Here is a 57,671-nt window from a genome sequence, read left to right on the forward strand (position 1 = left end):
CGTCATGAACCGACCATCCCCCGCCCGCAACCTCGCTAACCGTCTCGGCGAACGCCGGTCAGGTGCCGCTCGAGCGGAACGGAGGAGGGCGGCAGGACTCGGCGACCCCGCCCAGGTCCCACAGAGTCCACGGGGCCGGCCCCGGGACGCGGGCTCAGGGGCAAGGCCTGAGGGTCTGAGTTTCACGTATGGATAGTTCTTGCGTTCCCGAGCGAAACCGTCGGTGTAGCCGATCGATGGCTGGGTGTTGTGTTCGGCGCACGTCCGCCTTGGTCCGATACCTGGGATGTACGGCCGAGCGCGTCGGAGGTGGTTTCGTCGAGGCGCCCGTTGGGGTCTGGCACCTCGGTGGGCGAACCCAGGCCGGGTGGAGCGCGGTGGTCGTGACCCATCTCGACTGGGCGGCGTCGGCGCGCTTCATAGTGTCGGTGCGGATGGTGACCAGCATGGTGGCCGGGCTGCACACCGAAGTGGTGCGGCCACGCACCAGGTAGCCGGCGGCCGACGGCCGACGGCATCAAACGTCGTACGGGCGGTTCATAGTGCCGCTGACCTGGAAGAACGCTATCTGTCCGGGTGTGGGACCGTCAATCTTGTGGCTGTACGTAGCTGCTTGCAGCGCTACCGCGCATGTGGTGTTCCCCGCGGGAACACCGATGATCATGGGCGTGTGGGCCAGCTTCGTTTTCAGGCACCACGCACCTTCGCAAAGGCCGAGCACTCGAAGCCATCACCATCGCCCGTACTACGCAGGACGGACGGCAACCACCTCGCCAACGACAGTGACATCGCCGCACGCCTACAGCTCAACACATAGTCGCAGTCTCGAGCCACCACCGCGTATACCCTCATAGCGTTGACAACCCTCCTACCGGCCCACCGCCGCATGCGCGGCGCATGCCGTGCGCGGTAGCGCAGTGTCACACTGCGGGTCGTCGGCTTTGCCGCTGGATTGGACCGGGCTGAGCATCTAGCCACTCGAACGCATGCCGTCACGGTCGTCGGAGTCAGATGGTGATGGCGACCTTGCCGCGGACCTGGCCGGTCTCGAGGAGCCGCATGGCGCGGGGGACCTCGTCGAGCGGGTAGCTGCGGTCGAGGCTAGGGGTGACCTTGCCGGCCTCGATGAGCTCGGTGAGCCGCTCGATGTCGCTGGCGCGCTCCTTGGCAACGAGCAGGGCGAGGCGCTGCCGCAGGAAGGGTGAGATTAAGGCGCCGCGCAGTTGCCGGCCCATGCCGGTCAGTTTGCCGGCGTTCTCGCCGCCGACGAAGACGGCCGTCCCGTGGGGTCGAAGCGCTCGACGTAGCCGCGTCAGCGAGGGAGTCCCGCCGATGTCGAGGATCAGGTCGTAACGGTTGGTGTCGTCGGCGAAGTCTTTGACGGTGTAGTCGATCACGCGGTCGGCGCCGAGGGCGGTCACGAGGTCGAGCTTCGCGGTACTGCACACCCCGGTGACGTGCGCCTCGAACGCCTTCGCCAGCTGCACCGCGTAGCTGCCGACGCCGCCGGAGGCGCCGAGGACGAGCACGGATTGACCCGCCTGCACCCGTCCGACGTCGACCAGCGCCCGCAGCGCCGTGCCCGCCGACACGGGAACGACCGCGGCCTGGGCGAAGGACAGGTTCAGCGGCTTGCGGGCGAGCTTGTCCCGCCGCGCGACGGCGTACTCGGCGAACGACCCGGAAGCGACCCCGTAGACCTCGTCACCGACTGCGAAGCGGGTCACCGCAGAGCCGACCTGGGCCACCGTGCCGGCCAGATCACGGCCGGAGATCGGGTTCCTCGGTCTGCGCAGGCCGAGAGCGAGTCGGACCGCGTACGGCTTGCCGGTCATCAGGTGCTCCGTGCCGCGGTCGAGACCGGCGGCGTGCACCCGCACCAGCACCTCGTGGTCCGCGATGACCGGACGGGCGACATGGGCGACTCGCAGCACCTCGGCGCTGCCGTACCGGTCCTGGACGACCGCTCGCATGGTGGTCGTCGGCGTAGCGATGGTGGAGTCGGCCATGGTGTCCCTCCGGGCGTCGGCTAGCCTTCGTACTTAGTACGAAGACTGTATCGTACGTTGTACGAAAGCGTGTATGGGCCGAACGGACGAGGACCGCGGATGACTCAACCAGGCAATGACGGAAGCGGCCGGCGGCCTCGGCTGACCCGGGAGCGGGTGCTGCAAGGCGCGTTGTCGCTAGCGGACGCCCACGGGTTGGCCGCGCTCACGATCCGGTCCCTCGCGCAGCAGCTCGGGGTCAAGCCGATGACGGTGTACTACCAGGTCGCTAGCAAGGACGAGATCCTCGACGCGCTGGTGGACATGGTCTTCGCCGAGATCGAGCTCCCCGTGCCCGGCCGCGACTGGCGCAAAGAGCTCGGCAAACGGGCGCACTCGGCGCGCAGGGTCCTGGCCCGGCATCGCTGGGCCATCGGCCTGCTCGAGTCGCGCAGCCGGCCGGGGCCCGCCAACCTGCGCCACCACGACACCGTCATCGCCACCCTGCGGGCAGCCGGATTCTCCCCCGCGATGACCGCACACGCCTACGCGCTCATCGACAGCTACGTCTACGGCTTCGCCCTGCAGGAGGCCTCCCTGCCCTTCGAAGGCCCGGAATCCGTGGGCAACATCGCGGAACCCATCATGGAACTGATGGCCGCCGGCGACTACCCCCACCTCGTCGAGATGACGACCTCGTACTACCTGCAGCCCGGCTACGACTTCGCCGACGAGTTCACGTTCGGGCTCGACCTCATCCTCGATGGACTCGAGGCATCACTGACCCAAGGCTGAATTCCGCTGGCGCGATGATCGGCGGAGGCCCATGGTCGCCGTGCCCCTTCTGTTGACCGAAAGGAGCCTTGCGCCGCGTTGTCCGTCGGTGTTTGTCTTCGCGACGAGCGTCGCGCCACGCCCGCACTGACGGAAGCCGGGTCGCGTGACGGTACATATCGATACGCGCAGATGGGATGACCATGACACCGCGGATCCCGAAGGGCTCGTCCATCCGTTCGTTCAGACGACTCGTGCTGCTGGTCGGCGTGATGCTGTGCACCACGGTGGGGCTGACAGGTGTCGCGCCGGCGTACGCCGACCTGGCACCGACGGCCACCGGCGCCGCGCAGGCACTGCGGCCCACACTGCCGCCGCCGAACGGCGAGCACCGCATCGGGGTGGTACCGCTGCACCTGGTGGACCGCAGCCGAACGGATCCCTGGGTGCCCTCGCATCCCGTCCGCGAGCTGATGGTGAGCCTGTGGTACCCGGCGCAGCGCGGTCACGCCCGCCCGCTCGCCCCCTGGCTGCCACCAGGTGCCTGGGCCCGATTCGAACAGGACAACGGGGTTCCGCCGGGTGTGCTCGCCGTGCCCCTGACCCATGGTCGCACCAACGCACCGGTCGACCGGCTACGCGGCGGACGACCGGTAGTGCTCTACTCGCCGGGGCTGGGTGGCACCCGCGACAGCAACACCGTCCTGGTCGAGGAACTGGTCAGCCGCGGATACGTGGTGGCCACCATCGACCATACGCACGACTCCAGCCCGGTCGAGTTTCCCGACGGGCGCGTGGAGGTAGGGGCGCTGACCCCCGACGTCGCCGCGCAGGCCGTCGCCGTCCGCGTCGCCGACACCCGCTTCGTCCTCGACACGCTGAGCGCCCTCAACGCCGGCAGTAACCCCGATGCCGAGCACCGGCCGCTTCCCAACCGGCTTCGCGGCGCCCTGGACCTTTCCAAGGTGGGCATGTTCGGCCACTCCCTGGGCGGCGCAACCGCGGCCGAGGCGATGTTCGAGGATCGGCGGATCAAGGCCGGCGTCAACCTCGACGGCACCCTTTTCGGTCCGGTGGTCGCCGCCGGTCTCGACCGGCCGTTCATGCTGGTCGGCGCCCAGCAGCATGACCGCGGCACCGACCCCACCTGGGCCCAGTTCTGGGCCAACCTGCGCGGCTGGCGGCTGAACCTGCGGCTGGTGAACTCCGCCCACAACTCGTTCACCGACATCCAAGTCCTGCTGCCGCAGATCGCCGGCGTGTTGAACTTTCCTCCCGACGTCGTGCAACAGCTGATCGGCACCATCGACCCGCAAAGGTCGATCATCAACCAGCGCGCGTACGTCACCGCCTTCTTCGACCTGCACCTACGCCACCAGGACCGCCACCTGCTCGACCACCCCTCCCCCCGCTTCCCCGAAATGCAGTTCCTGCCCTAGCTTGATCTTAAACGTCAGGGTGAGTTGGGACTTGCGCATTTCTAACGGGATACGAGCAGGGCTCAGGCCATCACATTCTCAAGGACTTTCACAGTTGGCTTGTCCCTCGCGGAAAAGGGCGTCCGGAGCTTTACTGGCCGCATCTTGTCCTGTGCGAGATATACGAGGATGGGGCCCTGCCGGCGTCGCGGGGACGGTTCGGGCGGGGAACACAAGCGCCACCGCGACCGCGCGCCTACCGCGCTGGCGGCTTCCTCGGCCATCCCTCGGCTGCTCGCAGCAGCGCCATACATGGAGCGACTCCAACGGGTGAGGAAGTGCAGCTCCGGCGATCGGAAGTCGGGTGGAGCGCGGTGGTCGTGACCCAGCTCGAGTGGGCGGGGTCGACGCGCTTCATGGTGTCGATGTGCATGGTGACCAGCACGGTGGCCGGGTTGTACACCGAGGTGGTGCTGCTGCCACGCACCAGGTAGTCGGCCGAAGGCATCGAACGTTGCGATGGCGGTTGCCTGCCATGCGGTGCTGTCGCTCTTGCTTCAGTACTTGAGTACCTCAATGCGAGTGGTCGGATTGCCGTAGCGCCGCGGCGCCCAACACCGCATCGGCGCAGGCAGGCGGCAGGGCCCTTGAACTGGTGTGAGGAGCCGCTGTGTCGGAGGCCGACTTGCACCTCCACGGCGCTGACCTCGAGAAACCTAGCCGCCTGCACTAAGCACCCACGGCGAGACCGCAGCTCACGCCTTGATCGATTGTGTCCGAGGGGGGACTTGAACCCCCACGCCCGATAAAGGGCACTAGCACCTCAAGCTAGCGCGTCTGCCATTCCGCCACCCGGACCTGCTCGTCCAGCCTAACCGGGCCGCCACGCGGTTGGCATCCGCGTGCGGTGTGCCCCGGCGGGCCGCACAGGAGAGAACTTTACACGGCCCGTCCGGGGCCTTGCACCGGCCCCACCCCGCGCGTCGCGGCGAGCAGGCTGCGGAAGGCCGGTGGCGCGGATTCCGAGGTGCCGTGCCTACCAGCGTCCTAGATTCGGGGCATGTGGAACGCGGCGCTGCTGGTGGCGGCCGTTGTTGCGGCCGGTGGGGCGGCTTTCGGGTACGGGTGGGTCGTCGTGGTCGCTGGTGCCGTCGCCTGCGCCGCGGTGGGTCTGCATCCGGTTATCACCGATCATGCCGTGCCTTGGCTTACGCGGGTGCTGCTGCGCGGTGGGCTCGTCTTCGTGGTCTTGGCGCTCGCGGTGGATGAGCGTCCGTGGGAACGCCCGGCGGCGGATGCCCTGGGCGTGCTCGTCGAGCGTGCCGAGGATTGGCGGCTTTTCGGGTACGAGCTGTGTACGGCGCTCGCCATGGTTGTGGCTTGCGTGTGTTTCGGTGAGGCGCTTCGCCGGGTGTGGAGGAGCGATATGCGGCGCCATGCCGCTGTGATGCCGGCCGTCGTTGGGTTTCTCTTGCTGCTCGTTGTGGTGGTCATGGTGGCCGACTCGGCGTGGCAGAGCTTCGTGGTGCCCGTTCAGTCGCTGTGGCCCGACGACGAGGTCAATTATCAGTCTTCCCGCGCCGTGGTGTCTGGGGCTCTCGTGGCGTACGGGGATCCGGTTGGGTGGAACCGCGAGGGCACTGCGGCCGTGGTGGCGTTGCTCGGCGGCGCGGCTCAGACGGTGTTGGCTTGTGCCCGGCTGAGCACGTGGCGACCGGCCGAGCCGTCATGACGGTTCACCGGTCTCCAGGTGGCGGCGGAGGGCGGCCAGGTCCTTGGCGTTGGCGCGGCGCATTGCCGCGGCCAGCACCGGGGTGGCGATCCTCGTGAAACCGGTGGGCTCGCCGCGGTTGCGCAGTGTCATCCGGGTGGCGGCGGCGTCGTGCGGCTGCCAGGTGTACGTCGTTTCCATGGGGAACGGTCCTTGCGTCGTGCGCATCACGAGGCTTCGGCCGGGGACCAGCTCGAGCACCTCGTAGGTGTACGCCAGGCGGCGGCCGAGGAAGTGGGCGACGAAGTTCATTCGGGAGCCGACGGCCACCGGTGGGTCGGTCTGCCACTCGACCGACTCGATGTTGATGTACCACTCGGGGGCGTTCGACGGGTCGCCGGCGTACGCGGCGACTCGTTCGGGCGGGGCATTGATGATGATCTCCGACACGACGTCGACGGCCATTCGCCGATTCTGTCAGGGGTCGCCTTAGTGCCGCGCCGGAAGCGGTCTCGCCTGCAGAATGGGCGGGATGAGAGGGGCAGGCGATGGCAGGTTCGGGTACGCCGGAGGATCCTTGGCAGCTGACCACCCCGCCGGGTAAGGGTTCATATTCGATATGGCGCGACGAGTCGGCGGATCCGCCGGCGCTGGTCTGTCAGGTCGGCAGCACCCAGCTGCGGTACCACCTTCGGTCGGTCGAGGATCTGCACGCGATGCTGGCCGCTCACGGCGACTGGATGCCGCTGGGCGGGACGGACGAGCAGAAGCCGGCCGCTGACGGCACGGTCGAGGCTTGGGCGCGGTCCGCGGACAATCCTGTGGGCGGCTGGTACGGCCTGCGTAAGGGCTATCGCGGCCGGTTCGGCCACTACCTGCCGCCGCTGCTGGAAGAGCTCGGCCTGGCCGAGGTCACTCACGACGCCCGCAACAACCGCATGCGGGCCCGCTAAGAGGCCGGGCGAGGCGCCCCGAGGCGCCGGACGGGTCGCGCTGGGAGGCCGGGCGACACGCGCTGGGAGGCCGGGCGGGTTCGGTTCCCGCCCGGCCTCGCGGTGCGAGGGGTCAGGATTGCGTGACCGCGGCGGGCTGCTCGGCCGTCGCCTCGATCACCGGCCGGTCGGTGCCTGTGGTGATGTCGATGCGGCGGGGCTTCGCGGCCTCGGCGACCGGGATGGTGAGGGTGAGGACGCCGTCCTGCCAGGTGGCCGCGATCTTGTCGAGGTCGAGGCCGTCGCCCAGGGTCAGCCGGCGTTCGAAGGTGCCGGTGACGCGTTCGCGGCGGAGCCACTGGACGTCGTCGTCGGTGCGCGCTGAGCGTTCTGCTCGGATGGTCAGCACTCGGCCGTCGACGTCGACCTGGACGGAGCCGGGGTCGATGCCGGCCAGGTCGCAGTGGAGGACGAAGTGGTCACCGGATCGGTACAGGTCCATCGGCATCGCCAGGGTGGCGGCGCCGCCGACGGCGGAAGCGGTGCCGAACATCTGACCGGCCAGGCGGTCCAGTTCGCGGAAAGGATCGAAAGTCAGCACCACGGACACCTCCTCGAGACTGTCCGCCGGCCCGTCCGGCGGACGCGTGGCGCTCGGCTAAAGATCAATTCTGCCGAGTGTGCTGCTGAACAGCAGCGACAAGTCATTATTTAGCACTCACCCGCGGCGAGTGCCAAGCGGTTTCACCAAGAAAGTGCCAGCGGCAGGGCGGTCGCGACGGGCCAGGCGATCATGACGGCACCGGCTGGGACCGTACGCCACCACGGCGTACCGGACAGCCAGGCGGGAGCGGCCATCAGGAGGTGCACCGCGAACAGGCCCGCGATCAGCGGTGCCACGAGGGCGAGGAAGCCGGGTGCGAGGCCCACGGCGGCCGCGGCCGGGAGCGGCAGGCAGACCAGCGCCAGCACGAGGATGCTCCACGGCGGCCCGGCCAGCGCGTGCGCCGAGGCCAGCAGGAGCGCGGTGGCGAGCGCGAGAAACAGCACCAGCCACCCGTGCGGCCCGTACGGCACGGCCGAGGTGACACCGAGCTGGATGGGCAACAGCACGGTCGCGACGCCGGCCACGGCCAGACCGGTCGCACCGGCCACCGAGCGCCACGACGGCGGACGGGGCCGCAGTGGCCGGTGCAGCACCACCGCCGCGGCCGCGAGGGTGAGGCCGGCGAAGCCGAGGTAGCCGATGAGGTAGCCGCACACCGATGGCTGCGGGCCGGCCGACACCAGGAGGCCACCGGCGGTACCGGCGAGGGGCGCGAGCACCGTCGCTCCCGCGATCCACCCCATCGTCTCGCGCGGGGGCAGCACCGGGCGGGCCGTCCGACGCCTGAGGCCCGACGTCATGAGGAGCAGCGCGCCGGCCAGCACCAGCGCGCCTGCCGAGACCCGCTGCTTGGCAGCGATCACCGTGCGCTCCGGACGTTCGCCCACGGCTTCGTCGAGCCACCGGGCCGTTTCGTGATGGGTACGGTCGGCGTACAGCACCCCCACGTGCTCGGCGAGCGGCACCCGGACGAGCCTGCTCCCCGTGGTGGCGGCCGCTTCCGTGGCGGACCGGATGCCCGCCGGCTCGAGTGCGCCGACCACCAGCAGCAGGCGGCGCGGGCCCGGTGGCGTGGCGGCGGTGCTGTCGCCCAGCGAGATCGCGACGGTGGCGGCGATGCGCGGGTCCCGGGAGCCGGCGCGGACCACGGCGGCCGCGCCCATCGAGTGGCCGACCAGCGTCACCCGGTCCGGGTCGACGTCGGGCCGGGCGCGCACGTACCGGATCACCGCGGCGAGGTCGTGGTCGACGTCGTCCTGCCCGGTGAGCGGGCGGGTGTTCGCACCGTGGCCGGTCAGGTCCGGCAGGGCGACCACGTAGCCGCGCCGGGCGAGGGTGTCGGCGAACGGGCGCATCAGCCGTCCGGAGCCGGCGAAGCCGTGCGCGACCACGACGGCCGGCCGCCCGGATGCAGCGCCGGGCGGGCGCACGAGCTCCACCGGTACGCCGTCGACGCTCTCGGACGACGAGCGCAGGCCGTGTCCGGCGTACGCGGCGAGGAGGCCGCCCGCCGCGAGCAGGACCAGGCCTGCCACCAGGGCCGTGCACCGCAGCGCGGAGCGGGAGCCGATCGCCATGCGCAGCACCGTATCGGCCGGTCGCCACGGGTGCCGATCATCGGCGTCGGGGCGTAGCGTCGGGGTGTCGATCGATCGTTGTCTCCACAGCGGAGGGCGCCATGACCACGGTCGTACCGAAGCCGGTCGTCTCCCGGCCCTGGCCGGTGCGCCGCCAGGTCCGCGGTAACGCGCTGGCCCGGCTGATCCGTACGACGGACGCGAAGCAGATCGGGATCATGTACATGGTCACCGCGTTCGCGTGGTTCATGATCGGTGGCTTCCTGGCCCTGCTGATGCGCGGTGAGCTGGCCCGCCCCGGCATGCAGTACCTGTCGCCGGAGCAGTACAACCAGCTGTTCACCATGCACGGCACGATCATGCTGCTGTTCTTCGCGACGCCGATCGTGTTCGCTTTCGCCAACTACATCGTGCCGCTGCAGATCGGTGCCCCGGACGTGGCGTTCCCGCGGCTCAACTCGTTCGCGTACTGGCTGTACGCGTTCGGCAGCGCCATCGCGCTGGGGGGCTTCCTGACCCCGACCGGGGCCGCCGACTTCGGCTGGACCGCGTACACGCCGCTGAGCACGGCCGAGCACTCGCCGGGCGTCGGCGGGAACATGTGGGTGGTCGGGCTGGCCGTCTCGGGGCTGGGCACCATCCTCGGTGGCGTCAACATGATCACCACGATCCTGGTGCTGCGGGCCCCGGGCATGACCATGTTCCGGATGCCGATCTTCACCTGGAACATCCTGCTGACCAGCCTGCTGGTGGTGCTGGTCTTCCCGTTCCTGGCCGCCACGCTGTTCGCGCTCGCCGCCGACCGCATCCTCGGCGCCCACGTCTTCGACGTCGACCACGCCGGCCCGACGATCTTCCAGCACCTCTTCTGGTTCTTCGGCCATCCCGAGGTGTACGTGGTGGCGCTGCCGTTCTTCGGCATCATCACCGAGGTCATCCCGGTCTTCAGCCGCAAGCCGCTGTTCGGCTACAAGGGCCTGGTCGGCGCCACCCTGCTGATCTCCGGCCTGTCGATGAGCGTGTGGGCGCACCACATGTTCGTGACCGGGCAGGTCCTGCTGCCGTTCTTCAGCTTCCTGAGCTTCCTCATCGCCGTGCCGACCGGCATGAAGTTCTTCGTCTGGATCGGCACGATGTGGCGCGGGCAGGTCAGCTTCGAGTCACCCATGCTGTTCGCGATCGGGTTCCTGGTCACGTTCCTGTTCGGCGGCCTCTCGGGCGTCCTGCTGGCCAGCCCGCCGATCGACTTCCAGGTCTCGGACTCGTACTTCGTCGTCGCGCACTTCCACTACGTGCTGTTCGGCACGATCGTGTTCGCCGTCTTCTCCGGCATCTACTTCTGGTTCCCGAAGATGACCGGCCGGATGCTCGACGACCGCCTCGGCAAGGTCCACTTCTGGCTGACCTTCATCGGCTTCCACACCACGTTCCTGGTCCAGCACTGGCTCGGCGCCGAGGGCATGCCCCGCCGCTACGCCGACTACCTGGACAGCGACGGCTTCACGGCCCTCAACACGGTGTCGACCATCGGCTCGTTCATCCTGGGCGCCTCCACCCTGCCGTTCCTCTACAACGTGTGGAAGGCGTACCGGGCCGGGACGCTGGTCACGGTGGACGACCCGTGGGGACACGGCAACTCCCTGGAGTGGGCGACCTCCTGCCCGCCGCCGCTGCGCAACTTCGACCACATGCCGCGCATCCGCTCCGAGCGCCCCGCCTTCGACGCCAAGTTCCCCGAGCTGGCGGCCGGCGAACAGTCCGAGGCCGGGCCGCCGGAGGGTGGCGCCCGCCCGCTGACCAGCGAGTCGGACACCGGAGCCAGCTACCAGGAGGACCGCTCCGACAGTCGCTGAATCAAGGCCGGCCGAGGACCACGCGGTCGCGGCCGGCGTTCTTGGCGGCGTAGAGGGCGGCGTCCGCGTCACGGACCAGCTCGCCGGAGTCCGAGTCCGCACGCGGCAGGGTGGCGCCGCCCAGGGACACGGTCACGGTCAGATCCACCCCGGGAGCCACCTGTACGGGCTCAGCGACGATGCTCCGGCGTATCCGTTCGGCGACCTCCTGCAGCTCGGCGAACGTGACGTCGGCGGCCAGGATCGCGAACTCCTCGCCGCCGAACCGGGCGAGGACGTCGTCGCGGCGGCACGCCTGCTCGAGCCGGCGGGCCACCTCGACCAGCACCTGGTCGCCGGCCGGGTGACCGTACGTGTCGTTGACCTGCTTGAAATGGTCCACGTCGACGATCAGCAGGCCCACCTCGCCGTCGGGCCGGCGGGGCCGCACGGCCTGGGCCGTCAGCCGCTCCTGCAGGTAGCGCCGGGTGTGCAGGCCTGTCAGCTCGTCGGTGATGGCGAGCCGGCGCTGTACCGAGAGCAGGCCCGCCATCCGGGTCAGGACCAGCAGGAACAGCACCGAGCAGGCCGCCGCGATGATCAGCAGGTTGGGACGGGTCCCGCGCAGGTGCTCCACGACCAGGACGACCGGGACCACCATGACCGCCGCGGTGAGCAGTCCCAGGCGCCACCGGGAGATCGACGCGGAGTTGGCCGGCGCCGCCTCGTCGAGCCGGCGCATCGACGGGTGCAGCGCCGCCGCGCCCAGGAGCAGGTACGACACCAGCCACACCGCGTCCAGCCAGGTGCCGTTGACGAACTCGCCGAGCAGCGTCTGCAACCCGTACGAGGTGTCGGCCAGCAGGGTGAGCACGAGGAAGCCGACCAGCAGGTGGAACGACGTGGTGCGCTTACCGCCGGCGAGCACGAGGCGCAGCAGGACGGCGAGCACCGCCAGGTCCATCACCGGGTACGCGGTCGCGGCGAACCGGTCGGTGGCCGACACGCCGGGCGCGGTGACGATCGGCTGGATCAGGTACGTCCACCACAGCAGGGTCGCGCCGGTGGCCACGGTCCCCGCGTCGATGAAGGCGGTCGCGTTGCGGGCCTCGCTCCGGCGCCGGATCAGCACCGACAGCGCCGCGGCGACGAGCGGGTACTGCGCGAGGTAGAAGATGTTCGCCACCACGGGGTAGCTGGCGCTGGGATCGTCGGCGACGGCCACGGCGTACAGGATGTCGCCGGTCGTGAACATGATCTGGCCGGCGCCGAGCAGCCACCAGGCGGCCCGGGCCTGCGGGCGGTGCCGCCGCTGCCCGATGACGATGGCGACAGCCGTGCCGAAGCTGATGACGCAGTACCACCCGCCCTGACCGTTCGGGCCGACCCCGGCGAGCGGCAGCAGGAAGTACACCGCGACGGCGAGGGCGCCGCCCAGCAGCCACCAGAGGTGGGCGGGCAGCCTGCGCGGGACGATCGTCATGGGTCCAGTGGACCCCGGCGCGGTTGCAGTCGCGTAGCCGCGCCGGGAGCCGCCGGGTGCCGTGGGTCAGCGCGTGGCGCGACCGGTGAGCTTGTCCCTCAGGCGGTCGACCAGCCCGACTCCGGGTCCCACGAGCTTGTGGAACAGCTCGTTGTTGGGGGCGCCGGGGTGCGGACGGGTGGGTGCGAGCTTCTTCGCCGTCTCGACCTTGCCGGCGAGCTCGACCAGCTCGTCCTCGGGGATGCGCCGGCGCAGCTCGGGAAACTGCTCGGACTCCTCGTCCTGCACGTGGTCCGCCAGGATCGTCTCGAGCGAGCGCAGCGCCTCGTCGAACTCGGTGCTCTCGACGTCGAGCGCCTCGAGCTTCTTCATCGCCTGCTCGAGCTCCTTGTGCTCCTCGATGTCGTGCTCGACCGCCTTCTCGCCGTCGGGCAGGTGCTTCTTCATCGCCGGATAGACGTACATCTCCTCCGCGACCGCGTGCCGCACCAGCTCGCTGATGGCCGTGTCGGTGAGGTCGCGCCGGATCATCGGGTCCTTGACCGTCCAGATCTCGCTGATCAGGGCGGTGACGTCACGGTGGTCGCTGGTCAGGACGTCGATCACGTCTTTGCTGGGCATGAATCCTCCAGTGCGCGGTACGAACGGGGCACGGTGCGAACAGCAGCCGACTACCCCGGATAGCGTGGGCTCATGCAGGAACTGCAGCGCCGTCGGGAACAGGCGCGCCGAGCGGCCGACGAACAGGGCTGGGCGGCGCTGCTCGTCACGCCCGGCCCGGATCTGCGCCACCTCACCGGCTACGACGCGATGCCCCTGGAACGGCTGACCTGCCTGGTCCTGCCGGCCGACGGTACGCCCACGCTCGTCGTGCCCCGGCTGGAACGCCCGGCGGCCGAGGCGTGCGCCCCCGGGGTCGCGCTCGTGGACCATCCGGACGGCGCCGACCCGTACCGTCTGCTCGCCGGGCTCGTGCCGGCGGCCGGACGCATCGGCGTGGTCGACGCGATGCCGGCCGCCCACCTGCTGCCGCTGCAGGACCGGCTGCCGGGCGTGCGCTGGGAGCGCGCCGCCCCGGTGCTGGGGCGGTTGCGCGCGGTCAAGTCACCGGCCGAGGTCGACGCCCTGGCGGAGGCCGGCGCCGCGATCGACGAGGTGCACCGGCAGATGCACCGCTGGCTGCGGCCGGGCCGCACCGAGGCGGAGGTGGCCGCCGACATCGCCACGGCCATCCGCGACGCCGGGCACGCCCGCGCGGACTTCGTCATCGTCGCGGGCGGGCCGAACGCGGCCAGCCCCCACCACAGCAGCGGCCCGCGGGAGCTGCAGGTGGGCGACCCGGTGGTCGTGGACATCGGCGGCACGATGCCGAGCGGCTACTGCTCCGACTGCACACGGACGTACGTGCTCGGGCCGGCCGCTCCCCCTGACTTCGCCGACTACTACGCCGTGCTGCAGGCCGCCCAGCGGGCATCGGTGGCGGCCGTGGCACCGGGCGTACCCGCGGAGGCGGTGGACGCTGCGGCCCGGGAGCCGATCACCGCGGCCGGGTACGGCGAGGCGTTCCTGCACCGCACCGGGCACGGGATCGGGCTGGACACCCACGAGGAGCCGTACATCGTCGCGGGTAACGCGGAAATCCTCCGCGAGGGGATGGCCTTCTCCGTGGAGCCGGGGATCTACCTGGCGGGCCGGCACGGCGCCCGCATCGAGGACATCGTCGTCTGCACCGGGGACGGCGTGCGGCGGCTCAACACCACGGACACCGGCCTGGTCCACCTCTGAGGTCGCTCACGGCACGGCGACGTCGGAGTCGGCGGTGAGTCCGGTGAGCTCGCCGATGGTGTCGACCAGCTCGGCCAGGCCCTGCGCCGTGGGGGTCTTGCCGGTGATCGCGATGACCTTGCCGCTCAACCTGTCCTTGTCGGCCTCGGTGAGGTCGAGCGCGGTGAGCACCACGACCGGGATGCCGCGGGTCGCCGGATCGGCGTGCAGGGCGGCGATGACGTCGAAGCCGTCGAGGCCGGGCATGAGCAGGTCGCAGATGATCAGATCGATGTGCCGGCTGCGCGCCGCCCTCAGCCCCTCCACGCCGCCGCCCGCGGTGACGACCTCGATGCCTTCGCCGTCGAGCGTCGCCTCGATGAGGTGCAGGCTGTGCGGGTCGTCGTCGATGGCCAGCACGGTAAGGTCCCGGCCGGCGCCCGGCGGGATGAGCCCGTGCCGGGCTAGCCAGCAGAGCAGGGCGTCACGCTCGACGGGCTTGACGAAGTAGTCGACGGCGCCGAGGGCCAGCGCGACGTCGGCCCGGTCCAGCGCGCTGATGATGACCACCGGGATCTGCCGGAGCCGGTCGTCGCCTTTGAGCTGCGTCAGCACCTGCCAGCCATCGATACCGGGCAGCTGGATGTCGAGCAGGATCGCCTCGGGCTCGCAGTCCCGCGCGGCGCTCAGCCCCTGCTCGCCGGTCGCCGCGACGTGAACCTCGTAGCCGGCGCTGCGCAGCTGCGCGGAGAGCAGCTCGGCCGCGGCGTGGTCGTCCTCGATGATCAGCACTCCCCCGCAGGCACCGGAGGTGGGCTCGGGGCTGACACCGGCCGGGAGGTAGACGGTGAACTTGGCGCCGTGGCCGGGCTCCGACTGCAGCTCGATGCGGCCGTGGTGGGCGTCGACCAGCCGGTGGGTCAGCGCGAGACCGAGTCCGGTACCGCCCGCGCGGCTGCTCTGGTCGCCCGCCTGCTGGAACTCCTGGAACACCCGGTCGTGGTCCGCGGCGTCGATCCCCGGCCCGGTGTCGGCCACGCTCAACGCGATGTCGTGACCCACCCGGCGGGCCACCACGAAGATCTTCCCGCCCTCCGGCGTGAACTTGATGGCGTTGGACAGCAGGTTCGTCAGGATCTGCCGGAGCCGCAGCGGGTCCGCCGGCAGTCTGAGCGGAGCCACCGCGACCGTGAGGTCGAGGTTCTTGCCCTGCCACAGCGCGGCCAGGCTGACGACCGTCTCCTGCACCGCGGTCGGCAGATCGACCGGCTCGTACCGCAGTTCCACCTTCCCTGACTCGATCTTGGCGAGGTCGAGCACCTCGTTGATCAGACGCAGGAGGTGCTGACCGCTGGAATGCACGTGCGTGATCCACTCGGTGGGCACCGTGGTGCCACCGTCGGCGGTGGGCTCCCCGCGCATGAGGTCGCTGAACCCGATGATCGCGTTCAGCGGCGTACGCAGCTCGTGACTCATGTTCGCCATGAAGTCGCTCTTGGCCCGGCTCGCCACCGTCAGGGCCGCCACCGAGTCCGACAGCTCCGCGGTCAGCCGGTCTCGGTCGCTGAGCAGGTCCGCGCGCTGAGCCAGCGCCGCGGCCGCGGCGGCGAGATCGCCGAGCAGCTGCACCTCGTCGTCGGTGAACAGGCTGCGGTAGTCACTCAGCAGCAGCAGCATCGCGGGACCGCTCGGGACCCGCAGGGGCGCCGCCATGACGAACCGGAAGCCGCCGGCGCGGGCATAGGCCAGGGCGGCGCGCGGGGCCGCGGCGGAGGGCCGCTCGACGTCGAAGGTGCCGTGGAACGAGGCCCAGTCGGCACCGGTCAACGCGGGCTGGGGCGCCGGCACGCCCACGCGAGCCGCTTCGGCATCGGTGAAGATCACGACTCCGCCGGAGGCGGTGGCGGTGCGTACCGCCTCGGCGTAGGAGTGCCAGACCTGCGCCGCCGTGGCGTCCGGCGGCACCTGCAACAGCCGGCGGACGACCTCGTACGCGGCCCGATTCGACCATTCCCGCCGCGCCCACGCCGGCGGCGTGAACGCCAGGAGGAAGCCGACCGCCGACAGCAGCGCGATCACGCGCGCCGCCTGCATGGCCTGCTCCGCCCAGCCGGCGTCGCCTTCCGCGAGTCCGGCCACCATGATCGCCACCGCGAACGACGCCGTGGCCGCCGCGGCCAGGCGCAGCCGCGTCCGCGGCGCCCCGCTTCGGGCCGACGCGAGCCTTTCCAGGTAGAAGGCAGCGGCGATCCCGGTCGCCACGTAGACGGTCACCACGGTCAGCGACGACAACCGGCTCAGCACGTCCCCGCCGGCGACCAGCAGCACGCTGCTCACCGCCCAGCCCGCCGCGGCCGCCCGGTACACCCCGGTGGGGATGGGTCCGATGAGCCGCGCCACCCGGAGCGTGAGGAACGGTTGGCCCAGCAGCAGCACCGACGCGGCCAAGGAGACGACCCGCGGCGGCTCACCGACCAGTACGCGCAGCACCGCCAGCAGGAACAGCACCGCCAGCGCGGAGAACATCAGGACCACGGCGCGGTGCAGGGCGTCACGACGACGGAGATAGCCTGCCAGGACCCGGACGAAGACGGCGGTGAACAGCGCCTCCACCAGCAGGGTCAACCACAGGGCCGAGCCTTCAGCCTCCACCGGCAGAACGTACAACTGCGGCGTGGCGGACGTGTGCCGAACTCCACAAGTCGCGGGCCCGGCTCAGCGGTCGCCGAACGCGGCGCCGAGGCCGGTCAGGTCGATTGGCCGGCGGGCGTGTTCGGGTACGTGGTCCAGCAGCGGGCGCATCGCCTCGAGCGCGGTGAGGATCTGGCGTCCCACCCGTTCGACCGGGCGCATGGCGTCGACCGAGACCAGGATGCCGCGCTCGGCGTACCAGGTGACGATCGGGTGGGTCACCTCGTGGTAGAGCGCGAGGCGGCGCCGGATCACCTCCTCGGAGTCGTCGGTGCGGTGCTCCAGGGCCGCCCGGGCGAGGAGGCGGCGGATCAGCTCGTCGTCGTCCGCCTTGAGATGCAGCGCCACGTCGGCCGTCATCGCCAGCGACTTGCCGATCTGGTAGAGCGCCCGGGCCTGGGCCATGTTGCGGGGCATGCCGTCGAGCACGTAACCGGTGCCGGCCGCCTTGGCCGACACCAGGGCCTCGCGCACCATCTCCAGGACGACCTCGTCCGGCACCAGCTCGCCGCGGTCGAGGTGCTCGCGGACCCGCCGGCCGAGCGGGGTCTGCCGCGCCACCTGGTCGCGGAGGAGGTCGCCGGTGGCGATGTGCGGGATGTCGAAGTGCGCGGCGATCACCGCGCCCTGGGTTCCCTTGCCCGCCCCGGGCGGCGCAACCATCAGCACCCGCATGCCGCAGCCCTTCGCCACCGTGTCATCGCGATCAGCGTGTCATCCGCCGCCGGAAGAGTCCATCACCGCCGACCGTGGCCGGCATGAAAAGTCCTCGCACCGGAACTCGGGGCAGATCGGTGCAAACTACGACAACACCGAGCCCCGCACTTAGCCAGGGCACGGTGCGGCGCTGAAGGACGGGTGGTTGCCGGCTGTCCAGCGGCAGCCGAAGGCCGGTGCGGCGACCGTACGGCGGTCGAGGATCGCGTCGCCGCCCGGGCGGATGCCGCCGCGGACCCAGGCCACCAGGTCGTCGAAGCCCTGCTGCAGCTCGGCCGGCGTGAAGTCGCAGTGGCCGACGCCGCGGATGGCCCGCGAGACGAACAGGCCGGACCGGCCGTGTGCCGCGGCGCGGCGGGCGTACACCTGCTCCATGGAGAACGATACGAACAGGTCACCGATGTCGTGCAGCGAGAGCACCGGCACCGGTGGTCTGCCGTCGACGCGCGGGATGCCGTTCAGGCCCGGATCGGCCGTCGCGGTACGGCGTACCCGCAGCACGTCGGCGTTGAGGCGCCACTCCGCGGCGGTGGGCCACCGGCGGTCCGTGCTGCGGTAGAGGGTGAACCGGTTGCCGGTGACGTTGCCGTCCGCGATGCCGCCGGCGGTGCCCCCGGACAGGCCGGGGTAGACGCCGAACAGGAACGGCAGATCCTGCAGCGGCGCGAGGGACCGGGCGGCGTTCCAGTACGCGAACGCGCTGTCGAAGCCCGGCCGCTCCCCTCCGCTACGCCGCTCGACGACGTCCGACCAGGTCCGTCCGGCCGAGGTCAGGTCCGGTGAGGCGCCGACGGTGACGCCCAGCGCGGGCAGCATCGCCGCCACCTGCGTACGCCATTGCTGCTCGTAGTCGGCCGGCGGCGACAGCGGGAAGTCGATGTCCACGCCGGCCAGGGCCGCGGCGGTCACGTTCGCGTCGAGGAAGTAGTCGAACAGCTCGGTGTCGCCGAGGACCCCGCAGTACGGCATCGCGCCCACGAATGCGCGGGGGTGTTCCTCGATGGCGACGGCGGTGATGTGCCCGCCCATCGAGGCGCCACTCATGTACACGGCTCGGGCACGCGTACCCGTGACCTGGCGGAAGACGTCGATGAGAGCGTACGAGTCCCGCACGCCCTGCCCCACGTCGTAGCCGTTGGTGCTGTAGCTGGAGGCCGCCCAGGCGAAGCCGCGGGCGACGTAGTGGGCGCGCAGCCCGGGGTTGTCGACGTAGACCGTGGTGCCCGTGCCGCGGTAGCCGTGGGCGAAAACGACCAGCTCGCCGTTCCAGCGCAGCGGGACCTCGATGCGGTAGGCCGCGCCCGCCCGGATGCCGGTGAGCACGCGGGACAGGGGGGCTCCGGAGGCGTCGGTGAGCGGCCGGAACGGGGTGCCGCTGAGGTCGCACGCGGGGTCGGCGACGAGGTAGCCGGGCTGGGTGGTGCTGGGTACGGGCGCCGCACAGGCGGCCCGGGCCGCGGCGGCCGGCGGGGCGACGGCGACCGCCAAGGTCACGGCGAGGGCCAGGGTCGCTACAAGGGGTCTCCGGAACGTCACCATGAGCTACCTCCCGGTAACATCCAATGGCCCATCTCGATGGGTGTCAAGGGTGTCGCATGTCAGCGGCGCCGGCTTCTGGCCCGCTGCGGCGCCGCGACGACGGTGCCGGCGACGTGCCGCGCCCGGCCCCTCGCCGTCCCGTGCCTGATCACCGCGGCGGCCGCACGGTTGCGGTCGGCCGCCTCGCCGGCGAGCAGGCCGGCGTACCGGCGCTGTTCGGCCCGCGACCAGTTGCGCTCGTCGTACTCCCGGCCCATCCGGTTCCCGGCGTCGACGGCCGGGTGCAGGACGTCGAGGGTCTCCTTGGCCGCCAGCAGGTCGGCCTGCACTGCCCGGGTCCGCAACCAGGCCGGCGGCAGTGCGGGCTCCCGCAGGCGGGCGGCCTGCGAGCGCAGGCGCGAGTCGCTCATACCCGGGACGAACGAAGGGAGGGGGCGACCGGTTCTCCGGCGCCGGAGATGTGCCCGATCGGGCAGGAGTGGAGCGGACGACGGGATTCGAACCCGCGACCCTCACCTTGGCAAGGTGATGCGCTACCAGCTGCGCTACGTCCGCAAGTGTTCCGCTGCCGAAGTTTAGCCGGTTCGTCGCGCCGTGTCCGCTCCGGGTCCGGCGGCGCGCCGCACTGCAGTCGCTGCCCGCCTGCACCGAGGCTGCACCGGGCCGTTCCTACCGTCGGGTAACAGGGACCACCGGGTCCCGATGCCATGACCAGGAGCGAGGCCCGCGAAGATGCACCGACGAAGGACCCGTACGTCGCCGCGACGGGCGCTCGCTCTTCTGCTGGCGGTCCTCGTGGCCGCCGTCTCCGCGCTGGTGCTCAGCCCGTCCGCGAACGCGGACGTCACCACGCCGTTCGCCAAGCGGTTCGGGGTCAACACCAACGGCGGCATCGTGCTGCGCGGCAACACGCTGCTGACCTGCCGTACGGCGGACACCGGGTGTACCGCCGCGCAGGCCGGCGGCGGCGCCAACACGAACAACGACAACTACGAGATGCGGTACGTCAACGTCGACCCCGACGGCGTGAACTTCAACTCCAGCAGCAGCACGCTGTCGCTCAGCCCGGGCAGCACCGTGCTCTACGCCGCGCTCTACTGGAGCGGCGACACCGAGTCGGCGACCAACACTCAGGGCAACGACGTCCCGATCGCCACGCCGTCGGTCGCGAACAAGAACAAGGTGCGGTTCAAGGTGCCGGGTGGCTCGTACACCACCGTCACCGCGAGCCGGGTGGACAGCGTCACGGCCATCGCCCAGCGCGACTTCTACCAGGGCGTCGCCGACGTCACCTCGCTGGTGGCGGGCGCCGGCAACGGCGTCTACACGGTCGGCAACGTGCAGGCGACGCAGAACGACTCCCGGTACGCCGGGTGGGCGCTCGTGGTGGCGTACCGCAACCCCGCCGACCCGATGCGCAACCTGACGATCTTCGACGGCTTCGGCTACATCAACAACCCCGGTACGCCCAGCGTCGACATCACGGTCAGCGGCTTCGAGACACCCCCGACCGGCACCGTCAAGTCCAAGATCGGCACCGTGGTCTACGAGGGCGACCTCGGCATCACCGGCGACGCCCTCAAGCTGGACGGCACCACGCTCTCGGACGCGGCGAACCCCGCGACGAACTACTTCAACAGCACGATCAGCGACGGCGGCGTCCTGGACACCGCCCGCAACCCGAACTTCTCGAACCTGATGGCCGTCGACATCGACACCTTCAGCACCACCACCGCACTGGCCAACGGCGCGACCGACGCGACGCTCAACCTGTCGACCTCCGGGGACACCTTCTACCCCGGCGTGGTCACCATGGCCACCGACCTGTTCGCGCCCGACGTCAAGGCCACGGTGACACCCACCGACCTCAACGGCGGGCAGGTCAAGCCCGGCGACGTCATCGAGTACACCGTCGACCTGAGCAACCAGGGCAACGACGGCGCCACCGACCTGGTGGTCACCGACGCGATCCCGACCGGCACGGTCTACGTACCCGGCTCGCTGAAGATCGGCGGTGCCGGCCGCACCGACGCCGCCGGCGACGACCAGGCCGAGATGCAGGGCAGCACCGTCACGGTACGGGTCGGCACCGGCGCCGACGGGTCCTCCGGCGGCGCCATGGCGGTCGGCGCCACCGCCACGGTGAAGTTCCGCGTCCGCGTCGACCCGGACACCCCGGGCGGCTTCACCATCACCAACGTCGCGACGGTCGCCGACAAGGGCGCCAGCTCCAACCCGCCGCTGTCACTGAGCGGCACCAGTAACATCAGCACGCTGACCGTCACCGCGGCCGCGACGGACCTCGCCGTCACCGGCTCCGTCACGCCCGGCACCGTCCAGAAGGGCGGCGCCGACGACCCGGTCGGCTACGACCTCAGTGTGATCAACAACGGCCCGGACACCCAGCTCACCTCCGTCCTGACGCTGACCCTGCCGAGCGGGGTCACCCCCTCGGGCGGCACCGCCTCGGCCGGCAGCTGCTCCGTCGCCGGGCAGGTCGTCACCTGCGCCATCGGCACGGTCGCCACCGGCGCCACCGTCACCGCCCACATCGACGCGGTGGCGGACGGCACCGCGGCCGACCCGTCGAACGCCACCGCCGCGGTCTCCGGCAAGTACACCGACGCCCCGACGACGAACAACAGCGCCACGATCGCGCTGGCCGCCAACCGCCAGCCGGTCGCCGGCGCGGACAGCGGCACCACCACCAACGGCGTCGCGGTCACCCGAAGCGTGCTCGGCAACGACAGCGACCCCGACGGCGACGCCCTGCACGTGCAGTCGGTGACCACCCCGGCGCACGGCGGTGCCGTCGTCAACGGCGACAACACCATCACGTACACCCCGGACGCCGGCTTCAAAGGCCCGGAGGCGATCACCTACACGCTGGCCGACGCCCGCGGCGGGACCACCACCGGCACGCTGACCGTGACCGTGGCGAACGCCGGCCCGACCGCCGTCGCGGACATCACCGGCACGCCCGCGAAGACCGCCGCCACGATCGACGTCGCCGGCAACGACACCGACCCGAACGACGACACCCTCACCGTCACCGCGGTCGGCCAGCCGGCCGGCGGCGCGGCCACCGGCACCGTGGTCGACAACCACGACGGCACGGTCACGTTCACCCCGTCGGCTTCCTTCGGAGGTACGGCCACCTTCACGTACACCATCAGCGACGGCGACGGCGGCACCGCCGGCGGAACCGTCACGGTCGACGTCGCGAACCAGCTGCCCACCGCGGCCGACGACGACACGGACACGCCGTACCACACGGACGTGACCGTCGACGTGCGCGACAACGACACCGACCCGAACAACGACACCCTCACCGTGACCGGCGTGACCACGCCCGTCGACGGCGACGGCACGCAGCGCGGCACCGCGGACTCCAACGGCACACAGGTCACGTACCACCCGCCGGTGGGCTTCTCCGGCACGGTGACCTTCACGTACACCGTCAGCGACGGCAACCTCGGCACCGACACGGCGACCGTGACGATCGAGGTCGGCAACGCGCTGCCCGCGGCCGTCGGCGACGCGGCGCACGCCGGCTACCACCAGGCCGTCGGCATCGACGTGCTCGGCAACGACGGCGACCCCAACGGCGACACCCTGAGCGTCACGTCGGCGGGACCGGCCGGCAACGGCACCGTCACGCTCGAGAACGACGGCACCCTGACCTACACGCCGGACGCCGGCTTCTCCGGGGACGACACGTTCTCCTACACCGCGAGCGACGGGCACGGCGGCACCGACACCGGCACGGTGACGGTCACGGTGGACAACGCCGTACCGACCGCGGCCGGCGACCCCCGCACCATCGAGGCCGACAACCCGGTCAGCGTGCCCGTCCTGCTCAACGACAGCGACGAGAACACCACCGACGTGCTCGTCATCGACTCGTTCGACGCGGCCAGTGTGGAGGGCGGCACCGTCGTGCTCGACGACAACGGCACGCCGGCCGACGCGTCGGACGACCGGCTCGTCTACACGCCTCCGGCCGGGTTCCTCGGCGTCGACACGTTCACCTACGTGGTACGCGACGGCCACGGCGGCACCGACGACGCGGTCGTGACGATCACCGTGCAGAACACCGCGCCGGTCGCTGCGGCGGACGCGGCCATCACGCCGACGGACACCTTCGTGGTGATCCCGGTGCTGGGCAACGACACCGACGCCGGCCACGACACGCTCACCGTCTCGGCCACCACGGGCGCGTCGTACGGCACCGTCGCCACGAACGGCACCACCGTCACGTACACCCCGGACGAGGCGTACTTCGGTACTGACACCTTCACGTACACGATCAGCGACGGCCGCGGCGGCTTCGACACCGCCACCGTGACCGTCACCGTGCAGAACGCGCCACCGGTGGCACACCCCGACGCGCAACGCGCCGAACCGGGCGTCGCCACGGTCATCGACGTGCTGCACAACGACACCGACGCCAACCACCACGCGCTGGCGGTGAGCGCCACGACCCAGGGCTCCCACGGCACGGTCTCGGTGGCGGCCGACGGCTCGGAGGTGACATACACGTCGGCGCCCGGCCACCACGGCCCCGACTCGTTCACCTACACGGTCAGCGACGGCAACGGCGGAACCGCCACCGGCACCGTCACCATCACGGTCAACGCGGCGCCCGTGCCGGGCAACGACACCTCCGCCGAGACCGGCACCGGCCAGGCCGTGCTCATCCCGGTGCTCGGCAACGACACGGACGCCGAGAACGACCCGATCACCGTGACGGCTGGGCCCGCCGCCCCGCAGCACGGCACGATCACGGTCCAGCCGGACGGCTCCATCCGCTACACGCCGGACCCGGGCTACGCCGGCCCGGACAGCTTCGGCTACACCGTCTCCGACCCCGCCGGCGGCAGCAACTCGGCCACCGTCACGGTCGACGTCGCCAACGCCGTCCCGGTCGCCACCGACGACGCCGGCACCAGCACCGCGCCGCAACAGCCGGTCGACGTACCGGTGCTGCTCAACGACACCGACGCCAACGTCGGCGCGGGCGGACAGCTGCTGACCGTCACCGCCGTGACCCAGCCCGGGCATGGCAAGGTGACGATCAAGGACGCCGGCACGATCACGTACGAGCCCGGCAAGTTCAAGGGCACGGACACGTTCACCTACACCGTCAGCGACGGCAAGGGCGGCACGGACACCGCGACGGTCACGGTCACCGTCGACAACGCCGCGCCGGTGGCCGGCAACGACCACGACGACACCGACCCGGACACGCCCGTGACGATCGACGTGCTGGTCAACGACGGCGACCCCAACGGCGACGCCCTGACCGTCACCTCGCTCACCGCACCACGCGACGCCGACGACGCGAACCGGGGCACGGTCACCACCGACGGCACGACCGTCACGTACAACCCGCCGGACGACTTCCACGGGCAGGTCACGTTCGGCTACACCGTCAAGGACGACGAGGACCTGACGGACACTGCCCTGGTCACCGTCGACGTGGCCAACTCCGCTCCCGTCGCGCTCGACGACACCGGAAGTACGCCGTACCAGCAACCGGTCAGCGTCGCGGTGCTCGACAACGACGCCGACCCCAACGGCGACGACCTGACGGTGACCTCCTGGACCCGCCCCAAGGACCGCGGCAACCTCATCCGGGGCACCGTGGCGGCGGGACCGCAGCCCGGCACGCTGGTCTACACGCCGTCGGCCGGCTTCTCGGGCCTGGTCAACCTCACCTACACCGTCTCCGACGGCTACGGCGGCACGGCGAAGGCGGTCGTCCGCATCGAGGTCGCACCGGCGCCCGCGGTGCCGGACAAGGCCGTCAAGTCGGCGCCGGGCGCGCCGTCCACCGTGCCGCTGCCGCTGCTCGACGACAACGGCCGGGCGGTGCAGCTGATCGGCGTCAGCCAGCCGCGGCACGGCACGGTGCGGATCAACCCCGACAACACCGTCACGTACACCCCGAAGCCGGGCTTCGCGGGCGAGGACACGTTCCGCTACACGGTCCGCGACGAGGACGGCAACCTCGCCACGGCCATCGTCCACGTGAAGGTGGCGGCGGCTCCCAAGGCACCGGACGACGCCGTCCAGGCCAAGCCGGGCGCCGGCACCACGGTCGACGTGCTGGACCAGGCCACCGACGCCGACGGCGACAAGCTGACCCTCATCGAGGTCGGCACGCCCCGCCACGGCACGGTGACGATGCACGCCGACGGCACGGTCACGTACGTCCCGGACAAGGGCTACGTCGGCGCCGACTCGTTCACGTACACCGTGACCGACACGGACGGCAACACGTCCACGGGCACGATCACGGTGTCCGTGAAAGGCTCCGGCACCCTGGCGAAGACCGGCGACGACGTAGCAGGCCTGGCCCTCTACGGCGCGGCCATCGTGGTGGCGGGAGCGGCGCTGCTGCTCCTGGGCACCGTCCGGCGCCGTACCCCCGCAATGGCCGCGGCGGCATCGGGCCGGCACCGCCGCCGGTGAGCGGGCAACGGGCGGGCCGCCGCGGCGGCCCGCCCGTTCTTCTCAGTCGTCGCACTCGCACATCCGCCGAGGGATGAAATGCACGGGGCAGAAGTCCTCGTCCGCCGGCTGGCCGGCTTTCCTCGACGTCTTCCCCGGCTGCGGGAAGCGGACACCGTCGCGCCTCCACCGGACCGCTTCCCGCGCACCGTCCATGACCTTGTCATGACCGGTGCCCAGCACGGCGGCCGGAACGACCCAGTGGCTGGTCGCCGGGGACGGGCTCTTGACCGAGCCACCGTCTAGCGACCCCGCGCGGACGGAGGCCCGATGCGGCTCCAGGCAGATCTCGAGCCGATCCCGGTAGACGTAGACCGCAATGGGGCTCTCCTGGGCTGTGGGCCGCAGGCTCAGATAGGCGCCTTGGCGGTCACCCCACACATCCTCGTGGTCCGCCAGCGCCATCACGAAGTCGTGGATCGGCGGATCAGCCCCCAGGTCCTGAAGGTGCGCCTCGATGGCGCTCGTGTCCGACATCGGCCTCACGATAACGCCGGGTGCGGGAGCGGATCCGCAGAACGGACAGGCACACTGCGTACGGCATCCTAGGAACCTAGGGATCAGTCGTTGCTAGGATGGAGGGGATGTCCGCTCGAGCGGACATCCCGGACGAGTTGCGCGTCGTACCCGGCCTGACAAGACGACCGCCTGCGAGGGTGAGTCGTCATGGCCTGGGTCGTTCTGATCGTCTCCGGTGTGCTCGAAGCCGTCTGGGCTGTCGCCCTGGACCGCAGCGCGGGCTTCCAGCGGCTGGTCCCCTCGGTCGTGTTCCTGGTGGCGCTGGCGCTGAGCATGGCCGGTCTCGGGTACGCCCTCCGCAGCATCCCCATCGGCACCGGCTACGCGGTCTGGGTCGGCATCGGCGCGGTCGGCACGGCGCTGGTGGGCATGGCCGCCCTGGGCGAGTCCGCGAGCCTCCCCCGGCTGCTCTGCCTGCTGCTCGTCGTCAGCGGCGTGGTCGGGCTGAAGGTCTTCCACTAGCCACGAGCAGGCGCGCGGCGTCGGTCCACCAGTACAGGACCTCGCGTCCGGAGCGCCGGCGGTGCAGCAGGCCGGCGTCGAGCAGGATCCGCAGGTGACCGCCGACGCTGCCCAGCGGCAGGCCGGTGAGGGCCACGAGGGCGCTGGTGCTGATCGGCTGCCCGGCGCGTACGAGGATGTCGGCGCGCGCCTGGCCGAGGAGCCGCTGGAGGGCGTCGGGCGCCGGTGCGGGGTCGGTGGCGAAGATTCCCGTGACCGGGTAGACCACGGCGTACCGTTCGGGGAGCTTCCAGGCCACCCAGCCGCCGCGGCAGTGGGCGGGGATGAACATGAGGTCGGCGTCGCGGATGTCGCGCGTGGGATACCACCGCTTGTTGACCTGCAGCCGTCCGTCGCCGCGCCACCGTACGCCCGGCCCGATGCCTTCCAGCGCGCCCGACCAGCCGTGGCCGCTCAGCTGGGCGGTCCGCGAGACGATGTCGGCCTGCAGCACCCGGCGCCGCCGGGGCCACTCCGGCTCCACGGTGGTCTCCCACACCCAGCGCAGCAGTGTGGCCGCGGTGCCGGCGAGCCCGGTGGCCTCGAGCAACGGCGCCGGAAGGGGCCGCGCGACCACCTCGAGGTCCTCGCGGATCCGCGCGTCGTCCAGCGTGCCCAGGTACGCGAGCTCCTCGTCGAGGGCGAGATCGGGGGCCGCCGGCGCCACCGTGAGGAAGTCCGCGGTCCAGGTGCGGCCGAACGCGTGCCGGACGAGGGCGGCGGCCGTCGGGTCGCCGGCCAGCCGCCGACGGAAGGCCTCGAGATGACGGTCGCGCCAGCGGCGGTGCCAGGTGCGCGGCTCGGGCCGGGCGAGGATCGCCAGCGCCGACACCGTCTCCGCCAGCCGGGACGTGCCGAAGCGGGCCCGGGCCAGCACATCCGCGTCGACGACGAAGTCACCCATGTTTCGACCCCAGGCGAAACGTTAGCGTCGGCACGGGCGGCCCGGCAACGCTGCGGGGCATGGACACCTACCGCGCGCTGATGGCCGACGGGCAGTTCAGGTCGCTGTGGCTCAGCACGGCCCTGACCACCGCCGCCACCACCATGTCGAGCCTCGCCCTGGCCGCCCTCGTGCACCGGGAGACCGGGTCCGCGCTGCTCACCGCGCTGGCGATGTTCGGTCCGTCGCTGGTGCAGGTGCTCGGCGCGTCGACGCTCATGTCCGCCGCGGACGGCAGTCCCCCGCGCCGGGTGCTGATCCTCGTCGGTCTCGTCACCACGGCCACCGCCGGCCTCCAGGCGGCCCTCCCCCTCGGGCCGGGCGGCCGGCTGCTGCTCGTGTTCGGAGCGGCCTACGCGCTCTCGATCGGCTCCGGCGTGCGGTGGGGGCTGCTGACCGAGATCGTGCCGCCGGGCGGCTTCACCCTGGCCCGCTCCGCCATGAACCTGGCCGTCGGGGCGTTCCAGATCATCGGGTACGCCACCAGCGGCCTGCTCCTCACCACTTTGAGCACGCAGCAGATCTTCGTCCTGGCCACGGTGGTGTCCGCGGTGGCCGTACCGGTGCTGCGTCTCGGGGTCGCCGAACACCGGCCGCGGCGCGCCACCCGGGTCGGACCGGCGGAGACCTGGCGCGGCAACCGCCGGCTGCTGGCCCAGCGCGTCACCCGGCCGCTGCTGCTCGCCCTGATCGTCCCGAACGGCCTGGTCGTGGGCTGCGAGGCGCTGTTCGTGCCGTACGCGGGCGGGTCCGGCGGAATCCTGCTCGCCGCCGCGGCGGCAGGCATGATGGCCGGCGATCTCACGGTCGGACGCCTGCTCGACGCCCGCGGCCGGCGCCGGGCCGGGACGTTCCTGCGCCTGCTGCTCGCGGCGCCGTTCCTCGCGTTCGCGCTGCATCCGAGCGTGCCGGTCGCCGCGGGCCTGGCCGCGGTGGCGGCGATCGGGTACGGCGCCGGCCTCGCCCAGCAGGAACAGCTCGTGGCGCTGGTGCCCGTACCGTTGCAGGGTCAGACCCTGGGGGTGGAGTCGTCGGCCCGGATGACCATGCAGGGCGTGTGCGCGGCGCTCGCCGGCGCGCTGGCCGACCGCACCGGCCCGGCCCTGGCCGTCACGATCCTCGCCGGGGCGTCCCTCGCGGTCTCGGTCGCCCTCACGCCCGCGCTGACCCGGGCGGCGGAAGTTTGCACTTCTCCTGCACCCCGTTCGGGCGCGGGCCCGGGACAGGGCCGCCGATAAGGAAGAGGCACACCTCACCGCGGGGCACACGGCTGCGCCCTTCACCCGAGCGAAGGACCGCCAGCATGTCGGTTGTCATGGACAGCGCGCACGAGCGGGACCGTCTGGCCGCGCTGAGTGCGTACGACGTCATGGACACGCCCCCGGAGCGGGACTACGACGACATCGCCGAGCTGGCGGCGAGCCTGTGCGGAACCCCGATCGCCCTGGTCAGCCTGGTCGACAGCGAACGGCAGTGGTTCAAGGCCCGGGTGGGCCTGGAGGCGTGGGAGACCGACCGGGACACCTCTTTCTGCGCCCACGACCTGCACAGCGACGAGATCATGGAGGTTCCCGACGCCCGGGTGGACCGCCGGTTCGTGGACAACCCGCTCGTCACCGGCGACCCGTTCGTCCGGTTCTACGCGGGCGCCCCGCTCATCGGGACGTCGGGGCACCGGCTCGGCGCGCTGTGCGTGATCGACCGCGAGCCCCGGACGCTCACCGCCGCCCAGCGGCAGGGCCTGCAGACCCTCGCCCGGCACGTGGTCACCCAGCTCGAGCTGCGCCGGTACGCCCGCGGCGTCGCGGACGTGCGCCGCCGGCTCTCGGAGGCCGACCAGCTCAAGGACGAGTTCGTCGCGCGCATCACCCACGAGCTGCGGACCCCGCTCACGTCCATCAACGGTTACCTGGAGATCCTCGAGGACGCCGAGATGGTGGCCGGGGCCGGCGCGGCGTTCCTGGAGCGCATCCGGCGCAACTCCGAGCGGCTGATCTCCCTGGTCGACGACATGCTGCTGGCGAGCCAGCTGGCCAACCGGCACATCGCCCTCGAGCGCGCCGACATCGACCTGGCGGCCCTCGCCCGCGCCGCCGGCGCGCAGAACGCCGCGCTCGCCGCGGGCAAGGGCCTGACCGTCGCCACCGACGCCGTGCAGCCGGTGCCCGCCCATGTCGACGCGCGGCGCATCGGCCAGGCGCTGGACCGCCTCATCCTCAACGCGATCAAGTTCACCGATCGCGGGGGCGTGACCGTCGCGGCCGCGGTGCGCGGCGGGCGGCCGGTCCTGGAGGTCCGCGACACCGGCGTCGGCATCGACCCGGCCGACCGCGACCGGGTGCTGGCCCCGTTCCGGCGCGCCGGCGCCGCGGAGCAGGCCGAGGTGCAGGGCAGCGGGCTCGGGCTGAGCATCGTGGCGGCGATCGTGGACGCCCACGGCGGCACCGTGGAGATCGCGGACAACCTGACCGGCGGCACCACCATCACGCTGACCTTCGGCGCCTGACCGCGGGCTACGCTCGGACGGAACCGACGTCCACGGGAAGCGGGTCCGGTGAAGACAGCGGCGGCGATCGCGGCGCTCTGCGGTGCCGCCCTGGCGCTCACCGGCTGTGACGCCGGACCCGCCCCCGACCCGCCGGACCGGTCGTCGCCCGCGCCCGCGCCGTCGCCCTCCGTCCCCGACCTGACGGCCGGAAGCCGGCAGGCCACCGTGCGGCTCTGGTTCCTGAGCAACCAGGACCACTCCGCCGTGGTCGAGCCGACGACGTTGCTGACCGGTGCGCAGTACTGCACCCGCTTCGGCATCCCGTCGTCCGACGACGTCTGCCGCCACGACCGCGTCGACACCGGCAGCAACGTGAAGCTGACGCTGCCGGTCAGCGAGGGCCTCCGGCGGTACGGCTACGGCGACGACGACTTCGCGTGCATCGACGAGAAGACGGCCGAGGGCACCTGCCCGATGACCCCGGCCGAGTTCCAGGTGTGGGCGACCATGAACAGCCCGGCGCCGGCCCGCATCACGACGAAGAACGGACGCATCGTGGAGGTCGCGGCGCTGATGCTGGTCTAGGGCTGCTCACGCCCTCCGGATGACGGCCTTCGAGCCGGAGGCCTTCACGGTGTAGGCCACCGTCTGGTGCGTCCACGGGTTGGTGGCGTGCACCCGGGCGCCGCCGGCGACGTCCTCGACCCGGACCATCGCCGAGCCCGCGCGCCGGTTGGCGGCGCTCGCGAGCGACCGGAGGGCCTTGCGCACCGCGCTCGCCTTGACGGTGTGACCACCCGCCGCGCGGCGCGCCGCGGCGGCGCCGTCGGCGGCGACCTGCTTGACCGTCGTCGGCATGCCCACGTACGCCACGCCGCGGGCCAGGACGACCGAGTTGACCGTCGCCGAGGCGGGCGGGAGGGTCACGTGCTCAGCCCCGTAGGTCACGGTCAGGGTGAGGGTCAGCGAGAGCGAGGGCATCGTGGCCTTGGCTTCGGTGAGGACGCCGGTCGGCCCCACCGCGTACGTGATGGTCACGTCCTCGTCCGGCGCGAAGCTGTAGTCGGCCGAACCGTCGTCGTGGGTCGTGCGGGTGCCGGGGTGGTTCGAGTCGTCGGTCACGATCTTGGCCGGCCGGGCGCCCTTCGCGTCCACGTAGTGGTCGAAGTCCGACGTCGTGTCCGATCGGAAGGAGTAGCGCACCGCCGGACGGTTCATCATCTTGACGGCCGCGCGTTCGACCGTGCTCAGGGACTGGTACGTGCCCTTGTGGTGGACGAGGTACTGAGCTCCGCCCCGGCTGTCCAGCTCCGAGTGCTCGTACACGACACCGGCGGCCGGGTCGAAGACGTACTCCCCGGACGCCGATCCGTTCGGGCCCTTGAGGGCTTCCGTGATCTTCCAGCCGTCCCCGGCCGCGGTCGTCGAGGTGGCCGCCACGGACTTGAGCGCCGTCACCATCTGGGCCGCGGTGAGCGTGGTTGTGATGTCCGCCGCGTACGCGGCGCCGGGCAGGCAGAGGACACCGGCGGTCAGCGACGTGACGGCGGTGAGCGCGGCGAGCCGGATGGAACGAGTCACGGGATACTCCGAGGTAGGCCTATTTCCGAAAAAACGAACATATCGGTCCCCGCGCTCCCGATGTATCGGTCCCGGCGGTGGAGCGGCCGCCGACCCCGGCGGTCCGCGGTGGCCACTCGGCCGGGGGACCGTCGGCTGCCCGGCTCAGATGCACCGCCACCCCGCCGATGGGACCAGCGATGGCCGGCGACGGTGGACGGGTCGAGGACCGGGTGGGTGACCCCGGCCGGCTTCGCGTGCTCCGGGACACCGGGCTGCTCGACGCCGGTGAGCTGCCGGCCCTGGACCGCCTCACCACGCTGGCCGCCCGGCTGCTGGACGCGCCCACGGCACTCGTGTCGCTGGTCGACGCCGACCGGCAGGTGTTCGCCAGCGGCTGCGGCCCGAACGGTGAGCCGCACGGCACGCGTCAGACGCCGTTGTCGCACTCGTACTGCCGGTACGTGGTGGCCGACGACGCCCCGCTGATCGTGCCGGACGCACGGGCCGACGAGCGGCTGCGGGACAACCCGGCGATCAGCGCGTACTCCGCCATCGCGTACGCGGGCATCCCGCTGCACTCGCCGGACGGCCAGGTGCTCGGTTCCCTGTGCGTCACCGACTCCAAGCCGCGGGAATGGACGGACGCGCAGGTGGCGATCCTGCGGGACCTGGCCGCCGCCGCGGAGTCCGAGATCGCCCTGCGGCTGGCGCACGGCGAGCTGCTGCTCTCCTCCGCGCGGTGGCAGGCCGTCCTCGACAGCGCCGCCGACGCCTTCGTGTCCATGGACGTCGACGGCCACGTGACGGCGTGGAACGCCGCCGCGGAGCGGCTGTTCGGCTACTCCATCGCCGAGGCGCTGGGCCGGCAGGTCACCGAGCTGATCGTCCCGGTCCGGCTGCGGGCCGCGCACGAGCAGGGCATGGCACGGGTACGGGCGAGCGGCAGGTCCACACTCGCCGGCCGGCGGCTGGAGCTGGTGGCCGCCGACCGTACCGGGCGCGAGTTCCCGATCGAGATGACGCTGCAGGTCGCCAATGACCGCGACGGCATGGTGTTCCACGCGTTCCTGCACGACATCACGGCCCGCGTCGAGGCCCGCGCCCAGCTGGAACAGGAACGGCAGCGGCTCGCCGACGAGCGGGCCTTCCTGGAGGCGCTGCTCGACAGCCTGGGCACCGGCGTGGCCGCCTGCGACGCCGACGGCACCCTGGCCCTGTTCAACCAGGCACTGCGCGACGTGCTGGGAGCCGAGGAGCAACCGCTGCCGCCCGAGAAGTGGGCGCAGGAGTACGGGATCTACACCGCCGACGGACAGACCCTCATGCCGACCGAGCAGGTGCCGCTGGCGCGCGCGCACGCCGGCGAGCACGTCCGCGGTGAGGAGCTGGTCGTCCGCACGCCCGGCTCCGCGCCGCGCCGGTTCGTCGCCAACGCCCGGCCCATCGCCGCCGACGGCCGCCACGTCGGCGCGGTGGTGGCCCTGCACGACATCACCGACAACTACCGTGCCGAGCTGCTGCGCCGGTGCCGCCACGCCGTCACCCGGGTGCTGTCCGAGGCGACCAGCGCGGAGCAGGCCGCCGCCCGCGCGGTCGCCACCGTCGCCGCCGAGCTGGGCTGGGCCTGTGGCGAGTACTGGCAGGTCGACACGAGGGACCAGCGGATCGTCCGGTTGCACTCCTGGACGGCCCCCGGCGCCGACCTCGCCGACTTCACCAACCCCATGCCGATCGCCTTCTCGCCGGGCGAGGGGCTGCCCGGGAAGGTGTGGTCCCGCAACGCCGAGGTCTGGACCACCGGCCTCCAGGACGGGGTCCTCGCCGGTGGGCGGGCGGCGGCGGCCCGCGCCGCGGGACTGCGTACCGGGATCGGCATACCGGTGGGAACCGGCCGCGGCGTGCTCGGTGTGCTGGCTTTCTTCACCGACACCGACGTGCCCCACGACGCCGACATCGTGGCGATGCTGGACGCGGTCAGCGCGCAGCTGGGCCGGTTCGTGGAACGCCGCCGCGCGGAGGACCTCACCCTGGCCCTGGCCGCGGCTCGCCGCGACTTCGACCGGATCATCGCCCAGGTCAACGACTACCTGTGGACCGTCGAGGTGCTCCCCGATGGCACGGTCGCCTCGGTGTACGCCAGCCCCAACGGTGTCGGCGTGTTCGGCGCGGAACTGCCCACCGGCAGCGACATGGCGACCACCCTCGCGTCCCGCGTCCACCCCGACGACCAGCACCTGTTCGCCGACTTCCACGCGACCGTCGCGTCAGGACAGCCGACCGAGACGGAGGTGCGGGTGCTGGGCTACGACGGCGTCACCCGCTGGGTGTGGACCCGTGCGGTGAGCCGTACCGAGGACGGCCGGCTGTTCGTCGACGGCATCTCCACGAACGTCACCGAGCGCCGGGAGCTCACCGAACAGCGGGAGCAGCTGCTCGCCGCCGAGCAGGAGCAGGTACGCCGGCTGCGCGAGCTCGACCGGATGAAGGACGAGCTGGTGGCCGTCGTCAGCCACGAGCTGCGCAACCCCATCGGCGTCATCCGCGGCTACACCGAGCTGCTCCTCGACGACGCCGACCTGAACGCCGGCTACCGCCGGGAGATCGCCGTCATCGACCGCACCAGCGCCCACCTGCTGCACCTGGTCGAGGACCTCCTCGATCTGGCTCGACTGGACACCGGCCACGCGGCCATCGACGTCAAGCCGCTTCCGCCCGCGCGGCTCATCCGCGAGCTGGTGCAGGCCCATCAGCCGGCAGCCGAGGCGGCCCAGGTGGAGCTCACCGCCACCGTCGGGCGCCTTCCCGTGATCGACGCCGACGCGTCGCGGCTGCGCCAGGTGCTGGACAACCTGCTGTCCAATGCGATCAAGTACACCCCGGCCGGCGGCACGGTCACGCTCACCGCCGAGGGCGACGCCGACCGGATCTCGGTCGTCGTCACGGACACCGGCATCGGCATCCCCGCCGATCAGTACCCCCGGCTGTTCACCCGCTTCTTCCGCGCCAGCACCGCCACCAAGCGCGGCATCAAGGGCACCGGCCTGGGTCTGGCCGTGGCCAAGGCCGTCGTCGAGGCCCACGGCGGCACGATCACCGCGGAACCGGCTCCGGGCAAGGGCACCCGGTTCATCGTGACGCTGCCGTGCCACGCCGGCCCACACCTTCCCGCCGAAGCCTGAGATCCCCGAGCGGTCCGACAAGGACCCCTACGGTGCGGCACGAGCGGACGACGGAACGCTAAGATCCTATCGACATGGGCCTATGCACTCGTCGAGGGAGTCTGATCCGGGCACAGTGACCGACAACAGCGAAGCCGACGAGACCGCACGCGGCCCGGAGAAGTCCATCAAGCGCCGCATCGCCCGTCTCATCCTGGTTCCCGGCGTGGCGGCGCTGGTCCTGTGGCTGGCCACCTCCGCCTACCTCGTCTTTCACGGCTACTACGACCGTGAGGTGGCCAACGGCGTACGGAAGGTGTCGATCCCCGCCGTCAGTACCCTCGCCGCGATCCAGCGCGAGCGCCGCGAGAGCATCAACTACCTCTCGCACGCGGCCAAGGACCTGCCGAAGCTGATCGTCCAGCGCCAGCAGACGGACACGCTGGTGGCGGGGCTGCGGACGGCGGCCGGCTCGGTGCTCAGCCGTGCGCCCCGGCGCATCGACGTGCGGTGGGCGGCGTTCTCCGAGCGCCTGGACCGGCTGCCCGGGATCCGGAGCACCATCGACTCGGGACGCGCGAGCCGGCAGCAGACCTCGGAGTTCTACGACGACCTGATCAACGCGGCGATCGACCTGTTCGACACCCAGGCGCGGGTCGTCCCGGACGCCACGGCCACCCAGGGCGGCATCACGGCGACCGACACGTTCCGCGCCGGCGACCTGATGTCCCGGGCCGGATCGATCATCTCCAGCGCGTTCGGCTCGCGCGGACTGAACGAGCAGGACCACCTGCAGTTCGTCAAGATGGTCGGCGCTTACCACGCCACGCTGGCCGACGCGGTGCCGCACCTGCACCCCGACGCCCGGGCCCAGTACGACCGCATGGTCGCCACGCCCGAGTGGACCTCGCTGGTCGCGGCGGAGAACGGGCTCATCGCCGCCGGACCGTGGAAGACCAGCCCGCCCGGGAGCGTCGCCCTCGGCGCCGGAGAGTGGGACGCGGTCACCAACGCCGTCTCCGAGCAACTCGTGGCGCTCACCGTGACCCAGGCCGACCGGGTCTCCGCCGAGGCGCTCAGCACCGGCAACAAGCAGCTGCTCGCCGCGGCCGTGGGCAGCGCCATCGCCCTGCTCATCGCGGTCGGCGCGATCGTCTCCGCGGTCCGCCAGTCGCAGGTCCTGGTCAACCGGGCGCTGTCGGTACGCCTCGCGCAGCTGGGCCAGGACGCCGAGGCCGTCGTCGACGAGCGCCTGCCGTCCATCATCGACAAGCTGCGCCGCCGGGAGAAGGTGGACCTCGCGCTGGAGCTACCCCATCGCGACTACGGCCGGGACGAGATCGGCCAGCTGGCCACCGTGCTCAACCGCTCGCTGCGCGCGGCCGTCGACGCCGCGGTCGAGGAGGCCACCACCCGGGCCGCCGGCATGGCCATGCTGATGGGTGTGGCCCGGCGCCCCCAGCGTCCGCTGCAGCACGGCCTCAAGGTCATCGAGGAGCTGCAGAACCGGATCGGCGACGAGAGAATCCTCGGCGAGCTGTTCGACATCAACCACCAGCTCACCCAGACCCGCCGCTTCCTGGAGAACCTCATCATCCTGGCCGGCGGGCAGGCCGGGCGCCGGTTCCCCCGCCCGGTCCCGGTCCGCCGGGTGCTGCTGGGCGCCGTCGCCGAGACCCGGCAGTACCAGCGGGTCACGCTGCGCCGCGCCCCGGAGCTCTCGATCAGCGGGCCCGCCATCGCCGGCATCACCCACCTGCTCGCTGAGCTGCTGGACAACGCCCTGGTCTTCTCGCCGCCGGAGTCCGAGGTGTGGATGAGCTGCACGCAGGCGCACAACGGCGTGGTGATCGAGATCGAGGACGCCGGCGTCGGCATGACGCCCGCGGCCATGGACCGGGCGAACACGCTGCTCGCCACCGCGCCCGTACCGGATCTCAGCGGGCTGCGGGGCGGCGCCCAGATCGGCCTCTGGGTCGTCGCCGAGCTGGCCAAGCGCGGCACCATGCAGGTGACGCTGCGCCCCTCCGCGTACGGCGGGGTGCTGGCCGTCGTGCTGCTGCCGGCTAGCGCGCTGGCACCGGGCGAGGACCGCCCGGAGGGCCCGGCCACCATGCCGCCCGCGCAGCGGCCGGCGATCCCGGTCCCGGCCGTCCAGCAACCCACCTGGCCCCTGCCGGAGATCAAGCCGGCCGCCGCGCCACCGGCCGCGGTGGCTGCCGAGCCGCTCCCACCCGTACCGGCCGCGGGACGACCTCCGCTCCCCCAGCGGCGGCCGCAGGAGCACCTCGCGCACCAGCTCAAGGAGGAACCCGGGACGGCGGCCCCGGCGGCCGGACCGGCGCACAGCCCCGAAACGGCCCGCAACCGCCTGGCCAGCTACCAGCAGGGCTGGCGCGCGGGCCGGACCGGCGACATCCCGCGCCCCCGCGGGCACACCGGCGACATCCAGCCGCCGGCCGCCGGCGAATGACAACGCCCCCACCGCAACCGACACAGACGGGAAGTGCCATGGAACCGACCGCGCACAACGACCTCACCTGGATGCTGGACGAGCTGACGGCCGTGGACCAGGTGTTGCACGCGCTCGTGCTGTCCATCGACGGGCTCGTCGTGCAGAAGTCACGGTCGCTGGCGCAGGACGCCGCCGAGCTGCTGGCCGCCGCCGCATCCTCGTTGTACAGCGTCGGCTCCGGGGTCGGCCGCCGCTTCGACGGCGGCCCGGTCGACCAGATCGTCGTCGAGTTCCACGACCGCACCCTCTTCATCGCCTCCGCCGGCGAGAACGCCCGGCTCGCCGTCATCGGGGACCAGGACGTGGACATGGGCACGGTGGCGTACGAGATGGGCCGCCTCGTCACGCGCATCGGCCAGTACCTCGGTGCCGGGCGGCGCACCCTGCACGGGCCCAACGGGACGGACCAGCAGACCCTCAAGGCATCGATCAACGGGCATGCCGGGCTCTGATCATGGACTTCGACGAGCCCGGTCAGCTCGTACCCCTCTATGTCCTGGTCAATGGGCGCACCACGCCGCGCAACGCGGCACTGGACCTGGCCACGCAGGTGGTCGCGCTACCGGCCGACACGAGCGCGCTGGAGCCCGAGTACCGCGAGATCCTGCGGCAGTGCCAGGACTGGATGTCCATCGCTGAGATCTCCGCCTACCTGCGGCGGCCGCTGACCGTGGTGAAGGTGCTGATCGACATCCTGCTCGAGCAGCACTACGTGACCCTCGGGTCGGCCGCCCAGCGGACCGTCTACGACCGCGCGCTGCTGGAGACGCTGCTCGGCGGCCTCCAGCGGCTCTGACCCAGAAACCGAGAGCACTATGGAACGCACATCCGCCAAGGTGGTCATCGCCGGTGGTTTCGGCGCCGGCAAGACCACCCTGGTCGGCGCGGTCAGCGAGGTTCCCCCGCTGACCACCGAGGAGGTCATGACCGAGGCGAGCGTCGGCGTGGACGACCTCGCCGGGCTGGAGGCGAAGACCCGCACCACGGTCGCGCTCGACTTCGGCCGGATCACCATCACCGGCGACGTGGTCCTCTACCTGTTCGGCACGCCGGGGCAGGACCGGTTCTGGTTCATGTGGGACGAGCTGGCGCAGGGTGCCCTGGGCGCGGTGGTGCTGGTCGACACGCGCCGGCTGCCCGCCAGCTTCGCCTCGGTGGACTACTTCGAGCGGCGGGGCATCCCGTTCGTCGTCGCGGTGAACGCGTTCTACGGCGAGTGCGCGTACACCGACGACGAGATCCGGTCGGCGCTGCAGCTCAAGCCGGAGGTCCCGCTCGCCCGCTGCGACGCCCGCCGGCGCGACTCCGCCCTCGCGGTGCTCATCGGGCTGCTGCGGCACGTCCTCTCCGGGCTGCCCGCGGCGCCACCGGTTCCAGCCGTACCTTGAAATGCCGCAGCAACCGGGGAGCCGAGACGATCCGATAGCCCGGAACCCGTCCCGGCTCCTTGGCGATCTCCGCCAGCGTCGCGGCCACGTGGTCCAGGTGCGCGTCGGTGTACACCCGCCGGGGAATCGCCAGCCGCACCAGCTCGAACGGCGCCGGGCGGACCAGGCGGTGCCTGCCGTCGAGCTCGCCGAGGTAGAGCGAGCCCAGCTCGGCGCAGCGGATGCCGCCGCGCAGGTAGAGCTCGCTCGCCAGGGCGTGCCCGGGGAACCGGGCCGGCTCCAGGTGGGTCAGCAGGCGGCCGGCGTTGAGGTAGAGCGCGTGGATGCCGGCCGGCTGCACGGTGTCCACTCCCGCCTCGTTGATCAGCCGGGCCAGGCGTTCGGTGGCCGCCGCCCGCGAGCCCAGATAGCCCGCGTCGACCACCTCCCGCAGGCCCTGGGCGATCCGCTCGAGGTCGTGCCCGGCCAGGCCGCCGTACGTGGAGAAGCCCTCGGTCGCGATGAGGTTCGCCTCGCAGGCCGCGTACACCTGCGGGTCCCGCAAGGCTATGACGCCGCCGACCGGGGCGAGCCCGTCCTTCTTGAGGCTGATCATGCAGCCGTCGGCCAGCTGGAAGGCGTGGGTGGCGATCCGCCGCGGTGTCCAGTCGCCGTAGCCGGGCTCGCGCTCACGGACCAGCCAGGCGTTCTCGGCGAAGCGGGCCGCGTCCAGCCAGAACGGCACCTTGTGGCGCCGGCACAGCTCGGCGACGGCGCTCAGGTTGGCCATCGACACCGGCTGGGCGCCGAGCCCGTTGTTGGTGATGGTCATCAGCACGAGGCCGACCCGGTCGCCGTCCGGTCCGGTCAGCGTCTGCTCCAGCGCGGCCAGGTCGATGTCGCCCTTGAACGGCTCCTGGCTGTCCAGGTCGAGCGCCTGCGGGCAGGGCAGGTCACGGGCCTGCGCCCCGGCGAGCACCACGTTGGCGTGAGTGGTGTCGAAGTGGGTGTTGCTCAGGCAGATCCGTCCCGGCCCCAGCAGCGTGGAGAAGACGATGCGCTCCGCGGCCCGGCCCTGGTGCACCGGCAGGACATGGTCGAACCCGGTCAGGTCGCGGACCTCGTCGCGGAAGCGGAACCAGCTGCGGGCGCCGGCGTACGACTCGTCGCCGCGGGCGGCACCGGCCTCCTGAGCGGACGACGTCGCGCCGGTGCCCGAGTCGCTGAGCAGATCCACCGTGATCTGGTCCGCCCGCAGGTCGAACGGGTTGTATCCCGCGGCCGCGAAGGCCTCGCGCCGCTGCCCGGCATCCAGGAAGGGAATCGGTTCCACCACCTTGATCCGGTACGGCGGCAGCGACGCGAACGGTTCCACGGGCACGACTTCCTCCTACTGTGCGGCGATCCGCCGGGGCACCGGGGCACTCACGCGATATGCCTCGGACGACAGGTAGACGCTGACTCCGGGCCGAGGCCGGCCCAGCCGCAGCGACACGTGCGCGAGCAGCCCCACGCCGTCCTCGAGCGGGCGCCGGGTCAGCGCGGCGACGGCGGCGGCGAGGCCGGCCGGGTCGAAGCCGTGCCGCGCCAGCAGCGTGCAGGCGCGGTCGTACGCCTCCCGGTCGTCGGCCACGTAGCTGCGGATCGGCACGTACACGCTGTAGCCGACCGGTCGTGCCGCGCCGGACGTGAACGTGTAGCTGCTGAGGATCGGCCGCCGGACGTACGGCCCTGCCGACCCGGCTGCCAGTTCGCAGAAGGCGGTGACCTCGGCGGGGTCGATGCCCGGCACCACGGCGGCGGCGCCGGCCACCTCGTCGAGGCGGGCGCCGTGCTGCGCCACGTACAGCTTGATCCGCGCCGTGCCCGCATCCTCGAGGTCCAGGGCGAAGAAGGTCAGGCGGTCGGCCGGTCGCAGCACCCGCTCGACGACCCGGTAGGCCGGCCCGGCGCCGAGGCGGTCGAGCGCCTCGCGAACCACCTGTCGGGAGGCGGCGACGCCGTGGATCTCCGGATTGAGGTAGACCTTGAACTCGGGCACGTCCCGCAGGATCAGCGAGTGCCACATGCCGAACAGCCCCTGCGGCCGCTCGGTGGTGAACAGGTCGCGGACCTGCTCGAGGCGCGACAGGCAGAGCTTGTGCCGCCCGGACTGCCGGTGCAGGAACGCCAGGGCGGGCGTCAGGTCCGCGACGCGCGCCGGGTCGGCGACCGCCGCCTCGGCGAGCAGGCGCAGCACGGGCGGGCCGCCGCGGTCGAAGGCCACCGAGAACTCCACGGGGCTGTGGTCGTCCGCGACGTCCGAGGGCCAGCCGGGGCCGGCCGCGAGCGCCCGTGGCCCCGCATCGCCCAGCACGTCGGCGACCAGGCGCACCGGCTCGGCGGGGGCCGTCCCGGTGACCCGGCAGAGGCGTACCAGCTGCTCCGCGACATGCGCGACGAGTGACTCGGGCGGCACCCGTACCCTCCCGTCCAGAACCCGGGGCACCCACCCCGCGCGATCATTAAAATCGGACAACATCAATAAGTAAAGAGCGAGCGTACGGCGATCACGGCGGGGTAATACCGGCCCATGGCTGACCGGATCGTGGACCCCTGGGGCGACCGCACCCCGTACGGGCCGGATGAGCAGTGGCCGTCACGGGTCGACGAGCACGTCGAGGCCCAGGACGTCGACCGGTGGGTGCAGTCGGCGTCGATCCTGCACTCGAACGGCGACGCCATGGACATCGCCGTCAAGGACGGTCGCATCGTCGGCGTCCGCGGCCGCGCGGCCGACCGGGTGAACCGCGGCCGCCTCGACCCCAAGGACCTGTACGGCTGGCAGGCCAACACCAGCCCCGACCGGCTCACCCGGCCGCTGGTCCGGCAGGACGGCCGCCTGACCGAGACCGACTGGGACACGGCGATGGACCGGATCGTCGCCCGCTCCCGGGAGCTGCTCCGGGGCCCCGGCGGCTGGGGCCACTTCGGCTTCTACACCAGCGGCCAGCTGTTCCTGGAGGACTACTACACTCTCGGGGTCATCGGAAAAGCCGGCATCGGTACGCCGCACATGGACGGCAACACCCGGCTGTGCACCGCCACCTCCGCCGCGGCGCTCAAGGCGAGCTTCGGCGCGGACGGGCAACCCGGCTCGTACGCCGACGTCGACCACTGCGACGCGATCGCCCTGTGGGGCCACAACGTCGCCGAGACCCAGACCGTCCTCTGGATGCGGATGCTCGACCGGCGGCACGGGCCGAACCCGCCCGCGATGCTCGCCGTCGACCCGCGCACCACGCCGGTGGCCCGCGAGGCGGACGTGCACCTGGCCGTGCGCGCCGGCACCAACCTGGCGCTGGTCAACGGCCTCCTCCGGGAGCTCCTCCACCGCGGGTGGTACGACCAGGCCTACGTCGACGCCCACACGCTGGGCTTCGAGGAGCTGCAGAAGACCGTCGACGCCTACCCCGTCCGGCGGGTGGCCGAGATCTGCGACGTCAAGGCCGCCGACGTCGAACGCGCCGCCGAGCTGCTCGGCACCTCCCAGCGCCTGCTCTCCACCGTCCTGCAGGGCTTCTACCAGTCGAACCAGGCCACCGCCGCGGCCTGCGCGGTCAACAACATCCACCTGGTCCGCGGAATGATCGGCCGGCCCGGCGCCGGGATCCTGCAGATGAACGGACAGCCCACCGCGGAGAACACCCGCGAGGCCGGCGCCGACGGCGACCTCCCCGGCTTCCGCAACTGGGACAACCCCGAGCACATCCGCGAGCTGGCCGAACTGTGGAACGTCGACGAGGCGACCATCCCCCACTGGTCCCCGCCGACCCACGCCATGCAGATCTGGCGGTACGCCGAACAGGGCTCCATCAAGCTGCTCTGGATCTCCGCCACGAACCCCGCGGTGTCCCTGCCCGAGCTCGCCCGCATCCGCCGGATCCTCGCCAAGGAGGACCTGTTCGTCGTCGTCCAGGACCTCTTCCTCACCGAGACCGCGGAGCTGGCGGACGTGGTGCTGCCGGCCGCGACGTGGGGCGAGAAGCTCGGCACCTTCACCAACGCCGACCGCACCGTGCACCTGTCGGAGAAGGCCGTCGACCCGCCCGGCGAGGCCCGCGCCGACCTCGACATCTTCCTCGACTACGCCCGCCGGATGGACTTCCGCGACCGCGACGGCGCCCCGCTCATCGGCTGGACCGGCCCCGAGGAGGCGTTCGAGGCGTGGAAGCGGTGCTCGGCCGGCCGCCCCTGCGACTACACCGGGCTAACCTACGACAAGCTGCGCGGCGGCAGCGGCATCCAATGGCCGTGCACCACGGACGCCCCGGAGGGCACCGAACGCCTCTACACCGACGCGACGTTCGCCACCGACCCCGACTACTGCGAGACGTACGGCCACGACCTGACGACCGGCGCCGAGTTCACCGCCGACGACTACCGCGCCAAGGAGCCGGGCGGCCGGGCTTTCCTACACGCCACCGACTACCAGCCCTCCCCCGAGGTGCCCGACGACGAGTACCCCCTGCTGCTGACCACCGGCCGCACGGTCTACCACTTCCACACCCGCACGAAGACCGCCCGCGCGCCGCAGCTCGACGCCGCCGCCCCGGACGTCTGGGTCGAGCTGCACCCGGAGGACGCCGCCCGGGCGGGCATCGAGGAGGGCGACCTCGTAGGCGTCGCCTCCCGGCGCGGCGGCATCGAGGCCCGCGCCCGGATCACCGGCATCCGCCCCGGCGTGATCTTCGTGCCGTTCCACTACGGCTACTTCGACGTGAGCCCCGAGGACCGGACCCCCCGCGCGGCCAACGAGCTCACCCTCACGGCGTGGGACCCGGTCTCGAAACAGCCCCTGTTCAAGGTGGCCGCCGTCCGCGTCGCCAAGCTCGCCGGCAGGGAGTGACCATGCACCTCGCCCATTACCTCGGCCTGCTGCACCGGGCCCAGCTCAACCTCGCGGAAGCGTTCCGGCAGGTCGCCGACGCGCACCAGGCCGAGCCCGACATCCATCACCTCTGCAGCCGGCAGGCTGAGCTGTGCGACGAGCAGGCCAGGCGGCTGCGCCCGTTCGCCGAGCGGTACGCCGAGGAGGCCCCCGAGGAACCCGACCGGCTGCACTCCGAGCTGTTCAGAGGCACCCGCACCGGAGGCATCGGACTGCTGCGCGACCTGCAGGACCTCTACCTGATGGCCACCGAGTGCGACATCTGCTGGACGGTCATCGGCCAGGCCGCGTACGGCGCCCGGGACCGCGAGCTGAGCGACGTCGTCAGCGCGAGCGAAGGGGAGACCGCCGTCCAGCTGGCCTGGTTGCGTACCAGAATGAAGCAGGCGGCCCCCCAAGCGCTCGTGGTGGCCGATTGACGAAGCCCTACTTGGCCCAGAAAACGTAGACGGCGCCGTAGGGCACGGCGGTCGTGGACCCGTCCGTGCACGCGCCGGCCGGAGCGACCCCGCCCGACGTGTAGAGCCGGTTGATGAAGGCCGCCTTGCTGAGGATCCCCTTGCCCGAGTGGCTGTCCACGGTCAGCAGCAGCTCGGGAATCGTCCCCGACCGCGGGCTCTCCGCCGTCTTCTTCGCCGTGACCAGCGACCCGTCCCGCTCCGACTGCCAGCTCGGACCGGCGAAGTGGTGGATCTTCCCGCCGGTGCCGACCAGCTGAGCCTCCGGCGTCGACGGACCGGTGAAGACCCCGCCCGTGCACTTGTACGTCTGCGTCCCGCTCGTCACGAGGTACGCGCCCAGCGGCCGCGCCCCGGCAGGCGGCTTGATCGCCGCCGGAATGCCCGGAATGGCGACCTGCCGGGCATCCGGCCCGCTGGCGGCAGGCGCGGCCACCTCCGCCGCGGACGCCTGATAGGTCACCGCCCCGACGGCGGCCACGACGCCGGCCATGCCGACGACCGCAAGCGCACGAACCCGGGAACGCGACGTGCTGAGCATGAGCAACTCCTCCGTTTTGCGCGGCAGGGACCTGCCGTCCACAATCGGGAGACACGGAGGGCGCACGGCAACAGATGAAGATCAGTGCGATCGTTGCCTCTTCGTACCACCGGCATTGAATGATCGGCCACATCCCCATCGACTGTCATCGACTCGCTTGACAGCGGCAAGCGTGCTGGTGGAAGCCGGCGCCCAGCGCTGGGCCGGGCGCCGACCGCCGTGCTGGGTGACGGCGGTTCGGTGCTCCTCGCGTACCGGAGAAGGGGTGAGGGTGACGCTCTCGTCCTGGCCCGCTCCGCGGACGGGGTTGCCTTCACCGCCGTGACCGAGCTGACCGCCGCCGAGCTGGGCGTCACCATGGTGGAACGCGCAGCGCTCGTGCGCGCCGGTTCCGTCTGGCGGCTTTACGTCTCGTGCGCGGGCCCAGGCGACCGATCCTGGTGGATCGGCCTGCTGGAGGCTCCCCGGCCGGAGGACTTCCGGGCCGCCGAGCCGCGCGAGATCACCTTCGGCGGCCCGCTCGAGGCGGTGAAGGATCCGATCGTTCACTGGTTCGAACGCTGCGGCCGAGCAGTCCCCCGAGGCACCGGTCCAGCACTGACAGCAGTCGGCACGCAACCCCTCGCGGACATCCGCTACCTCGACATCCTCACCCTCCCCAACGGCACCCAACGCGCATACTTCGAAGCCCGCCGCCCCGACGGCCCCCACGAGCTGCGCAGCGCCGCCGTCCTCAGTGATTCGGAGCACCGACCGGCGGACGCACTCGAGCAACCGGCGCGGTACGTCCGCCTGACCACCACCGACCCGGGCCGGCCCGACCAACCCGCCCACCGCAACCCCAGCGCGGCAGCCAGACCCCCCACCGCAAGGTGACCGCCAACCCCAGCACGCACGCACCAGCGAGCAACCACGACCCACCCGCAACGTGACACCACCCAAGGTTGGGGGCCGGGGGTGACCAAGACGGCATAAAACGCTCCACAGCCGCCTTGGTCACCCCCGGCCCCCAACCGTCCCACCGCAAGCAGCCCCGGAAAAATGCGGTGCGCCAGCGAACCCAAGCTTCCTACGGTGACGGGATGTCACGAGAAGCGGCCCGAGCCGCCGATGTCCTGGCCCAGCTCTCCGCGGAGACCCGCCTCCTCACCCTGGCAGAGCTGGTCCGCCGAGCCCCGGACGGCGCCGCCGTCGGAGAGCTGCGATGGGCCCTCGACCTCCCTCTCGCCAAGGTCGGCGACGCCTGCGCCCGCCTCGTAGCCCTGGGCGTGGCCACCGGCTCCGGCGACGGCTACTACCGGGCCCGCCTGGAAGGCCTGCGCGAGGCCGCCGCAGCCGTGGACCGCCAGCAGCCGATCGCCGGGCTGCTCGCCGAGTATCCCCAGCTGCGTGGCAACTTCTCGCACGGGCGGCTGACCAGCCTGCCACCCACCCTCGGCGAACGCTACGACCTGCTCGGCGAGCTGCTCTCCCGCTTCCTGGACCTCGACGGCCTCTACGACGAGGACGAGATCAACCGCCGGCTGGCCGAGGTGACCGACGACGTGGCCGCGGTGCGCCGGATGCTCGTCGACACCGGCTGGCTGGAGCGGGACCGGGCCGGCACGACGTACGGCGCGGGGCGGAATCATCGGGGCGTGCGCGGGTAGACAGGGAGCATGACCGACAGCACCGAGCCGCCCATCGGGGACGACGACGCCGGAAGCAGCACAGACCAGTACGTCACCGGCGCCGCGGAGGAAGGAAGCTTCCTCACCGACGAGGCGCCTACGCCCACCACTCCGGCGCATGGCAGCAGCAATGCCGGCATCAACACGACCGGAGCCAACCGTCCGGACGCCCCGGGGGCCGGCGCCGAGGACTGAGCCGCGGGGAGACCGCGACGATCATCGATGACCGCTGCCTACTCGGCTGGTATCGACGGGCCGACCGCCTGGCTACCGTCCGAGATGGGCAGCGGCTCCAACGGCGGAGCCGTTCGTGGCCCGTCGCAGGAGGAGCGATGATCATTTCTGCCCTCTCCCAGCGCGCCGTCCTCGCCGGACTGACCGCGCTGGCAACCCTCGGCGCCGGCAGCATCCCGGCGTACGCCGAGCGCCCCGTCGAAGGACCCCGGCCGCTCGCGGCTGCGGAGGAGGAGGACGACTCCTCCGGCCTGAAGACCTTCGCCACCCAGATCAGCGAGGCCCGCATGGCACCGTACGGTTCGGTGGCCCCGGGCGAGTACTCGGACGCCCTCGCCGATCTCCGCGGCCTACCGGGCACGGCCGGCCGGTGGCGGGAGGTGACGAACCAGCCGTACGACAACGACGACCCGGCCTACCGCGATCCGGTCTACTCCAACTCGGGCGCCGGCTGGGGCAATGTGGCCGGCCGCATCACCGGGCTGGCCGCCGGCCGCGGCTACGTCTGGGCCGGCGGCGCCGACGGCGGCGTCTTCCGCAAGAGCCTGACCGCGCGGCACGCCCGCTGGGAGCCGATCTCCGATCGGATCCTGGCTCTGTCCACCGGAGACCTCGTCTACGACGAACACGCCGACACCCTCTGGTACGCGACCGGCGAGGCCAACACCGGCGGCACCACGTACACCGGCGCGGGCGTCTACCGGCTGCGCAAGGCCCGCTCCGGCACGTTCACCGACGCCGACCGGGTCGGCGGGGACGAGCTCGAGTCGCGCAGCATCAACCAGCTCAAGTTCGACGGCCGCGGCACCGTGTACGCGGCCACCACCCGGGGCCTCTGGCGGCATTCCACCGACCCGGCCCGGCACGGCCAGCCGTGGCAGCTGGTCCTCATGCCCAACCCCGCCTCGGACGACGACATCACGAAGCCGTACGACAACATCGTCAACGACGTGCTGATCCCGCCCCGCGACCGCGGCCGTACCGTGCTGGCCAACGCGGCCTGGCGCTCCGGGGCCGCGTACAACGGCTACTACCTGTCGACCGCCGGCGGCGCACCCGGCAGCTTCGCCCGGACGGCGCTGACCGGGCTCGACGACGCCGACGTCGGCAACGCCGAGTTCACGGCCTCCCGCGACGGCGGCCGGTTCTACCTCGTGCAGGAGAGCCCGGCCGGGCTCGCGGCGGGAGCCAGCGCGCTCAAGGGCGTCTTCACCGCCACCAACGTGCGGGGACCGTGGACGCTGGTCGCCGACTCCTCCAAGCTGGAACGTTCCGGCTCGGCGATCGGCGAGGACCAGGACTACCCGGTCGGCGTGCAGGCCTGGTACAACAACTTCATCGAGGTCGATCCGGCCGATCCGCGGCACTTCTACGTGGGCCTCGAGGAGGTCTACGAGACCGAGGACGGCGGCGGCGCCTGGAAGACGATCGGTCCGTACTGGAACTTCGGTTTCGACTGCTTCGACCGGACGCAGCCGGACGGCGGATGTCCGGCCACGACCCACCCCGACCAGCACTCGATCGCCGTCTCCGGCGGCACGGTGCTGATCGGCGACGACGGCGGCGTCTACAGCCGCCCGCTCCCGCCCGGCCGCAGCGCCGAGGACGCGGCCGGCCATGCCACCGACTGGACCAACCACAACGCCGGCCTGCGGACCCTGCAGTACTACTCCGTCGGCACGGGACGCGACCCGAACCGCCGCGGATACACGGTGGCCGGCGGCCTGCAGGACAACGGCGGCTCGCTGCTGCGCGCGGGCGCCCGCAAGCAGGTCAGCCCGTTCGGCGGCGACGGCGGTGACGTCATCGTCAACCCGCGCAACGGGTGTCAGATCCTCGACGAGTACACCTACCTCATCCTGTGGCTGACCAAGAACTGCGGCGTCAGCGACGGCACGACGAGCGCGATCTTCGACGTCAGCGTGCCCGACGTCAACGCCCGCTTCACCGCGCCGTTCCGGGTCGTGCGCGGCTCGCGCAACATCGGCGACGGCACGAGCGAGCGGTGGGTCGCCGGCGGCAACACCTTCTGGCGGCACGACTACGGCTTCAGCTACACCGCCGCGCAGGCCGCCGCGGATCCCAGCCGGAGCTGGAAGCCGCAGTACACGCTGGACGCCACCGGACAGCGCCTGATCGTCGGCATGGACGCGGTCGCCGACCCGCGCGCGCCGGCCGACCCGGCCCGCGACACCTACATCGCCTCCTGGTGCGGCCAGGCGAACTGCAACAGCGCCGGCTTCACCCGGGGCGTCGTCACCAACTGGGGCGGCGCGTGGACCGAGCTCGACCTCACCGGGCTGCCGAACCGCTTCCCCAACAACGTCGTCTTCGACCCGTACGACCGCACGAACTCGACCGTCTACCTGATCTTCAACGGGTTCAACCGGCGCTTCATCGAGGGGCCGGGCGCGGGAGTCAAGCACGTGTACCGCGGCAAGCTCGGCAAGACCGCGGGCGGCGTGTCGGTGACCTGGACCGACCTGTCCGTCGGCTTCCCGGACGTGCCCGCCACGGACGTGGTCGTCGTCGGCAACCGGCTCGTGGTCGGCACCGATCTGGGCGTCCTGGTGGCCGACCGCCGGGCGACGCCCGCCACGATCAGGTGGCGGCGGGTCGGTCCCGCGCCGGGGACGACGCGCGGGTCGCTGCCGCTGACGGCCGCGTTCGACCTGCACGTGAGCCGCGACGGATACCTCTACGCCGCGACCCACGGCCGCGGCATCTGGAAGACGCCTCTGCCTCTGCTGTGATTGACACATAGACGGGCGCCATTGTTGACTCGGTGCTGACGACAACGTTGTCAGCACCGACAGCACCGGCGGAGGGACAGCACCATGCGCAGAGGAACGGCTGCCCTCCTGGGCGTACTGCTGGCCGTCGTCTCGGCCCTGTCCGGTGGCTCGCCCGCCGGTGCGGCCGAGTCGAACGGCGGTGTGCGGATCATGCCGCTCGGGGCGTCCATCACCGACGGGTTCAACGTGCCCGGCGGCTACCGGATCAAGATGTGGGAGCTGTTCACGAGCGCCGGCTACCGGGTGGACTTCGTCGGGTCCGGCTCCAACGGACCGGCCGCCCTCGGTGACCACGACCATGAGGGTCACAGTGGCTGGCGCATCGACCAGATCGACGCCTCGATCGCCGGGTGGCTGCGCACGTACGCACCGCGAACCATCCTGCTGCACGTCGGCACCAACGACGTGAACCAGAACTACGACCTGGCGAACGCCCCGGCCCGGCTGTCGGCGCTGATCGACAAGATCCGGGCGAACGCGCCGACGGTCGAGCTGTTCGTCTCCACGCTCATACCCGAGGCGGACCCCGTACTCGAGAGCAGGATCCAGGCGCTGAACGCGCGCATCCCCGGCATCGTCGCCGGAAAGGGACCGCTGACCCACCTCGTCGACATGCACCCCGTCGTCCCGGTGGCCGACCTGGCCGACGGCACCCATCCCACCGCCGCGGGCTACGACAAGATGGGCGCCCAGTGGTTCACCGCGCTCCGGTCCGCGCCGGCCAGCCTGGAGGCCACCGTGCTGCCCCCGGTCGGCAGCAGCGTCATGATCGCCAACCCGCAGGCGGGCAAGTGCCTCGACGTACCGGGGACCAGCACGGCCGAGGGCACCCAGCTGCACATCTACGACTGCCTGGGCAGCACCATCCAGCAGTGGACCCGCACCGCCGCGGGCGAGCTGCGTGTCTACGGCAACCGTTGCCTGGACGTGGCCGGGAACGCCACGGCCAACGGCACTCGGGTGCAGATCTGGACCTGCAACGGTACGGCCGCCCAGCGCTTCACCTTCCGCGCCGACGGCGGCATCGTCGGGGCGGGCTCGGGCAAGTGCGTCGACGTGACCGCGGGAGGCACGGCGAACGGAACTCCCGTCCAGCTCTACGAGTGCAACAACAGCGGCGCGCAGCGCTGGTCGGTGCGTTAGTACCTGTTCTCGCGAACGAGCTACGGGCGGCCGCCGCTTGGGCATGACCTCCCCCGTGGTGGTCATGCCCAAGCGCCACAGGATCTAGCCGCCTCTCCCCCTGTTACGGGGGTCGATGGCGACCACCCGCGCCAGTGAGCGACGCCACCGGCGCGTCACCGTCGAGGCGGCCCGTCCCATCTGGTCGTCCGCCGCGCACCGGTCGGCGGGTGTGGCGTGTTCCAGCAGCCAGAGCAGCTGCGATGCATGTGGTCCGTACGTCATGCCGGGACCGTAGATCGTGGAACCGGTTCCATCGCAAGCGCTGTCGGACGAGCGGTGCACCCGCAAGAGGTCGGTCAGGCGCTCTGCCGGCGGACCAGCGTCGAGGGGTAGAGAACCCGGCTTCCCCGGTCGGTCCGGCCATCCAACAGGGCCTGCGCCGCACCGGCCGCGATCTCTTCGACGGGGTGGGTGGCCGTGGTCAACGACGGGCGGGTCCACGCGCTCACCGACACGTCGTCGAAACCGGTCACCGCGATGTCGTCCGGGACCCGGCGACCGAGCTCGCCCAAGGCCTGGACCACCCCGAGCGCGGTCACGTCGGTGCAGGCCACCACGGCGTCGGTGTCCGGCCAGCGCCGCACCGCAGTCCGGGCACCGGCGCGGCCGCCGGCCTCCGTACGGTCGCCGGTCACCGTACGCACCGGCAGACCGCGGCCCCGCATGATCTCTTCGTAGGCGGCCACGGGTTGGCGCATGCTCGGCAGCCACCTCGGACCGGTGATCATGGCGATCCGTCGGCGTCCGGACGCCAGCAGATGGCCCAGGGTGGCTTTCATCGCCTGGCCGGTGTCGACGTCGAAGGAGGGAACGAGGTCGAAGCCGGGTCCGATGACGCAGGTCCGCCCGCGGAGTTCGCGCGGCAGCGCCTCCACGACGTCGCGGGTGTGGTCGACCAGCACCACACCCCGCACGGTGCGGTCCACCGCCAGCTCCGCGAGGGTCGACATGCCGCCCTTCGGCACCCGCCGGACCGACACACCCACCGCGTACGGGTCCGCGGTGTGCGCGGTCGCACTGATCAGACGGGTCATGTACTCACCGAACAGCAGGTCGCTGGGTGCGATCACGCCGATCACCAGGCGGTGGCCCTGCCCCTTCGCCAGGGAGACCGCCAGCGGGTGCGGCACGTAACCGAGTTCCGCCGCTGCCGCCGACACCTGCGCCCGAGCCCATGCGGAGACCGGCCCGGCGTCGTTGAGCGCACGCGACGCGGTGGCCCGCGAGACGCCTGCGACCCGCGCGACATCGGCCAGAGTCGGCATGCCGGGAACCGGCGGTCGCACTGTCACCGGACCTCCTCGGCGATCAACGCCCTTGATCGATGCCGATTATGCCGCGCCCCGCCCGACCCATGGGGGCTCGTGGTCCGGCACGGCACCGTTGGCATCGGCACCGGCGACGACCTGACGGCGGGAGGCACGGCCGCCGGGACCGCTCGTGCAGCTGTACGAGTGCAACGGCACAGGCGCCCAGCGCCGGTCGGTCCGCTAGCGAGGCTGGAACAGCTCGACCAGGTTGCCGGCCGGGTCGGCGAGCAGGATCTGCCGTCCGCCCGGGCCGGAGACCAGCTCGCTGCGAAATTCCGATCCGGCCGCGCGGAGCCGGTCGATCTCGGCGTCGAGGTCGTCGACGACGAGGTGGATGCGGTTGTGGCCGGGGCCGGCGGCGTCACGCGGGGTCGCCCGGGCGCCGGAGCTGGCGGGCCCGGACAACAGCAGCCGCAGCGGGCCGCGGACCACATCGGCGAACGCCGGGACAGCGCTGGTCAGCACCGAGAAGCCCAGGTGCGTCGTGTAGAAGTCGACGGCGGCCTGTACGTCGTCGACGAGGTAGCGGACGTGGGCGTACCTGTCGGGTTCGGTCATGGTCCGACCCTAGGACGCATCACGCTCTGGCCCTATCCCGATACAGGCCGTTAACATTATGAATTCCTCTCGCGTTCGTGCGGCCCGGAAGGGACACCGCCCATGCACCGACGCCCCCGCCTCAGCGCGGCCCTCACCGCCTCCCTCCTGTTCACGACCACCGTCGCCCTCGGCCCGCCGGCCGCCCTCGCGGCGAGCGCCGCCCCCGCCGACGACTACTGCCTCGGCGAATGCGCGGACATCCTCCCGCCGGGCGAGAACGGCGACGCCGACCTCGTGCAGATCCTCGCCCACCAGGCCCTCGGCATCATGCCCCCGCACTCGGACGACCAGCTCGGGCCGTACGCCGCGCTCCTCCAGCACTACACCGGCCTCACCGACCAGCAGATCACCACCTTCTTCAACGACAGCTCGTACGGCGTCGCGCCCGGAGAGGTGGAACGCAGCTACCAGCCCCGCCCCGACGTCACCGTCGTACGCGACAGGGCGCTCGGAGTCCCGCACATCACCGGGACCACCCGGGCGGGCACGATGTTCGGCGCGGGCTATGCCGGCGCCGAGGACCGGCTGTTCCTCATGGATCTCCTGCGGCACGTGGCGCGCGGCGAACTCACCCCGTTCGCCGGTGGCGCGGAGTCGAACCAGGAGCTGGAGCAGAGCGTCTGGCGCACCTCGCCCTACACCGAGGCGGACCTGCAGGAGCAGATCGACGCCCTGCGGACCTCGGGCCCGCGCGGCGCGCAGCTCTACGCCGACGTGCAGGCCTACATCGCCGGGATCAACGAGTACATCGCCGACTGCACGGCCGCGCGCGACTGCCCCGGCGAGTACGTGCTGGCCGGCAAGGGGAACCCGGCGGACTTCCGGCTCACCGACCTCATCGCCACCGCGGGGGTCATCGGCGGCTTGTTCGGCGGGGGCGGCGGCGCCGAGATGCAGTCGGCGCTGGTGCGGACCGCCGCGCGCGCCCGGTTCGGCGACACGGCCGGAGACGCGGTCTGGACGGCGTTCCGCTCCCAGAACGACCCCGAGGCGGTGCTGACACTGCACAACGGACAGGTCTTCCCGTACGCGGCTGACAACCGCACCGCCGCGGGGGTGGCCATGCCCGACCCGGGTACGGCCCGGCCCGAGCCGCTCGTGTACGACAGGTCCGGAACGGCCACGACCGTGACGACCGGGCCCGGCCGCCGCGGCATGTCGAACGCCGCGGTCGTCTCGGCCGCGCACTCGGCCACGGGCCACCCGGTCGCCGTCTTCGGGCCACAGACCGGCTACTTCGCCCCGCAGCTGCTGATGCTGCAGGAGCTGCAGGGCCCGGGAATCAGCAGCCGCGGCGCCGCCTTCGCGGGGCTCAACCTCTACACGCTGCTGGGGCGCGGGCCCGACTACGCGTGGAGCGCCACGTCGGCAGGGCAGGACATCACCGACACGTACGCGGCCGAGCTGTGCGAGCCCGACGGCCGCACGCCCACCGCCGCCTCGACGCACTACCTCTACCACGGCCAGTGCCTGGCGATGGAGGCGTTGTCGAAGACGAACTCCTGGAGACCCAGCGCGGCCGATCCCACCCCGGCCGGCTCGTACCGGCTCACCATGCTGCGCACCCGGTACGGCCTGGTGTCGTGGCGGGGCCTGGTCGGCGGCAAGCCGGTCGCGTTCACCAGCCTGCGGTCCACGTACCGGCACGAGGCCGACTCGGCGATCGGCTTCCAGATGTTCAACGAACCGGACCAGATGGGTACGCCCGCGGCGTTCACGGCCGCGGCGTCGCAGATCTCGTTCGCGTTCAACTGGTTCTACGTCGACTCCGCCCACACCGCGTACTTCATGTCCGGCGCGAACCCGGTCCGCCCGGCCGGCGCCGACCCGAACCTGCCCACCTGGGGCCGGCCCGCGTACGAGTGGACCGGCTGGTATCCCCCGTCCGCGCATCCGCAGGCGGTCGACCAGGACTACTTCGTCAGCTGGAACAACAAGCAGGCGGCCGGGTTCTCCGCGGCGGACGGGAACTTCAGCTTCGGCTCCGTGCAGCGCGCGGACCTGCTGGACGTACCGATCAAGGCCGCCCTGGCCGCGGGCCGCAGGTTCGACCGGGCCGGCCTGGTCAGCGTGGTGGAGTCGGCCGCGACCACCGACCTGCGCGGCGCCGAGGTGCTCGACGATTTGCTGCGTGTCATCGACACCGCGACGGTCACCGACAGCGCCCAGGCCGCGGCCGTCGCCAAGCTGCGGGCGTGGCGGCAGCGCGGGGCGCACCGGGTCGAGACCGCCGCGGGCAGCAAGGTCTACCAGGACGCCGAGGCCATCCGGATCCTCGACGCCTGGTGGCCGCGGCTGGTCGCGGCGCAGTTCCAGGCACCGCTGGGCGACGACCTGTACCAGGCTCTGGTGAACACGCTGCAGATCGACGAGGCACCCTCCGACAAGCACGCCCACAAGGGATCGTCGTTCCAGTACGGCTGGTGGGGCTACGTCGAGAAGGATCTGCGCGCGGTGCTCGGTGACAGCGTGCCGAACTGGCCACGGACGTACTGCGGCGGCGGCGACCTGGCCGCCTGCCGTGCCGCGTTGCTCGCCGGCCTGGGCGCGGCGCTGGCCGAGCCGGCCACGACGACGTATCCGGGCGACGCGCACTGCGCCGCGGGCGACCAGTGGTGCGCCGACGCCATCCTGCAGTCACCGCTCGGCGGCATCACCCACGACCTCACCAGCTGGCAGAACCGGCCCACCTACCAGCAGGTCGTGTCCTTCCCGGCGGGACGGGACGACGACGTGAGCAATCTGGCGGCGGGCCGCCCGGCGAGCGCGTCCAGCACGCAGGCCGGGCATCCCGCCGCGCACGCCGTCGACGGCGATCAGGGCACCCGCTGGGCGAGCCGGTGGTCGGACGGCCAGTGGCTGCGCATCGACCTGGGTGCCGTCCGGCCGGTGGCGCGCATGGTGATCCGCTGGGAGACCGCGTACGCGTCCGCGTACCGGATAGAGATCTCCCCGGACGGCACGGCCTGGACCCGGGTCGCGGCGGTGACCGGCGGGAACGGCGGCCTGGACGCCGTGGCGTTCCCCGCGGCGCAGGCCCGCTACGTCCGGCTCACCGGCGAGACCCGGGCGACGCCCTACGGCATCTCGGCCTACGAGGTGGAGCTGTACGCGCACTGACCTCACGGCACCGAGCGGATGCGGGTCACCAGCACCGACCCGAGCACCGTCACCGCGGACACGGCGAGGTACAGCGCCGGATAGCCGCCGAGGTACGACACGATCGGGAAGGCCAGCGCCGGCCCGAGCACCTGCGGGGCCGAGTTCGCGATGTTGATGATGCCGAGATCGCGGGCCCGGTCCCGCGCCTGCGGCAGCACCTGGGTGATGAGCGCCTGGTCGACCGAGAGGTACACGCCGAAGCCGAGACCCAGCACGGCGGCGGCCACGAGCGCGCCGGGCCAGGTCGGCCACAGCGCCAGCAGCGCGGTGGCGCCCGCCATCACGTAGCCGGACAGGATGACCGACGGCTTGCGCCGGCCGCTGCGGTCCGAGACCACTCCCCCGGCCACGACGGTCAGCAGCGTCGCGGCGGTGTTGACGAGCACCAGCACCAGCAGTCCCTGCTCGGCGTCCGGGTGGTGCACCCGGTCACGCAGGAAATAGAGCAGGTACAGCGTCGCCATCGCGTTGCCGAGCTGGACCAGGAAGCGGGTGGCCCACGCCCACGCGAAGTCCGGCGCCTCGCGCGGCCGGAACCGGAACGCGGCCGGCAGGGACCGCAGCGAGAACCGGGGTGCCAGCTCCGGCGGGACCGCCGGATCCCGGGTGAACAGCACGAACGGTACGGCGGTGAGCACGACCAGGACGCCGGTGAGGAGATAGCCGCCGGTGACCACGCTGGTGACCAGCACGACGCCGAGCACGACGCCGAACGACTGGGCCAGCCCCACCCAGCCGGACACCAGCCCGCGCTGGCGCACCGGCGTACGGTCCGGGACGATCGCCGTGATCCCGGCCTGCAGCATGTTGAGCCCGGCCTGCGCGAGGCACCAGCACAGCGCCAGCCCCAGCACGGTGCGCTGGCCGGCCAGCAGGGCCAGCCCGGCGAGACCGGTCACGGCGCCGATCGCGGTCCAGGTGTGCCGCCGCCCGGTCCGGGCCGTCGTGGCGTCCGACAGCGCCCCGGCGACCGGCCCGGTGACGACGGCGACGAGCGCGCCCACGCCGGTGACGACGCCCAGCACGGTGGTCTTGTCAGCGCCGGCCACGTCCTCGACCTGGTTGGGCAACAGCACCTGCAGCGGGCCGTAGTAGCCGACCCACAACCCGAGGTTGGCGAGCGCCAGCAACGCGATCCAGCGGCCGCCCACCCTCTCGGCGGGGCCCGCGTACGCGGTCACCGCTGCCCGGCGAGGACGTCGCGCAGCCAGGCGTACGAGTCCCTGGGCGTACGCCGCTGGGTGTCGTAGTCGACGTGGACCAGCCCGAAGCGCTGGCTGTAGCCCTCGGCCCACTCGAAGTTGTCCAGCAGCGACCAGACGAAGTAGCCCCGTACGTCCACACCGGACCCGATCGCGGCGTGCAGCGCCCGCAGATGCCCGTCGAGGTAGTCGATCCGGTCGGCGTCGTGCAGGGATCCGTCGGTGGAACAGCCGTTCTCGGTGATGTAGACCGGCGGCAGCGCCGTGCCGTACCGCTCCCGCAGTCCCACGAGCAGCTCCCGGAGGCCGTCCGGCACCACCGGCCAGCCGAACGCGGTCTGCGGCACCCCTTCGATGTCGACGGTCTCGAACGGCAGCGGCGCCCCCTCCGGCGCCGCCCTGACCCGCGTCGGGTTGTAGTAGTTGACGCCCAGCGCGTCCATCGGCGTTGCGATGATCTCCATGTCGCCGTCGCGCACGAACTCCGCGCCGGACATCAACGGCGGATACTCCCCGCGCAACACGGGGTCGAGGAACAACCTGTTGTGGAAGGCGTCGTACATCTCGGCGGGGCCGGGGTCGTCCCCGGCCGGCCACACCGGCGTGCAGTTGTTCGTGATCATAACCTCGGCCGCCCCATGCGCCCGCAGCGCCCGGACGGCCAGACCGTGCCCGAGCAGCTGGTGGTGGGCCACCGGCAACGCGTCCATCATCAGCATGCGGCCCGGCGCATGGGTCCCGAACGCGTACCCCTGAGCCATGTGCACGACCGGCTCGTTCAGCGTGATCCACCGCGCGACCCGGTCACCGATCCGGTCGGCCACCACGGCCGCGTAGTCGGCGAACCGGTGAGCGGTGTCGCGCTCGAGCCAGCCACCGGCGTCCTCCAGCGCCTGCGGCAGGTCCCAGTGGAAGAGCGTCGGCACCGGCGCGACGCCCCGCGCCAGCAGCGCATCCACCAACCGGTCGTAGAAATCCAGT

At 71.8% G+C, this 57,671-nt stretch carries 45 protein-coding genes, 2 tRNA genes and 1 riboswitch (1 of these 48 running past the window's edge); of the genes, 24 read left to right on the forward strand and 23 right to left on the reverse strand.

What is annotated here, in order from left to right:
* Window positions 1-1,007: 1,007 nt before the first annotated feature.
* A complete protein-coding gene (locus AB0J80_RS35365; RefSeq protein WP_364713896.1) occupies window positions 1,008-1,973 on the reverse strand; it encodes an NAD(P)-dependent alcohol dehydrogenase in 966 nt (321 codons plus the stop codon).
* Between the two features lie 135 nt (window positions 1,974-2,108).
* On the opposite strand from AB0J80_RS35365, the gene AB0J80_RS35370 reads away from it, so the two are divergent.
* Window positions 2,109-2,783 carry a TetR/AcrR family transcriptional regulator gene (locus AB0J80_RS35370; RefSeq protein WP_364713819.1) on the forward strand — a complete coding sequence of 225 codons (675 nt, stop codon included), beginning with the start codon at window positions 2,109-2,111 and terminating at the stop codon, window positions 2,781-2,783.
* Window positions 2,784-2,959: 176 nt separating this feature from the next.
* Window positions 2,960-4,201 (forward strand): hydrolase, encoded by a 1,242-nt coding sequence (locus tag AB0J80_RS35375; protein WP_364713821.1) that lies wholly within the window; start codon window positions 2,960-2,962, stop codon window positions 4,199-4,201.
* Window positions 4,202-4,953: 752 nt separating this feature from the next.
* Here the strand turns inward: AB0J80_RS35375 and AB0J80_RS35380 are convergent.
* Window positions 4,954-5,038 (reverse strand) — tRNA-Leu (locus AB0J80_RS35380).
* Between the two features lie 202 nt (window positions 5,039-5,240).
* Between AB0J80_RS35380 and AB0J80_RS35385 the strand changes: the two genes are divergently transcribed.
* Window positions 5,241-5,912 carry a hypothetical protein gene (locus AB0J80_RS35385; protein ID WP_364713822.1) on the forward strand — a complete coding sequence of 224 codons (672 nt, stop codon included), beginning with the start codon at window positions 5,241-5,243 and terminating at the stop codon, window positions 5,910-5,912.
* Here AB0J80_RS35385 and AB0J80_RS35390 read toward each other — a convergent pair.
* Window positions 5,907-6,356: an SRPBCC family protein gene (locus AB0J80_RS35390; protein WP_364713823.1), complete on the reverse strand. Its 450-nt coding sequence runs from the start codon at window positions 6,354-6,356 to the stop codon at window positions 5,907-5,909. The genes AB0J80_RS35385 and AB0J80_RS35390 overlap by 6 nt on opposite strands.
* Before the next feature lie 83 nt (window positions 6,357-6,439).
* Here AB0J80_RS35390 and AB0J80_RS35395 point away from each other — a divergent pair, with 83 nt between their 5' ends.
* Window positions 6,440-6,844 (forward strand): DUF6855 family protein, encoded by a 405-nt coding sequence (locus AB0J80_RS35395; RefSeq protein ID WP_364713824.1) that lies wholly within the window; start codon window positions 6,440-6,442, stop codon window positions 6,842-6,844.
* A gap of 112 nt (window positions 6,845-6,956) precedes the next feature.
* Here the strand turns inward: AB0J80_RS35395 and AB0J80_RS35400 are convergent, their stop codons facing one another.
* Window positions 6,957-7,427 (reverse strand): Hsp20/alpha crystallin family protein, encoded by a 471-nt coding sequence (locus tag AB0J80_RS35400; protein ID WP_364713825.1) that lies wholly within the window; start codon window positions 7,425-7,427, stop codon window positions 6,957-6,959.
* A gap of 140 nt (window positions 7,428-7,567) precedes the next feature.
* Window positions 7,568-9,007 carry an alpha/beta fold hydrolase gene (locus tag AB0J80_RS35405; protein WP_364713826.1) on the reverse strand — a complete coding sequence of 480 codons (1,440 nt, stop codon included), beginning with the start codon at window positions 9,005-9,007 and terminating at the stop codon, window positions 7,568-7,570.
* 101 nt (window positions 9,008-9,108) lie between these two features.
* On the opposite strand from AB0J80_RS35405, the gene ctaD reads away from it, so the two are divergent.
* Window positions 9,109-10,860, forward strand: coding sequence for a cytochrome c oxidase subunit I (gene ctaD, locus AB0J80_RS35410; protein WP_364713827.1), 1,752 nt, complete (start codon window positions 9,109-9,111; stop codon window positions 10,858-10,860).
* 1 nt (window position 10,861) lies between these two features.
* Here ctaD and AB0J80_RS35415 read toward each other — a convergent pair whose 3' ends face one another.
* Both AB0J80_RS35415 and AB0J80_RS35420 read right to left on the reverse strand, forming a co-directional pair.
* Window positions 10,862-12,322: a GGDEF domain-containing protein gene (locus tag AB0J80_RS35415; protein ID WP_364713828.1), complete on the reverse strand. Its 1,461-nt coding sequence runs from the start codon at window positions 12,320-12,322 to the stop codon at window positions 10,862-10,864.
* A gap of 66 nt (window positions 12,323-12,388) precedes the next feature.
* The gene (locus tag AB0J80_RS35420; RefSeq protein ID WP_364713829.1) at window positions 12,389-12,943 is read right to left on the reverse strand and encodes a hemerythrin domain-containing protein; all 555 of its coding nucleotides are present in this window, start codon (window positions 12,941-12,943) and stop codon (window positions 12,389-12,391) included.
* A gap of 72 nt (window positions 12,944-13,015) precedes the next feature.
* Here AB0J80_RS35420 and AB0J80_RS35425 point away from each other — a divergent pair, with 72 nt between their 5' ends.
* Complete coding sequence (locus AB0J80_RS35425) at window positions 13,016-14,107, forward strand: Xaa-Pro peptidase family protein (protein WP_364713830.1); 1,092 nt, start codon at window positions 13,016-13,018, stop codon at window positions 14,105-14,107.
* A gap of 6 nt (window positions 14,108-14,113) precedes the next feature.
* Here AB0J80_RS35425 and AB0J80_RS35430 read toward each other — a convergent pair whose 3' ends face one another.
* From AB0J80_RS35430 to AB0J80_RS35450, 5 genes are all read right to left on the reverse strand, one after another.
* On the reverse strand, window positions 14,114-16,738 hold the full coding sequence (locus AB0J80_RS35430) for a response regulator (RefSeq protein ID WP_364713831.1): 2,625 nt from the start codon (window positions 16,736-16,738) through the stop codon (window positions 14,114-14,116).
* Between the two features lie 63 nt (window positions 16,739-16,801).
* On the reverse strand, window positions 16,802-17,452 hold the full coding sequence (locus tag AB0J80_RS35435) for an adenylate kinase (RefSeq protein WP_364713833.1): 651 nt from the start codon (window positions 17,450-17,452) through the stop codon (window positions 16,802-16,804).
* Between the two features lie 150 nt (window positions 17,453-17,602).
* Window positions 17,603-19,033 carry a phthalyl amidase gene (locus tag AB0J80_RS35440; protein WP_364713834.1) on the reverse strand — a complete coding sequence of 477 codons (1,431 nt, stop codon included), beginning with the start codon at window positions 19,031-19,033 and terminating at the stop codon, window positions 17,603-17,605.
* Between the two features lie 59 nt (window positions 19,034-19,092).
* Window positions 19,093-19,443, reverse strand: a complete 351-nt coding sequence (locus AB0J80_RS35445; RefSeq protein ID WP_364713836.1) for a hypothetical protein — start codon at window positions 19,441-19,443, stop codon at window positions 19,093-19,095.
* A 69-nt stretch (window positions 19,444-19,512) separates the two neighbouring features.
* Window positions 19,513-19,588 (reverse strand) — tRNA-Gly (locus AB0J80_RS35450).
* 177 nt (window positions 19,589-19,765) lie between these two features.
* On the opposite strand from AB0J80_RS35450, the gene AB0J80_RS35455 reads away from it, so the two are divergent.
* Window positions 19,766-25,510 carry an Ig-like domain-containing protein gene (locus AB0J80_RS35455; RefSeq protein ID WP_364713838.1) on the forward strand — a complete coding sequence of 1,915 codons (5,745 nt, stop codon included), beginning with the start codon at window positions 19,766-19,768 and terminating at the stop codon, window positions 25,508-25,510.
* A 42-nt stretch (window positions 25,511-25,552) separates the two neighbouring features.
* Here AB0J80_RS35455 and AB0J80_RS35460 read toward each other — a convergent pair whose 3' ends face one another.
* Entirely contained in the window at window positions 25,553-26,026 is a 474-nt protein-coding gene (locus tag AB0J80_RS35460) for a hypothetical protein (RefSeq protein WP_364713839.1), read from the reverse strand.
* Window positions 26,027-26,130: 104 nt separating this feature from the next.
* Window positions 26,131-26,200, forward strand: a riboswitch (guanidine-III (ykkC-III) riboswitch).
* 15 nt (window positions 26,201-26,215) lie between these two features.
* Between AB0J80_RS35460 and AB0J80_RS35465 the strand changes: the two genes are divergently transcribed.
* A complete protein-coding gene (locus AB0J80_RS35465; protein ID WP_364713841.1) occupies window positions 26,216-26,530 on the forward strand; it encodes an SMR family transporter in 315 nt (104 codons plus the stop codon).
* Here the strand turns inward: AB0J80_RS35465 and AB0J80_RS35470 are convergent.
* Window positions 26,496-27,473, reverse strand: coding sequence for a helix-turn-helix domain-containing protein (locus tag AB0J80_RS35470; RefSeq protein ID WP_364713842.1), 978 nt, complete (start codon window positions 27,471-27,473; stop codon window positions 26,496-26,498). The two genes, AB0J80_RS35465 and AB0J80_RS35470, sit on opposite strands and share 35 nt — an antisense overlap.
* A gap of 59 nt (window positions 27,474-27,532) precedes the next feature.
* On the opposite strand from AB0J80_RS35470, the gene AB0J80_RS35475 reads away from it, so the two are divergent.
* The 3 genes from AB0J80_RS35475 to AB0J80_RS35485 all read left to right on the forward strand — a co-directional run bounded on the left by AB0J80_RS35475 (window position 27,533) and on the right by AB0J80_RS35485 (window position 30,585).
* Window positions 27,533-28,750: an MFS transporter gene (locus AB0J80_RS35475; protein ID WP_364713844.1), complete on the forward strand. Its 1,218-nt coding sequence runs from the start codon at window positions 27,533-27,535 to the stop codon at window positions 28,748-28,750.
* A 65-nt stretch (window positions 28,751-28,815) separates the two neighbouring features.
* Window positions 28,816-30,018: a GAF domain-containing sensor histidine kinase gene (locus tag AB0J80_RS35480; protein ID WP_364713845.1), complete on the forward strand. Its 1,203-nt coding sequence runs from the start codon at window positions 28,816-28,818 to the stop codon at window positions 30,016-30,018.
* Between the two features lie 48 nt (window positions 30,019-30,066).
* A complete protein-coding gene (locus AB0J80_RS35485; protein WP_364713847.1) occupies window positions 30,067-30,585 on the forward strand; it encodes a hypothetical protein in 519 nt (172 codons plus the stop codon).
* Between the two features lie 6 nt (window positions 30,586-30,591).
* On the opposite strand, the gene AB0J80_RS35490 is transcribed toward AB0J80_RS35485, so the two are convergent.
* Window positions 30,592-31,581: a hypothetical protein gene (locus AB0J80_RS35490; RefSeq protein ID WP_364713849.1), complete on the reverse strand. Its 990-nt coding sequence runs from the start codon at window positions 31,579-31,581 to the stop codon at window positions 30,592-30,594.
* A gap of 179 nt (window positions 31,582-31,760) precedes the next feature.
* On the opposite strand from AB0J80_RS35490, the gene AB0J80_RS35495 reads away from it, so the two are divergent.
* The 5 genes from AB0J80_RS35495 (at window position 31,761) to AB0J80_RS35515 (ending at window position 38,624) form a co-directional block, all read left to right on the forward strand.
* On the forward strand, window positions 31,761-34,742 hold the full coding sequence (locus tag AB0J80_RS35495) for an ATP-binding protein (RefSeq protein ID WP_364713850.1): 2,982 nt from the start codon (window positions 31,761-31,763) through the stop codon (window positions 34,740-34,742).
* Window positions 34,743-34,857: 115 nt separating this feature from the next.
* Window positions 34,858-37,194, forward strand: coding sequence for a nitrate- and nitrite sensing domain-containing protein (locus tag AB0J80_RS35500; protein WP_364713851.1), 2,337 nt, complete (start codon window positions 34,858-34,860; stop codon window positions 37,192-37,194).
* Window positions 37,195-37,232: 38 nt separating this feature from the next.
* Window positions 37,233-37,688 carry a roadblock/LC7 domain-containing protein gene (locus AB0J80_RS35505; RefSeq protein WP_364713852.1) on the forward strand — a complete coding sequence of 152 codons (456 nt, stop codon included), beginning with the start codon at window positions 37,233-37,235 and terminating at the stop codon, window positions 37,686-37,688.
* 2 nt (window positions 37,689-37,690) lie between these two features.
* Window positions 37,691-38,032 (forward strand): DUF742 domain-containing protein, encoded by a 342-nt coding sequence (locus AB0J80_RS35510; protein WP_364713854.1) that lies wholly within the window; start codon window positions 37,691-37,693, stop codon window positions 38,030-38,032.
* A gap of 19 nt (window positions 38,033-38,051) precedes the next feature.
* Window positions 38,052-38,624, forward strand: a complete 573-nt coding sequence (locus AB0J80_RS35515) for an ATP/GTP-binding protein (protein ID WP_364713856.1) — start codon at window positions 38,052-38,054, stop codon at window positions 38,622-38,624.
* Here the strand turns inward: AB0J80_RS35515 and AB0J80_RS35520 are convergent.
* Together AB0J80_RS35520 and AB0J80_RS35525 are read right to left on the reverse strand one after the other, a co-directional pair.
* Window positions 38,557-39,984: a tryptophanase gene (locus tag AB0J80_RS35520; protein ID WP_364713858.1), complete on the reverse strand. Its 1,428-nt coding sequence runs from the start codon at window positions 39,982-39,984 to the stop codon at window positions 38,557-38,559. The genes AB0J80_RS35515 and AB0J80_RS35520 overlap by 68 nt on opposite strands.
* A 9-nt stretch (window positions 39,985-39,993) precedes the next feature.
* The gene (locus tag AB0J80_RS35525; protein WP_364713860.1) at window positions 39,994-41,061 is read right to left on the reverse strand and encodes a tryptophan dimethylallyltransferase family protein; all 1,068 of its coding nucleotides are present in this window, start codon (window positions 41,059-41,061) and stop codon (window positions 39,994-39,996) included.
* A 114-nt stretch (window positions 41,062-41,175) separates the two neighbouring features.
* Between AB0J80_RS35525 and AB0J80_RS35530 the strand changes: the two genes are divergently transcribed.
* Entirely contained in the window at window positions 41,176-43,491 is a 2,316-nt protein-coding gene (locus AB0J80_RS35530) for a nitrate reductase (RefSeq protein WP_364713861.1), read from the forward strand.
* A 2-nt stretch (window positions 43,492-43,493) separates the two neighbouring features.
* The gene (locus AB0J80_RS35535; RefSeq protein ID WP_364713863.1) at window positions 43,494-43,952 is read left to right on the forward strand and encodes a hypothetical protein; all 459 of its coding nucleotides are present in this window, start codon (window positions 43,494-43,496) and stop codon (window positions 43,950-43,952) included.
* A 7-nt stretch (window positions 43,953-43,959) separates the two neighbouring features.
* On the opposite strand, the gene AB0J80_RS35540 is transcribed toward AB0J80_RS35535, so the two are convergent.
* A complete protein-coding gene (locus AB0J80_RS35540; RefSeq protein WP_364713865.1) occupies window positions 43,960-44,532 on the reverse strand; it encodes a DUF3455 domain-containing protein in 573 nt (190 codons plus the stop codon).
* A gap of 240 nt (window positions 44,533-44,772) precedes the next feature.
* On the opposite strand from AB0J80_RS35540, the gene AB0J80_RS35545 reads away from it, so the two are divergent.
* From AB0J80_RS35545 to AB0J80_RS35565, 5 genes are all read left to right on the forward strand, one after another.
* On the forward strand, window positions 44,773-45,408 hold the full coding sequence (locus tag AB0J80_RS35545) for a hypothetical protein (protein WP_364713867.1): 636 nt from the start codon (window positions 44,773-44,775) through the stop codon (window positions 45,406-45,408).
* Between the two features lie 206 nt (window positions 45,409-45,614).
* Window positions 45,615-46,181, forward strand: coding sequence for a DUF2087 domain-containing protein (locus AB0J80_RS35550; protein WP_364713869.1), 567 nt, complete (start codon window positions 45,615-45,617; stop codon window positions 46,179-46,181).
* A 9-nt stretch (window positions 46,182-46,190) separates the two neighbouring features.
* Window positions 46,191-46,397: a hypothetical protein gene (locus AB0J80_RS35555; protein ID WP_364713870.1), complete on the forward strand. Its 207-nt coding sequence runs from the start codon at window positions 46,191-46,193 to the stop codon at window positions 46,395-46,397.
* 137 nt (window positions 46,398-46,534) lie between these two features.
* Window positions 46,535-49,189 (forward strand): glycosyl hydrolase, encoded by a 2,655-nt coding sequence (locus tag AB0J80_RS35560; protein ID WP_364713872.1) that lies wholly within the window; start codon window positions 46,535-46,537, stop codon window positions 49,187-49,189.
* Window positions 49,190-49,273: 84 nt separating this feature from the next.
* Window positions 49,274-50,374 carry a ricin-type beta-trefoil lectin domain protein gene (locus AB0J80_RS35565; protein WP_364713874.1) on the forward strand — a complete coding sequence of 367 codons (1,101 nt, stop codon included), beginning with the start codon at window positions 49,274-49,276 and terminating at the stop codon, window positions 50,372-50,374.
* 84 nt (window positions 50,375-50,458) lie between these two features.
* On the opposite strand, the gene AB0J80_RS35570 is transcribed toward AB0J80_RS35565, so the two are convergent.
* The 3 genes from AB0J80_RS35570 to AB0J80_RS35580 form a co-directional block, all read right to left on the reverse strand.
* Complete coding sequence (locus AB0J80_RS35570) at window positions 50,459-50,638, reverse strand: hypothetical protein (protein ID WP_364713876.1); 180 nt, start codon at window positions 50,636-50,638, stop codon at window positions 50,459-50,461.
* A gap of 74 nt (window positions 50,639-50,712) precedes the next feature.
* Window positions 50,713-51,708 (reverse strand): LacI family DNA-binding transcriptional regulator, encoded by a 996-nt coding sequence (locus AB0J80_RS35575; protein ID WP_364713878.1) that lies wholly within the window; start codon window positions 51,706-51,708, stop codon window positions 50,713-50,715.
* A 198-nt stretch (window positions 51,709-51,906) separates the two neighbouring features.
* On the reverse strand, window positions 51,907-52,284 hold the full coding sequence (locus AB0J80_RS35580; protein WP_364713880.1) for a VOC family protein: 378 nt from the start codon (window positions 52,282-52,284) through the stop codon (window positions 51,907-51,909).
* 102 nt (window positions 52,285-52,386) lie between these two features.
* Here AB0J80_RS35580 and AB0J80_RS35585 point away from each other — a divergent pair, with 102 nt between their 5' ends.
* Window positions 52,387-55,446, forward strand: coding sequence for a penicillin acylase family protein (locus AB0J80_RS35585; protein ID WP_364713881.1), 3,060 nt, complete (start codon window positions 52,387-52,389; stop codon window positions 55,444-55,446).
* Window positions 55,447-55,448: 2 nt separating this feature from the next.
* Here AB0J80_RS35585 and AB0J80_RS35590 read toward each other — a convergent pair whose 3' ends face one another.
* On the reverse strand, window positions 55,449-56,669 hold the full coding sequence (locus tag AB0J80_RS35590) for an MFS transporter (RefSeq protein ID WP_364713883.1): 1,221 nt from the start codon (window positions 56,667-56,669) through the stop codon (window positions 55,449-55,451).
* Window positions 56,666-57,671: the 3' portion of a GH1 family beta-glucosidase gene (locus tag AB0J80_RS35595; RefSeq protein WP_364713897.1), read on the reverse strand. Its footprint extends 284 nt past the window's final position; only the last 1,006 of its 1,290 coding nucleotides appear in the window; its start codon lies beyond the right edge, outside the window; the stop codon is at window positions 56,666-56,668. The genes AB0J80_RS35590 and AB0J80_RS35595 overlap by 4 nt, the downstream gene beginning before the upstream one ends.

This window comes from Actinoplanes sp. NPDC049548 (assembly GCF_040676695.1).
In the GTDB taxonomy this organism is placed as follows: Bacteria; Actinomycetota; Actinomycetes; order Mycobacteriales; family Micromonosporaceae; genus Actinoplanes.

Excerpts from the sequence above, each read along its gene's own strand:
- AB0J80_RS35365 (WP_364713896.1), bottom strand. The coding sequence starts at position 1,973 with ATGCGAGCGGTCGTCCAGGACCGGTACGGCAGCGCCGAGGTGCTGCGA.
- AB0J80_RS35370 (WP_364713819.1), top strand. The coding sequence starts at position 2,109 with ATGACTCAACCAGGCAATGACGGAAGCGGCCGGCGGCCTCGGCTGACC.
- AB0J80_RS35375 (WP_364713821.1), top strand. The coding sequence starts at position 2,960 with ATGACCATGACACCGCGGATCCCGAAGGGCTCGTCCATCCGTTCGTTC.
- AB0J80_RS35385 (WP_364713822.1), top strand. The coding sequence starts at position 5,241 with ATGTGGAACGCGGCGCTGCTGGTGGCGGCCGTTGTTGCGGCCGGTGGG.
- AB0J80_RS35390 (WP_364713823.1), bottom strand. The coding sequence starts at position 6,356 with ATGGCCGTCGACGTCGTGTCGGAGATCATCATCAATGCCCCGCCCGAA.
- AB0J80_RS35395 (WP_364713824.1), top strand. The coding sequence starts at position 6,440 with ATGGCAGGTTCGGGTACGCCGGAGGATCCTTGGCAGCTGACCACCCCG.
- AB0J80_RS35405 (WP_364713826.1), bottom strand. The coding sequence starts at position 9,007 with ATGGCGATCGGCTCCCGCTCCGCGCTGCGGTGCACGGCCCTGGTGGCA.
- ctaD (WP_364713827.1), top strand. The coding sequence starts at position 9,109 with ATGACCACGGTCGTACCGAAGCCGGTCGTCTCCCGGCCCTGGCCGGTG.
- AB0J80_RS35415 (WP_364713828.1), bottom strand. The coding sequence starts at position 12,322 with ATGACGATCGTCCCGCGCAGGCTGCCCGCCCACCTCTGGTGGCTGCTG.
- AB0J80_RS35420 (WP_364713829.1), bottom strand. The coding sequence starts at position 12,943 with ATGCCCAGCAAAGACGTGATCGACGTCCTGACCAGCGACCACCGTGAC.
- AB0J80_RS35425 (WP_364713830.1), top strand. The coding sequence starts at position 13,016 with ATGCAGGAACTGCAGCGCCGTCGGGAACAGGCGCGCCGAGCGGCCGAC.
- AB0J80_RS35435 (WP_364713833.1), bottom strand. The coding sequence starts at position 17,452 with ATGCGGGTGCTGATGGTTGCGCCGCCCGGGGCGGGCAAGGGAACCCAG.
- AB0J80_RS35440 (WP_364713834.1), bottom strand. The coding sequence starts at position 19,033 with ATGGTGACGTTCCGGAGACCCCTTGTAGCGACCCTGGCCCTCGCCGTG.
- AB0J80_RS35445 (WP_364713836.1), bottom strand. The coding sequence starts at position 19,443 with ATGAGCGACTCGCGCCTGCGCTCGCAGGCCGCCCGCCTGCGGGAGCCC.
- AB0J80_RS35455 (WP_364713838.1), top strand. The coding sequence starts at position 19,766 with ATGCACCGACGAAGGACCCGTACGTCGCCGCGACGGGCGCTCGCTCTT.
- AB0J80_RS35460 (WP_364713839.1), bottom strand. The coding sequence starts at position 26,026 with ATGTCGGACACGAGCGCCATCGAGGCGCACCTTCAGGACCTGGGGGCT.
- AB0J80_RS35465 (WP_364713841.1), top strand. The coding sequence starts at position 26,216 with ATGGCCTGGGTCGTTCTGATCGTCTCCGGTGTGCTCGAAGCCGTCTGG.
- AB0J80_RS35470 (WP_364713842.1), bottom strand. The coding sequence starts at position 27,473 with ATGGGTGACTTCGTCGTCGACGCGGATGTGCTGGCCCGGGCCCGCTTC.
- AB0J80_RS35475 (WP_364713844.1), top strand. The coding sequence starts at position 27,533 with ATGGACACCTACCGCGCGCTGATGGCCGACGGGCAGTTCAGGTCGCTG.
- AB0J80_RS35480 (WP_364713845.1), top strand. The coding sequence starts at position 28,816 with ATGTCGGTTGTCATGGACAGCGCGCACGAGCGGGACCGTCTGGCCGCG.
- AB0J80_RS35495 (WP_364713850.1), top strand. The coding sequence starts at position 31,761 with ATGGCCGGCGACGGTGGACGGGTCGAGGACCGGGTGGGTGACCCCGGC.
- AB0J80_RS35505 (WP_364713852.1), top strand. The coding sequence starts at position 37,233 with ATGGAACCGACCGCGCACAACGACCTCACCTGGATGCTGGACGAGCTG.
- AB0J80_RS35510 (WP_364713854.1), top strand. The coding sequence starts at position 37,691 with ATGGACTTCGACGAGCCCGGTCAGCTCGTACCCCTCTATGTCCTGGTC.
- AB0J80_RS35515 (WP_364713856.1), top strand. The coding sequence starts at position 38,052 with ATGGAACGCACATCCGCCAAGGTGGTCATCGCCGGTGGTTTCGGCGCC.
- AB0J80_RS35530 (WP_364713861.1), top strand. The coding sequence starts at position 41,176 with ATGGCTGACCGGATCGTGGACCCCTGGGGCGACCGCACCCCGTACGGG.
- AB0J80_RS35535 (WP_364713863.1), top strand. The coding sequence starts at position 43,494 with ATGCACCTCGCCCATTACCTCGGCCTGCTGCACCGGGCCCAGCTCAAC.
- AB0J80_RS35540 (WP_364713865.1), bottom strand. The coding sequence starts at position 44,532 with ATGCTCAGCACGTCGCGTTCCCGGGTTCGTGCGCTTGCGGTCGTCGGC.
- AB0J80_RS35550 (WP_364713869.1), top strand. The coding sequence starts at position 45,615 with ATGTCACGAGAAGCGGCCCGAGCCGCCGATGTCCTGGCCCAGCTCTCC.
- AB0J80_RS35555 (WP_364713870.1), top strand. The coding sequence starts at position 46,191 with ATGACCGACAGCACCGAGCCGCCCATCGGGGACGACGACGCCGGAAGC.
- AB0J80_RS35560 (WP_364713872.1), top strand. The coding sequence starts at position 46,535 with ATGATCATTTCTGCCCTCTCCCAGCGCGCCGTCCTCGCCGGACTGACC.
- AB0J80_RS35565 (WP_364713874.1), top strand. The coding sequence starts at position 49,274 with ATGCGCAGAGGAACGGCTGCCCTCCTGGGCGTACTGCTGGCCGTCGTC.
- AB0J80_RS35570 (WP_364713876.1), bottom strand. The coding sequence starts at position 50,638 with ATGACGTACGGACCACATGCATCGCAGCTGCTCTGGCTGCTGGAACAC.
- AB0J80_RS35580 (WP_364713880.1), bottom strand. The coding sequence starts at position 52,284 with ATGACCGAACCCGACAGGTACGCCCACGTCCGCTACCTCGTCGACGAC.
- AB0J80_RS35585 (WP_364713881.1), top strand. The coding sequence starts at position 52,387 with ATGCACCGACGCCCCCGCCTCAGCGCGGCCCTCACCGCCTCCCTCCTG.